This window comes from Pseudomonas carassii, assembly GCF_036324045.1.
Lineage (GTDB): Bacteria > Pseudomonadota > Gammaproteobacteria > Pseudomonadales > Pseudomonadaceae > Aquipseudomonas > Aquipseudomonas peradeniyensis.
On record NZ_JAZDCT010000001.1, the window covers coordinates 57,672 to 115,342 of the forward strand.

48 protein-coding genes (2 of these 48 cut by a window edge) are annotated in these 57,671 nt (G+C 65.0%); 31 read left to right on the forward strand and 17 right to left on the reverse strand.

The window, feature by feature from the left end; translation table 11 throughout:
• Positions 1-1,611, forward strand: partial view of a bifunctional protein-serine/threonine kinase/phosphatase gene (locus V0R62_RS00220; RefSeq protein ID WP_330102270.1) — the 3' portion only. 48 nt of this gene lie to the left of the window's left edge; the window shows 1,611 of its 1,659 coding nt (coding positions 49-1,659); its start codon lies beyond the left edge, outside the window; it ends in the stop codon at positions 1,609-1,611.
• Positions 1,612-1,721: 110 nt separating this feature from the next.
• Here the strand turns inward: V0R62_RS00220 and V0R62_RS00225 are convergent, their stop codons facing one another.
• The 8 genes from V0R62_RS00225 to ppsA form a co-directional block, all read right to left on the reverse strand.
• On the reverse strand, positions 1,722-2,762 hold the full coding sequence (locus V0R62_RS00225; RefSeq protein ID WP_330102271.1) for an OmpA family protein: 1,041 nt from the start codon (positions 2,760-2,762) through the stop codon (positions 1,722-1,724).
• A 110-nt stretch (positions 2,763-2,872) separates the two neighbouring features.
• Positions 2,873-3,439, reverse strand: a complete 567-nt coding sequence (gene sigX, locus V0R62_RS00230; protein WP_050704759.1) for an RNA polymerase sigma factor SigX — start codon at positions 3,437-3,439, stop codon at positions 2,873-2,875.
• A 113-nt stretch (positions 3,440-3,552) separates the two neighbouring features.
• Positions 3,553-4,377, reverse strand: a complete 825-nt coding sequence (locus V0R62_RS00235) for a mechanosensitive ion channel family protein (RefSeq protein WP_110739094.1) — start codon at positions 4,375-4,377, stop codon at positions 3,553-3,555.
• A 2-nt stretch (positions 4,378-4,379) separates the two neighbouring features.
• Complete coding sequence (locus tag V0R62_RS00240) at positions 4,380-4,643, reverse strand: hypothetical protein (RefSeq protein ID WP_028692938.1); 264 nt, start codon at positions 4,641-4,643, stop codon at positions 4,380-4,382.
• A gap of 213 nt (positions 4,644-4,856) precedes the next feature.
• Entirely contained in the window at positions 4,857-5,852 is a 996-nt protein-coding gene (locus tag V0R62_RS00245) for a zinc transporter ZntB (protein ID WP_330102272.1), read from the reverse strand.
• A gap of 25 nt (positions 5,853-5,877) precedes the next feature.
• Entirely contained in the window at positions 5,878-6,369 is a 492-nt protein-coding gene (gene rraA / locus V0R62_RS00250; protein WP_023630330.1) for a ribonuclease E activity regulator RraA, read from the reverse strand.
• A 127-nt stretch (positions 6,370-6,496) separates the two neighbouring features.
• Complete coding sequence (locus tag V0R62_RS00255) at positions 6,497-7,489, reverse strand: alpha/beta hydrolase (RefSeq protein WP_330102273.1); 993 nt, start codon at positions 7,487-7,489, stop codon at positions 6,497-6,499.
• 136 nt (positions 7,490-7,625) lie between these two features.
• Positions 7,626-10,001, reverse strand: a complete 2,376-nt coding sequence (ppsA, locus tag V0R62_RS00260) for a phosphoenolpyruvate synthase (RefSeq protein WP_028692935.1) — start codon at positions 9,999-10,001, stop codon at positions 7,626-7,628.
• Positions 10,002-10,179: 178 nt separating this feature from the next.
• Between ppsA and ppsR the strand changes: the two genes are divergently transcribed.
• Positions 10,180-10,998: a posphoenolpyruvate synthetase regulatory kinase/phosphorylase PpsR gene (ppsR, locus tag V0R62_RS00265; RefSeq protein WP_028692934.1), complete on the forward strand. Its 819-nt coding sequence runs from the start codon at positions 10,180-10,182 to the stop codon at positions 10,996-10,998.
• Between the two features lie 198 nt (positions 10,999-11,196).
• Here the strand turns inward: ppsR and V0R62_RS00270 are convergent, their stop codons facing one another.
• Positions 11,197-16,062 carry an NAD-glutamate dehydrogenase gene (locus V0R62_RS00270; protein ID WP_330102274.1) on the reverse strand — a complete coding sequence of 1,622 codons (4,866 nt, stop codon included), beginning with the start codon at positions 16,060-16,062 and terminating at the stop codon, positions 11,197-11,199.
• A 271-nt stretch (positions 16,063-16,333) separates the two neighbouring features.
• Between V0R62_RS00270 and V0R62_RS00275 the strand changes: the two genes are divergently transcribed.
• The 4 genes from V0R62_RS00275 to V0R62_RS00290 all read left to right on the forward strand — a co-directional run bounded on the left by V0R62_RS00275 (position 16,334) and on the right by V0R62_RS00290 (position 20,288).
• Positions 16,334-16,687 (forward strand): hypothetical protein, encoded by a 354-nt coding sequence (locus tag V0R62_RS00275; protein WP_234561252.1) that lies wholly within the window; start codon positions 16,334-16,336, stop codon positions 16,685-16,687.
• Positions 16,688-16,906: 219 nt separating this feature from the next.
• A complete protein-coding gene (locus V0R62_RS00280) occupies positions 16,907-17,617 on the forward strand; it encodes a FadR/GntR family transcriptional regulator (protein ID WP_050704752.1) in 711 nt (236 codons plus the stop codon).
• Positions 17,618-17,719: 102 nt separating this feature from the next.
• Positions 17,720-18,913, forward strand: a complete 1,194-nt coding sequence (gene lhgO / locus V0R62_RS00285; RefSeq protein WP_330102275.1) for an L-2-hydroxyglutarate oxidase — start codon at positions 17,720-17,722, stop codon at positions 18,911-18,913.
• A gap of 46 nt (positions 18,914-18,959) precedes the next feature.
• Positions 18,960-20,288, forward strand: a complete 1,329-nt coding sequence (locus V0R62_RS00290) for an MFS transporter (protein WP_330102276.1) — start codon at positions 18,960-18,962, stop codon at positions 20,286-20,288.
• Positions 20,289-20,519: 231 nt separating this feature from the next.
• Here V0R62_RS00290 and uraH read toward each other — a convergent pair whose 3' ends face one another.
• A complete protein-coding gene (uraH, locus tag V0R62_RS00295; protein ID WP_028692847.1) occupies positions 20,520-20,873 on the reverse strand; it encodes a hydroxyisourate hydrolase in 354 nt (117 codons plus the stop codon).
• A 377-nt stretch (positions 20,874-21,250) separates the two neighbouring features.
• On the opposite strand from uraH, the gene puuE reads away from it, so the two are divergent.
• From puuE to V0R62_RS00330, 7 genes are all read left to right on the forward strand, one after another.
• Positions 21,251-22,177, forward strand: coding sequence for an allantoinase PuuE (puuE, locus tag V0R62_RS00300; RefSeq protein WP_028692846.1), 927 nt, complete (start codon positions 21,251-21,253; stop codon positions 22,175-22,177).
• Positions 22,177-22,692 (forward strand): 2-oxo-4-hydroxy-4-carboxy-5-ureidoimidazoline decarboxylase, encoded by a 516-nt coding sequence (uraD, locus tag V0R62_RS00305; protein ID WP_330102277.1) that lies wholly within the window; start codon positions 22,177-22,179, stop codon positions 22,690-22,692. Before puuE ends, uraD begins: the two co-directional genes overlap by 1 nt.
• Positions 22,693-22,741: 49 nt before the next feature.
• Positions 22,742-23,245, forward strand: a complete 504-nt coding sequence (locus V0R62_RS00310; RefSeq protein WP_011532943.1) for an ureidoglycolate lyase — start codon at positions 22,742-22,744, stop codon at positions 23,243-23,245.
• Between the two features lie 189 nt (positions 23,246-23,434).
• Positions 23,435-24,754 carry a urate hydroxylase PuuD gene (locus V0R62_RS00315; protein WP_330102278.1) on the forward strand — a complete coding sequence of 440 codons (1,320 nt, stop codon included), beginning with the start codon at positions 23,435-23,437 and terminating at the stop codon, positions 24,752-24,754.
• A 208-nt stretch (positions 24,755-24,962) separates the two neighbouring features.
• The gene (locus V0R62_RS00320; protein WP_186600395.1) at positions 24,963-26,318 is read left to right on the forward strand and encodes a nucleobase:cation symporter-2 family protein; all 1,356 of its coding nucleotides are present in this window, start codon (positions 24,963-24,965) and stop codon (positions 26,316-26,318) included.
• 141 nt (positions 26,319-26,459) lie between these two features.
• Positions 26,460-27,245, forward strand: a complete 786-nt coding sequence (locus tag V0R62_RS00325) for an outer membrane protein OmpK (RefSeq protein WP_023629830.1) — start codon at positions 26,460-26,462, stop codon at positions 27,243-27,245.
• A gap of 350 nt (positions 27,246-27,595) precedes the next feature.
• The gene (locus V0R62_RS00330) at positions 27,596-28,378 is read left to right on the forward strand and encodes an outer membrane protein OmpK (protein WP_330102279.1); all 783 of its coding nucleotides are present in this window, start codon (positions 27,596-27,598) and stop codon (positions 28,376-28,378) included.
• A 166-nt stretch (positions 28,379-28,544) separates the two neighbouring features.
• Here V0R62_RS00330 and V0R62_RS00335 read toward each other — a convergent pair whose 3' ends face one another.
• Entirely contained in the window at positions 28,545-29,459 is a 915-nt protein-coding gene (locus V0R62_RS00335; protein WP_330102280.1) for a DUF808 domain-containing protein, read from the reverse strand.
• Positions 29,460-29,592: 133 nt separating this feature from the next.
• On the opposite strand from V0R62_RS00335, the gene V0R62_RS00340 reads away from it, so the two are divergent.
• Positions 29,593-30,204, forward strand: a complete 612-nt coding sequence (locus V0R62_RS00340) for a TetR/AcrR family transcriptional regulator (protein WP_102684647.1) — start codon at positions 29,593-29,595, stop codon at positions 30,202-30,204.
• A gap of 79 nt (positions 30,205-30,283) precedes the next feature.
• On the opposite strand, the gene V0R62_RS00345 is transcribed toward V0R62_RS00340, so the two are convergent.
• Entirely contained in the window at positions 30,284-30,724 is a 441-nt protein-coding gene (locus V0R62_RS00345; protein WP_028692837.1) for a GlcG/HbpS family heme-binding protein, read from the reverse strand.
• A gap of 257 nt (positions 30,725-30,981) precedes the next feature.
• On the opposite strand from V0R62_RS00345, the gene gcl reads away from it, so the two are divergent.
• From gcl to V0R62_RS00385, 8 genes are all read left to right on the forward strand, one after another.
• A complete protein-coding gene (gene gcl / locus V0R62_RS00350; protein ID WP_330102281.1) occupies positions 30,982-32,757 on the forward strand; it encodes a glyoxylate carboligase in 1,776 nt (591 codons plus the stop codon).
• Positions 32,758-32,811: 54 nt separating this feature from the next.
• Complete coding sequence (gene hyi, locus V0R62_RS00355) at positions 32,812-33,594, forward strand: hydroxypyruvate isomerase (protein ID WP_182322810.1); 783 nt, start codon at positions 32,812-32,814, stop codon at positions 33,592-33,594.
• Positions 33,595-33,773: 179 nt separating this feature from the next.
• Positions 33,774-34,667 carry a 2-hydroxy-3-oxopropionate reductase gene (locus V0R62_RS00360; RefSeq protein WP_330102282.1) on the forward strand — a complete coding sequence of 298 codons (894 nt, stop codon included), beginning with the start codon at positions 33,774-33,776 and terminating at the stop codon, positions 34,665-34,667.
• A gap of 218 nt (positions 34,668-34,885) precedes the next feature.
• Positions 34,886-36,160: a glycerate kinase type-2 family protein gene (locus tag V0R62_RS00365; RefSeq protein WP_330102283.1), complete on the forward strand. Its 1,275-nt coding sequence runs from the start codon at positions 34,886-34,888 to the stop codon at positions 36,158-36,160.
• A complete protein-coding gene (gene pyk, locus V0R62_RS00370) occupies positions 36,157-37,572 on the forward strand; it encodes a pyruvate kinase (RefSeq protein ID WP_330102284.1) in 1,416 nt (471 codons plus the stop codon). Before V0R62_RS00365 ends, pyk begins: the two co-directional genes overlap by 4 nt.
• Before the next feature lie 183 nt (positions 37,573-37,755).
• Positions 37,756-38,631 (forward strand): urea transporter, encoded by an 876-nt coding sequence (locus tag V0R62_RS00375; RefSeq protein WP_330102285.1) that lies wholly within the window; start codon positions 37,756-37,758, stop codon positions 38,629-38,631.
• 45 nt (positions 38,632-38,676) lie between these two features.
• A complete protein-coding gene (locus tag V0R62_RS00380; RefSeq protein ID WP_330102286.1) occupies positions 38,677-39,513 on the forward strand; it encodes an ion transporter in 837 nt (278 codons plus the stop codon).
• A gap of 256 nt (positions 39,514-39,769) precedes the next feature.
• A complete protein-coding gene (locus V0R62_RS00385; RefSeq protein ID WP_050706612.1) occupies positions 39,770-40,768 on the forward strand; it encodes a sulfate ABC transporter substrate-binding protein in 999 nt (332 codons plus the stop codon).
• Between the two features lie 111 nt (positions 40,769-40,879).
• On the opposite strand, the gene V0R62_RS00390 is transcribed toward V0R62_RS00385, so the two are convergent.
• A complete protein-coding gene (locus tag V0R62_RS00390) occupies positions 40,880-41,809 on the reverse strand; it encodes a class I SAM-dependent methyltransferase (RefSeq protein ID WP_330102287.1) in 930 nt (309 codons plus the stop codon).
• 161 nt (positions 41,810-41,970) lie between these two features.
• Here V0R62_RS00390 and V0R62_RS00395 point away from each other — a divergent pair, with 161 nt between their 5' ends.
• The 4 genes from V0R62_RS00395 (at position 41,971) to V0R62_RS00410 (ending at position 48,284) form a co-directional block, all read left to right on the forward strand.
• Positions 41,971-42,624: a DsbA family oxidoreductase gene (locus V0R62_RS00395; protein ID WP_050706613.1), complete on the forward strand. Its 654-nt coding sequence runs from the start codon at positions 41,971-41,973 to the stop codon at positions 42,622-42,624.
• The gene (locus V0R62_RS00400) at positions 42,621-43,724 is read left to right on the forward strand and encodes an efflux RND transporter periplasmic adaptor subunit (protein ID WP_330102288.1); all 1,104 of its coding nucleotides are present in this window, start codon (positions 42,621-42,623) and stop codon (positions 43,722-43,724) included. The genes V0R62_RS00395 and V0R62_RS00400 overlap by 4 nt, the downstream gene beginning before the upstream one ends.
• Before the next feature lie 36 nt (positions 43,725-43,760).
• Positions 43,761-46,838, forward strand: coding sequence for a MexW/MexI family multidrug efflux RND transporter permease subunit (locus V0R62_RS00405; RefSeq protein WP_330102289.1), 3,078 nt, complete (start codon positions 43,761-43,763; stop codon positions 46,836-46,838).
• A 78-nt stretch (positions 46,839-46,916) separates the two neighbouring features.
• Positions 46,917-48,284 (forward strand): TolC family outer membrane protein, encoded by a 1,368-nt coding sequence (locus tag V0R62_RS00410; RefSeq protein WP_330102290.1) that lies wholly within the window; start codon positions 46,917-46,919, stop codon positions 48,282-48,284.
• A gap of 172 nt (positions 48,285-48,456) precedes the next feature.
• On the opposite strand, the gene V0R62_RS00415 is transcribed toward V0R62_RS00410, so the two are convergent.
• The 4 genes from V0R62_RS00415 to V0R62_RS00430 all read right to left on the reverse strand — a co-directional run bounded on the left by V0R62_RS00415 (position 48,457) and on the right by V0R62_RS00430 (position 51,558).
• Positions 48,457-48,696 (reverse strand): DUF3077 domain-containing protein, encoded by a 240-nt coding sequence (locus tag V0R62_RS00415; protein WP_232966464.1) that lies wholly within the window; start codon positions 48,694-48,696, stop codon positions 48,457-48,459.
• Positions 48,693-48,932, reverse strand: coding sequence for a hypothetical protein (locus tag V0R62_RS00420; protein ID WP_330102291.1), 240 nt, complete (start codon positions 48,930-48,932; stop codon positions 48,693-48,695). The genes V0R62_RS00415 and V0R62_RS00420 overlap by 4 nt, the downstream gene beginning before the upstream one ends.
• A 1,062-nt stretch (positions 48,933-49,994) precedes the next feature.
• On the reverse strand, positions 49,995-50,897 hold the full coding sequence (locus tag V0R62_RS00425; RefSeq protein WP_330102292.1) for a LysR family transcriptional regulator: 903 nt from the start codon (positions 50,895-50,897) through the stop codon (positions 49,995-49,997).
• A gap of 454 nt (positions 50,898-51,351) precedes the next feature.
• Entirely contained in the window at positions 51,352-51,558 is a 207-nt protein-coding gene (locus V0R62_RS00430) for a hypothetical protein (RefSeq protein WP_162232977.1), read from the reverse strand.
• Between V0R62_RS00430 and V0R62_RS00435 the strand changes: the two genes are divergently transcribed.
• The 5 genes from V0R62_RS00435 to V0R62_RS00455 all read left to right on the forward strand — a co-directional run.
• The gene (locus V0R62_RS00435) at positions 51,481-52,668 is read left to right on the forward strand and encodes a hydroxymethylglutaryl-CoA synthase (RefSeq protein WP_330102293.1); all 1,188 of its coding nucleotides are present in this window, start codon (positions 51,481-51,483) and stop codon (positions 52,666-52,668) included. The two genes, V0R62_RS00430 and V0R62_RS00435, sit on opposite strands and share 78 nt — an antisense overlap.
• A gap of 5 nt (positions 52,669-52,673) precedes the next feature.
• Complete coding sequence (locus tag V0R62_RS00440; RefSeq protein WP_186732921.1) at positions 52,674-53,456, forward strand: enoyl-CoA hydratase-related protein; 783 nt, start codon at positions 52,674-52,676, stop codon at positions 53,454-53,456.
• Between the two features lie 80 nt (positions 53,457-53,536).
• A complete protein-coding gene (gene asnB, locus V0R62_RS00445; protein ID WP_110739293.1) occupies positions 53,537-55,480 on the forward strand; it encodes an asparagine synthase (glutamine-hydrolyzing) in 1,944 nt (647 codons plus the stop codon).
• The gene (locus tag V0R62_RS00450; protein WP_330102294.1) at positions 55,477-56,601 is read left to right on the forward strand and encodes an FAD-dependent oxidoreductase; all 1,125 of its coding nucleotides are present in this window, start codon (positions 55,477-55,479) and stop codon (positions 56,599-56,601) included. Before asnB ends, V0R62_RS00450 begins: the two co-directional genes overlap by 4 nt.
• A 10-nt stretch (positions 56,602-56,611) precedes the next feature.
• On the forward strand, positions 56,612-57,671 hold the 5' portion of the coding sequence (locus V0R62_RS00455) for an acyl-CoA dehydrogenase family protein (RefSeq protein WP_330102295.1). The gene runs 17 nt beyond the window's last position; 1,060 of the gene's 1,077 nt are visible here — the first part of the coding sequence; the start codon lies at positions 56,612-56,614; its stop codon lies beyond the right edge, outside the window.

The following is a 57,671-nucleotide window of genomic DNA, read 5'->3' on the forward strand; positions in this document are numbered from 1 at the left end:
GCGGAAAACCAGGACGCCCTGCGCCTGGTTACCCCTGCGCCGGAACTGGCCGCCAGCAAAGGCTACCTGTGCGCACTCGCCGACGGCGTCAGCCAGTGCGCCGACGGTGGCCTGGCGGCGCGGGCCAGCCTGCAGGCCCTGGCCCTGGACTACTACGCCACGCCCGCGACCTGGGGGGTGGCCCAGGCCCTGGACCGCCTGCTCACGGCGCAGAACCGCTGGCTCCGTGCCCAGGGCAATGGCCAGCCGCTACTGACTACTCTCAGCGCCCTGGTGCTCCGCGGAAGGCGATTCACCCTGGCCCATGTCGGTGATTGCCGAGTGTATCGCTGGCAAGCCGACCAGTTGCACTGCCTGAGCGAAGACCATGTCTGGGACCAGCCCGGCATGCAGCATGTGCTCAAGCGCGCGCTGGGGCTGGACCAGCAACTGCTGGTGGACTACCTGGAAGGCGACCTGCGCCAAGGCGAGTGCTTCGTGCTGCTCAGCGACGGCGTGTGGGCCAGCCTGGGCGATGCGCACATCCGCTCGATCCTGCGCGAACAACCCGATTTGCAGGTGGCCGCCGACACTCTGGTCACCAGTGCCCATCACTGCGGCAGTCAGGACAACGCCAGCGCCCTGCTGGTGCGGGTCGACCAGTTGGGTCCCAGCACCCTGGGCGACGCCCTGGCACAGCTCCAGCAATGGCCGTTGCCGGGCGCGCTGCGTGACGGTCAGTCGATTGATGGCTGGCAGGTCGACGGCCTGCTGGCCCAGAGTCGGCAATCGCTGCTGTACCGGGTCCGCGACCCGCACGGCCAGTCCTGGCTGCTCAAGACCCTGCCGCAGTCCCGCGATCAGGAGCCCGGCGCGGCCCAGGCCTTGTTACTGGAGGAATGGTTCCTGCGTCGGGTCGCCGGCCGTCACTTCCCTGAGGTACATCCGGCCAGCCAACGCCAGCACCTGTACTACCTGATGCGCGAATACCCGGGCACGACCCTGGCCGGACAGCCCCCGCTAGCACTGGCGCAATGGCTGGAGGTCGCCCGCCAACTGCTGCAGGCCGTCGGCGTGCTGCATCGGCGCAACCTGCTGCACCGCGATATCAAGCCGAACAACCTGCACCACGGCAGCGATGGCCAACTGCGCCTGCTGGACTTCGGGCTGGCGTACTGCCCGGGGCTTTCCGAAGACCCACCCCATGCCCTGCCGGGCACGCCCTCGTTCCTCGCCCCGGAAGCCTTCGACGGCCAGCCCCCCGCGCCACGCCAGGACCTCTATGCCGTGGGCGTGACGCTTTACCACCTGCTCACCGGCCACTACCCCTACGGCGAGATCGAGGCGTTCCAGCGGCCGCGCTTCGGCACACCAGTGAACCCGGCGCGTTATCGGCCGGATTTACCGGAGTGGTTGCAGCGCAACCTGTTGCAGGCGGTGGCGGCAGACCCGGCGCAGCGCTTCGAGACCGCCGAGCAGTGGTTGCTGTTGCTGGAACGGGGGGATCGCCAGGAGCTGGACGAACGGCCACGGCCTCTGCTGGAGCGCGAGCCGTTGAAGGTGTGGCGTACGATTGGGTTGGTGTCGCTGCTGTTGAACATGGTGTTGTTGCTGGTGCTGCTCAAACGCTAAGCGTGCAGGCGAGTGACGCTCCTACAAAGGCGGGACGAGGTCTGCCTCGGCAAATCCCAGGCAAAGAAAAACCCGGCCGAGGCCGGGTTTTTCGTGAAGCATCAAACCAATTACTTGGCCTGGGCTTCTACCTGAGCTTCTACGCGACGGTTGACGGCGCGGCCAGCATCGGTGGCGTTGTCGGCGACCGGACGGGTCTCACCGTAGCCAACCGAGTCAACACGGCTCGATTCGACGCCGTACTGCTGGGTCAGGACTTGCTTGACAGCATCGGCACGACGCTGGGACAGCTTCTGGTTGTAAGCGTCTGGACCCACGGAGTCAGTGTGACCTTCCACGGTGGTGGTGGTCTGTGGGTACTGCTTCATGAAGTCAGCCAGGTTCTTGATGTCGCCGTAGCTGTTTTGCTTGACGACCGACTTGTCGAAGTCGAACTTGACGTCCAGCTCAACGCGAACGACTTCGGCAACAGCCGGGCAGCCATCAGCGTCAACGGTGACGTTGGCTGGGGTGTCAGGGCACTTGTCGACGTTGTCGCAGACGCCATCGTTGTCGCTGTCGGAGCAGACTTCGGCGACTGGAGCCGGCGCAGGAGCGGCTTTCTGGCCACCGCTGCCACCGAAGTTCAGACCCAGACCAACGGTCGGACCCCACTCGGTGTTGCCGTTGTCGATGTTGTACATGGCTTCGACGCCAGCACGGGCGAAGAACATGTCGGTGATGTACCACTTGGCACCAGCGCCAACGTTGGCGAAGGTGGAGTGGTCACGGCCGCTGCGAGTGGCCTGGCCCAGGCTCTCGTGAGCGAAACCAGCGGAAACGTACGGACGCAGAGCATCGCCGACGGTACCGAAGTGGTAGGTGGCGTCCAGCTTGGTCTTGGAGCCTTTGATGTCTTTGTTGAAGACTTCACCACGAGCGTTGTGGGTCTCGTTGTAGCCCAGGTCCAGGGAGACGTCGTCGGTCAGGAAGTAACCGAGGCGAACACCTGGATTGGTGCCGGTGTTCTTGAAGTTACGCTCGCTGTCGTAGTACTGCTTGGTGACGTTGCCTTCGATTTCGACAGCGCCTTGGCCTTGAGCCAGAACGCCGAACGAAGTAGCGGCCACGAGCGAGCCAATGGCCAAGCCCAAGGTGTTTTTCAATTTCATCCGTTAAATCCCCATCTGGTGATAGTTAAGCAGTCCCACCAACATCCGGGGGACAACTCGACGGCAAGTCTAGCAGAACTTGCCGGTTGGTTAGAGGTATTTGCTGGCCACTAAGTTTCAGCCAGGCCTGCAAATTTCTCTCTAAGCTTGTCGAGCGCACGCTTGTAGCGCATTTTCGTGGCGCTCAGGCCCATGTGCATGATGTCCGCGATTTCCTGGAATTCCAGCTCTGCGACAAAACGCAGCACCAGGATTTCCCGGTCGATCGGGTTCACATGCACCAGCCATTTGTCCAGCCCGCCCTTCTCCTCCGGCTTCGGTGCCTTGTCCTCGGACGCCTCTTCGACAGGGTCCAGACTCAGGGCATCCATCAACCGGCGCTTGCGGCGCTCCTTGCGGTACTGGGTGATGCATTCGTTGTAGGTGATGCTGTAGAGCCAGGTCTTGAACTTGGACTTGCCCTCGAAGTTCTTCAACCCGTAGAGCACCTTGAGCATCACCTCCTGACAGACATCGTCGGCATCCCGATCGTTCCCCAGGTAGCGCGCGCAGACGTTGAACAGCGTGCGCTGGTAGCGGCGCATCAGCTCCTCGTAGGCGCGGGTGACGTGAAACAGCTCCTCATGCGAACGCGCCACCAACTCCTCGTCGGTGAGCTCGCGGGGGTCATAGCGCATGGGCGGCGAATGAACTTTATTCAAAACGGATCTGGCCGACAGTCAGGTCAATGTCGCCGCTCGGCCCCCAGGGCCGATTTTTGCGGCGGCATACATTAACAGCTTTTGTGCGGTTAGCGGCTATTCACGCGCTGCTCGAGCAGCTCGCGATTAGACAGCGACACCAGTTCGCCATCATCGGTCAGCAGGGTCGTCTTGACCGTGCCGATCTCCTCGATGTGGCCTTCGACCTCGCCAATGCGCACCTGCTGGCCGACTTGATACAGCTCGCGCACATAGATGCCGGCCAGGATCTGCCCGGCGATTTCCCGGCTGCCCAGGCCCATTGCCAGGGCAACTGCCAGACCAACGGTAATCAGCCCGATGACGATTACATGGTTGAGCAGGTCGGTCTTGACCTCGAGCTGGCTGATGGCCACCGAGATGCTGATGATGATCACCAAGCCCTGGGCGATGCGCCCGACGCCGGCGGCGTATTCCAGGCCGATGCCCTCGGCGGCGCCGCGCACCAGGCCGTTGACCAGTTGCGCCAGGAGCACGCCGGCCAGCAGCACCAGGGCTGCGCCGAACACCTTGGGCAGGTACAGGGCAAGCATGTCGAGGGTCGCCGAGACCCGCTCAAGCCCCAGGGATTCCGCGGCCGAGACCAGGAAGATCAGCAGCACGAACCAGTAGACGATCTTGCCGATCAGGGTCGAGATCGGCACCTGGATGCCGACCCGGGCGAGCATCTTGGTCAGCCCGGTACCGCTCATCAGGCGATCCAGGCCGAACTTGGCCAGCACCTTGGACAGCAGGGTGTCGAGCAGCTTGGCCACGACGAAACCGAGCAGCACCACGACCAGCGCGCCGAACAGGTTGGGGATGAAGTTCGCCACCTTGGTCCAAAGGGCAGTCATGGCGGTGACCAGGCTCTGGGTCCAGAGATCGAGTTCCATATTCAATCGGCCTTATCTGCGTTGCTGCCGGCGGCAGGTTTGCGGGTAGAGTTGCGACGGACCGGCGCGACATGCGCCGAGCCATTGTTCACGGCGATCAGCAGCGCCTGGCTCCAGCGGCCAAGCAGGCTGAACAGATCGCCCGCGCCGACCTGGCGGTTGGCGGTCTTGAGCACGCGACCCAGGCAGGCGGCGTCGTCGCGGTCCTGGCCGGACGGCGACGCCTTGAGCAGGTCGCGCAGGGATTCTTCAAACGGATCGTGCATGGGCACCTCGCGCAATGTCAGTCAAAGACGAGGGCTGGTGACGACGGGTCACACCTGCCACTGGGACGAATGTTTCAAATTGCCTCAGCTGGCCACTCTTTGTTGGGGGCCACTGCGCGCCCCATCGCGACACTAGGCCGCTCCCACAGGCAAACGCGGTCCCTGTAGGAGCGGCCTTGTGTCGCGATGGGCTGCGCAGCAGCCCCTTCGATGTCAAACCCACCGCAACCGCCGGAACATCCACCACTGCCCTGCTGCCAGTCCCAGCACGACGATGCAGGCGAACAGGAAGCCATAGGGGTTTTCCGCCCCCGGAATACCACCGACATTGATGCCCAGCAGCCCGGTGACGAAGCTCATGGGCAAGAAGATGCAGGTGATGATGCCGAACCGATACATGGTCCGGTTCATCCGCTCACTGCGCCGCCGGTCCTCGCTTTCCAGCACCAGCGCGGCGCGCTCGCGGGCCAGTTCGAGTTCTTCAAGGTAGCGGATCAGGCTGTTGTTCAGCTCGTTCCAGTAGTCGCCGTCGGCATCGGCGAACCAGCTGCATTTATTACGCGACAGCTGGGCATAAATGTCGCGCTGGGGCGCGAGGAAACGCCGCAGACCGGCAGCGCGGCGACGGATCTGCTGTAGGCTGCCTTGAGCTGGCGAATACCGTTCGTCGGATTCTACCTTTTCTTCTTCCAGATCGACCGCTTCGGCCAGGTCGCTGACCAGCGCCTGGACCTTTTCGGTCAGCAGCTCGCCCATCAGCAACAACAGCTCGGAGGCGGTTTTCGGCCCCCTGCCCTCGCCCAGCTGCTGCAGGACCTCGTCGCTCGCCCGCAGGGGGCGTAAACGCAGGGAAATGACTCGCCGCGCCTCGGCGAAGATGCGGACCGAAACCATGTCCTCGGGCTCGGCGCCCGGATTGAGGTTGACCCCGCGCAGGAACAGCAGCATCTGCTCGTCGGCCAGCGGCAGCAGACGCGGGCGGGTGTTCTCCTCTAGCAGCAGCTCGCAGGCGAACTCGCTCAAGCCACTGTCGTGGAGCAACCAGGTGCGGGTCTGCGGGTGACTGCGGTCCCAGTGCAGCCACAGGCTCTCCTGGGGCTGCAACTGCAGGTCGTCCAGCTCGGTGCGGGCGATCGAACGCGCGCCACCCTTGCCATCGAGCACCAGGGCATGCACCAGGCCCCACTGCGCGTTGTCTTCCTCGAACATCAAAGCTCCATCGGTGTACGGCGCGTCACTCGGGCATCTTCAGCGGGCTCGGCGAGACCAGCACGCCGTTGTTGTCGGCATACACGTACTCGCCCGGGCGGAAGGTCACGCCAGCGAAGGTCACCGCGACATTGAGGTCGCCGATGCCGCGCTTGTCGGTCTTCATCGGGTGGCTGGCCAGGGCCTGGATGCCGACATCGGTCTGCGCCAGCACGTCCACGTCACGCACGCAGCCGTAGATCAGCAGGCCTTCCCAGCCATTCTTCGCGGCCTTCTCGGCGAGCATGTCGCCCAAAAGCGCACGGCGCAGCGAGCCACCGCCGTCGACCACCAGGACCTTGCCCTTGCCGTCGAGCTCGACCTGTTCCTTGACCAGTGAGTTGTCCTCGAAGCACTTGATGGTGACGATCTGACCACCGAACGAGTCGTGGCCGCCGAAGTTGCTGAACATCGGTTCGAGCACCTGGACCAGGTCCGGGTAGGCGTCGCACAGGTCGGGCGTTACGTAATGCTGCATGGGAAACTCCTGTCAGTCACAACGAAAGCGGATGTGGAGCAAGGCTACACCGCAGGAGGCCGGCAGTCACCCGGGACCGGCGGGTCACAGCATTTAATCGTCTGAGCCCGCAATAGGACGTACATATTCAATTGGCGGGCACAGGCTCCATCACCACCGTCGAGGCATGCACCGGCACCCGCGGATCCCTCAGCCAGCGCTCAACCAGCGGCCACACCTGGGTTTGCGCCGCCTTGCTGACCAGCATGTCGACATGCCCGAAGGCCTCGAAGCCCTCCTCGCGCCCCAGGCGCAGGAACTGCCTGGCGTCACCGCCGAACTGCTCGAACAGCTTGCGGCAGGCCCACACCGGGTCCTGGAAGTCGCCGGCCCCGGCCACCGCCAGCAGCGGCACCTCGACCTCGGCCAGGCCCGCCCACCAGTCCTTGTCCTTGTCGCCGAAACGGCCGAACAGGCCATTCCAGCGCAGGCTCTCCAGGGCCAGGCCGATGGGTTCGTCCTCCGGACCACGCTTGAGGCGCGAACCCGAGATCTGCGCGAAGCGCTTGAGCAGCACGCGCGCGCCCCACTCCACCGGTGGTACTTTCAGCGGCCAGTAGACCCGGCTGACCTGGGTGCCGAACAGTGCCGCGCTGGCCACCAGCGCGGTGTCCAGGTAACCGCTGCCCAGCGACGCCGCCAGGGTGGTGCCGCCCAGCGAGTGGCCGACCCAGTGCGGCGCCTGCCCGGCCTGCTCGCGGACGAAGGCGCCGATTACCGGCAGATCGTAGCGCGCATAGTCGGCCACGCGATTCTGCCGCCAGTCGCGGTTGCGCGGCGACAGGCCATGGCCGCGCATCTCCGGGATCCACACATCGAAACCGGCGCGGGCCAGGAAGGCGCCCAGGCCGATGCCCTTGGGCGAGTACCAGAAGCGCCGGTTGGAGAAACTGCCGTGCAGGAGAATGACCGGCTCGCCCTGGGCCCGGTCCTGATCGGCCAGACCCAGGCGGGTGACGGCCAGCTCGACGCTCGGATCGGGGCTGTTGCCGGCCTTGATCCGATAGACGTCCTCGCTGAGGTCGCCGCGGCGCTCGGCACTGAGCAACGCGACGGGGAATTGGGTGGAGCTGCTTTGCATGAGTTCACGAAAAAACAGGTGACTTGAACGTGGGAGCGGGCTTGCCCCGCGATTGAACCAGACCTACAGACACTGCTGTCCCATCTGGCGCGATCGCAGGGCAAGCCCGCTCCCACAGTGTGTTGCCTTCAGCGCATCACGCCGCGCCCTGGCCCTCGGCCAGGAAGAACCAGGTCTCGAGCACCGAGTCCGGGTTCAGCGACACGCTCTCGATGCCCTGCTCCATCAGCCACTTGGCCAGGTCCGGGTGGTCCGACGGGCCCTGGCCGCAGATGCCGATGTACTTGCCAGCCTTGTTGCACGCGGCGATGGCGTTGGCCAACAGCTTCTTCACGGCCGGGTTACGTTCATCGAACAGGTGGGCGATGATGCCCGAGTCGCGGTCCAGGCCCAGGGTCAGCTGGGTCAGGTCGTTGGAGCCGATGGAGAAGCCGTCGAAGTACTCGAGAAACTCTTCGGCGAGGATGGCGTTGGACGGCAGCTCGCACATCATGATCACACGCAGGCCGTTATCACCGCGGGCCAGGCCGTTCTCGGCGAGCAGGTCGACGACCTGGCTGGCTTCGCCCAGGGTGCGCACGAACGGCACCATGATCTCGACGTTGGTCAGGCCCATCTCGTTGCGCACACGCTTCAGCGCACGGCACTCGAGCTCGAAGCAGTCACGGAACGACTCGCTGATGTAACGCGAGGCGCCGCGGAAGCCCAGCATCGGGTTCTCTTCTTCCGGCTCGTAGAGCTTGCCGCCGATCAGGTTGGCGTACTCGTTGGACTTGAAGTCCGACAGGCGCACGATGACCTTTTTCGGGTAGAAGGCCGCGGCCAGGGTGCTGATGCCCTCGACCAGCTTCTCGACATAGAAGCCGACCGGATCGTCGTAGCCGGCAATGCGTTTGTCGACGCTTTCCTTCAACTCCGGCGGCAGGCCGGCGTAGTTGAGCAGCGCCTTGGGGTGCACGCCGATCATGCGGTTGATGATGAATTCCAGGCGCGCCAGGCCGACACCGGCGTTGGGCAGCTGGGCGAAGTCGAAGGCGCGGTCCGGGTTGCCGACGTTCATCATGATCTTGAACGGAAGTTCCGGCATGGCATCGACCGAGTTCTGCTTGACGTCGAAGCCCAGCTCGCCTTCGAAGATGAAGCCGGTGTCGCCTTCGGCGCAGGACACGGTGACGCCCTGGCCGTCTTTCAGAACCTGGGTGGCGTTGCCGCAGCCGACAACGGCCGGAATGCCCAGTTCACGGGCGATGATCGCCGCGTGGCAGGTACGCCCGCCGCGGTTGGTAACGATGGCGCTGGCGCGCTTCATCACCGGTTCCCAGTCCGGGTCGGTCATGTCCGAGACCAGCACGTCGCCCGGCTGGACCTTGTCCATTTCCGAGACATCGTTGATTACGCGGACCTTGCCGGCGCCGATGCGCTGGCCAATGGCGCGGCCCTCGACCAGCACGGTGCCCTTCTCTTTGAGCAGGTAGCGTTCCATGACATTGGCGCTGGAACGGCTCTTCACGGTCTCGGGACGGGCCTGGACGATGTACAGTTTGCCGTCGTCACCGTCCTTGGCCCACTCGATGTCCATCGGGCGCTGGTAGTGCTGCTCGATGATCATCGCCTGCTTGGCCAGCTCGTTGACCTCGGCGTCGCTCAGGCAGAAGCGCGCGCGCTCGGCACGCTCGACCTCGACGGTCTTGACCGAGCGACCGGCCTTGGCTTCGTCGCCGTAGACCATCTTGATCGCCTTGCTGCCCAGGTTGCGGCGCAGAATCGCCGGACGGCCGGCCTGCAGGGTCTGCTTGTGCACGTAGAATTCGTCAGGGTTGACCGCACCCTGCACCACGGTTTCGCCCAGGCCGTAGGCGCCGGTGATGAACACCACGTCGCGGAAGCCCGACTCGGTGTCGAGGGTGAACATCACGCCGGCGGTGCCGGTCTCGGAGCGGACCATGCGCTGCACGCCGGCGGACAGGGCCACCAGCTTGTGGTCGAAGCCCTGGTGCACGCGGTAGGAAATGGCGCGGTCGTTGAACAGCGAGGCGAACACTTCCTTGGCCGCGCGGATCACGTTATCGACGCCACGGATGTTGAGGAAGGTCTCCTGCTGGCCGGCGAAGGAGGCATCCGGCAGGTCTTCGGCGGTGGCCGAGGAACGCACGGCCACCGCCATGTTTTCGTTGCCGCCGGCCATCTCGGCGAAGGCCGTACGGATTTCCGAATCAAGACGCGCCGGGAAATCGGCTTCCATCACCCACTGGCGGATCTGCGCGCCGGTCTTGGCCAGGGCGTTGACGTCATCGACGTCCAGCGCATCGAGCGCGGCGTGGATGCGGTCGTTGAGGCCACTTTGCTCGAGAAAATCGCGGTACGCCTGAGCCGTAGTGGCAAAGCCGCCCGGCACCGAGACACCGGCACCTGCGAGGTTACTGATCATCTCGCCCAGGGATGCGTTCTTGCCCCCCACATGCTCCACATCATGGACGCCGAGCTTATCGAGGGAAACTACGTACTCTACCAAGGTGATCTCTCCACTAACTGTATTGGAAAAGCTCAAGGGCGCCCGCCTGCCTGACTGACTGGGCCGGACGCTTGTGGCCTGGACCTGGAAAATAAGTGAGAATGCCGAGCAACCGCGTTCGGCAAACCGAACCTATCATATCCAGAAATCTTCGGCAGCTTAAGGCCCCCAGGTGCAAATGAAACGAACCGCGTTCTTCATCTCCGACGGTACCGGCATCACTGCAGAAACGCTGGGCCAGAGCCTGCTCGCACAATTCGAGAGCATTCCGTTCAATAAATTCACGCGCCCCTACATCGACACGCTGGACAAGGCCCGGGCCATGGTCCAGCAGATCAACGCCGCAGCCGAGCGCGACGGGGTGCGCCCGATCATTTTCGACACCATCGTCAACCAGGACATCCGTGAGGTCATGGCCACGTCCAATGGCTTCATGATCGACATCTTCTCGACGTTTTTATCCCCGCTCGAGCAGGAATTGACCGCCCATTCGTCGTATTCCGTGGGCAAATCCCACTCGATCGGCGGTAATTCCAACTACATGGAGCGCATCGAGGCGGTCAACTTCGCCCTCGACAACGACGATGGCGCGCGCACCCATTACTACGACAAGGCCGACCTGATCCTGGTTGGCGTGTCGCGCTGCGGCAAGACCCCGACCTGCCTGTACATGGCCATGCAGTTCGGCATCCGCGCCGCCAACTACCCGCTGACCGAGGACGACATGGAGCGCCTGCAGTTGCCGGCGGTGCTGAAGAAGCACCACAGCAAGCTGTTCGGCCTGACCATCGACCCCGACCGCCTGACCGCCATCCGCCACGAGCGCAAGCCCAACAGCCGCTACTCGAGCTTTGCCCAGTGCGAGTTCGAGGTGCGCGAGGTGGAGAACCTGTTCCGTCGGGAGAACATTCCCAACATCAACTCCACGCATTTCTCGGTGGAAGAGATTTCGGCGAAAATCCTGGTGGAGAAAGGCGTGGAGCGCAGGTTCAAGTAACACCGCCCCCCTGTAGGAGCGGCCTTGTGCCGCGAAAGGGGTGCGAAGCGCCCCCATGATTTGTGCATCAAGCTGATATTGCCGGGGCTGCTCTGCAGCCCTTTCGCGGCACAAGGCCGCTCCTACACAAAATTGTGCAACTCCAAATAGAAAGCCCCGGCATCACTGCCGGGGCTTTCTTTTACCTCAACGCAAGGCTCAGGACGGAATCACCGCCGCCTGCCCGCTCATCGCCAGGTCGACCAGCTCGCGGTTGGCCACCGCGTACATCGCATAGTCGGTGCCGGTGGCGTTGCGCAGGTCGTCGAGCATGGCGCGCCAGCGCTCGACCATGACGCGGTGCTGCTCGCACCACAGCGCTACCCGTGCATCCATGTCTTGCGGCGCGTCGGCCATCTGCAGCACGGAGATGGTGATCGCCCGCTGCTGCAGGTCGATGTCGTCGCGGAACGCCTCGCGGGCCAGGGCCTGCCAGTTGTTCTCCACCGGCAGGTTGCTGATCTCCTGCAGGTACCAGGTCAGGTCCAGCGAGCTGCCCACGGCGAAGAACGCCTTGGCCACCTGCGCCGGATCGTGACCGGTGACGTCCGAGGCCTCGATGATCGGCAACAGGGTGTACAGGTGGGTGGTACCGGCGACCATGCGTGCCAGCAACTCCGGCACACCGGCCTCGACGAAGCCCTGGTAGCGGACCATCCAGCGCTCGCGGGTCGGACCTTCCAGCAATTCGTCCAGCTTCAGACCCAGTTGCGCGAGCACCGGCCCGAAGTGGGCGACATCGCGCCCCGCGTCCTGCTCGTTACGGCGGCTGCGCAGGAACCAGCGGGTGGCGCGGCGGCCCAGGCGCATCAACTCGTCCATCAGGGTCAGCTGGATCTCGGCCGGGACCTGGTAGTCCAGGGCCTCGATCTGGCGGAACCAGTGCGGCAGGTGGAAGATGTCACGCACGATCACGTAGGCGCCGGCGACGTTGGCCGGGCTCATGCCGGTGGACTCCTTCAGGCGCTGGACGAAGGTGATGCCCATGTTGTTGACCAGGTCGTTGGCGATCTGGGTGCTGACGATCTCGCGCTTGAGGCGGTGACGGCGCATCGAGTCGGCGAACTTGCTCACCAGCGACGGCGGGAAGGCCGTCTCCATGTCGCGGGTCAGGTAGTCGTCGTCCGGCACCAGCGACTTGAGCAGTTGCTCCTTGAGGTCGATCTTGCTGTACGAGATCAACACCGACAGCTCGGCGCGGGTCAGGCCCTGGCCTGCCGCCAGGCGTTCGGCCAGCTGTTCCTCGGTGGGCAGGAACTCGATGGCGCGGTCCAGCTTGCCACGGGCCTCGAGGTCGGCCATCAGGCGCTTGTACTCGGCGATCCGCTCGCGGGCGCGGCGGGCGGCCAGCGACAGCGCCTGGGTCTGCTTGTAGTTGTTGCCCAGCACCAGCCCTGCGACTTCGTCGGTCATGCTGCCCAGCAGCTGGTTGCGCTGCTTCTCGGTCATGTCGCCACCCTGCACAACCTCGTTGAGCAGGATCTTGATGTTGACCTCGTGGTCGGAGCAGTCCACACCGCCGGCGTTGTCGATGAAGTCGGTGTTGGTGGCACCGCCGTTGAGGCCGAACTCGACACGGCCGAGCTGGGTCATGCCCAGGTTGCCGCCCTCGCCCACCACCTTGCAGCGCAGCTCGTTGCCGTTGACGCGCAGGGCGTCGTTGGCCTTGTCGCCGACATCGGCGTGGCTTTCAGTGCTGGCCTTGACGTAGGTGCCGATACCGCCGTTCCACAGCAGGTCGACCGGCGCCTGCAGCAGCGCGTGCAGCAGTTCGGTCGGGGTCAGGCGGTCGGCTTCGATGGCGAAGCGTTCCTTCATCTGCGGGCTGATGGCGATGCTCTTGGCGCTGCGCGGGAAGATCCCGCCGCCTTCGGACATGATGCCGGTGTCGTAGTCGCTCCAGGCCGAGCGCGGCAGGTCGAACAGGCGCTTGCGCTCGACGAAGCTGGTGGCCGGATCCGGATTCGGGTCGATGAAGATGTGCAGGTGGTTGAACGCGGCCACCAGTTGCAGCTTGTCGGACATCAGCAGGCCGTTGCCGAACACGTCGCCGGCCATGTCGCCGACACCGACCACGGTGATCGGGTCTTCCTGCACGTTGATGCCGCGTTCGCGGAAGTGGCGCTGCACGCCGACCCAGGCGCCACGGGCGGTGATGCCCATCTTCTTGTGGTCGTAGCCAGCCGAGCCGCCAGAGGCGAAGGCGTCGCCCAGCCAGAAGCCGTAGTCGATGGCAATGCCGTTGGCGATGTCGGAGAAGGTCGCGGTGCCTTTGTCGGCCGCCACCACCAGGTACGGGTCATCGTCATCGTGGCGCACCACGTTGGCCGGCGGCACCACGCCACCGTCCTTGAGATTGTCGGTGATGTCGAGCAGGCCGGAGATGAAGATGCGGTAGCACGCCACGCCTTCGGCGGCGATCTCGTCACGGCTGCCTCCCAGCGGCAGGCGGCGCGGCAGGAAACCGCCCTTGGCGCCCACCGGCACGATCACCGAGTTCTTCACCTGCTGGGCCTTGACCAGGCCGAGCACTTCGGTGCGGAAGTCCTCTTCGCGATCCGACCAGCGCAGGCCGCCGCGGGCGACGTTGCCGAAGCGCAGGTGCACGCCCTCGACCCGTGGCGAATAGACGAAGATCTCGAATTTCGGCACGGGTTTCGGCAGTTCCGGGATCAGCTTGGGATTGAACTTGAAGCTGAAGTACGACTTGTTCTGGCCGTTGGCGTCCGGCTGGTAGAAGTTGGTGCGCAGGGTGGCCTTGATCAGGTCCAGGTAGCGACGCAGGATGCGGTCCTCGTTGAGCACCTGGACCTCGTCCAGGGCGCTGAGAATCGCCTGCTCCAGGCGCTGCTGCTTGTCGTCCAGGTCCTCCTGGGTCAGCTTGCGCGCCAGGTAGAAGCGGGTCTTGAACAACCGGGTCAGCTCGCGAGCGATGTCGGTGTGGTTGTTCAGGGTGCTGGCGATGTAGCCCAGGTCGAAGCCCAGGCGGATCTGCTTGAGGTAGCGGGCGTAGGCACGCAGCAGCGCCACGTCGCGCCACGGCAGGCCGGCGGTCAGCACCAGGCGGTTGAAGGCGTCGTTCTCGGCGTCGCCCTTGACGATATGGACGAAGGCGTCCTGGAAGGTGTCGTTGAGCTGCTGGATATCAAGATTGAGGCCTTCGCTGTAGGTGAAGGCGAAGTCATGGATCCAGAACTCACGACCGCTGGCATGGCGCAGGCGGTACGGGAACTCGCCGAGCACGCGCAGGCCGAGGTTTTCCAGGATCGGCAGCACGTCCGACAGCGCCAGCGGCGTATCGGCGTGGTACAGCTTGCAGTGCAACTGGCGCTCGCCCAGCTGGGTCAGCGGCTGGTAGAAGCTCATGGCCAGCGGCTTGGCTTCCGACAGGTTCAGCACATGCTGCATGTCGACCACCGCCGAGTGCGCGGCGAAGCGCTCGCGGTAGCCGGCCGGGAAGCCTTTCGGGAAGTCGGCCAGGATGTTGGTGCCGTGGGCCTCGCCGAAGTTCTCCACCACCAGCGCCGAGAAGTCGTCCTGCCACGAACGGCAGGCCTGGATCACTTCGTTTTCCAGCTGCTGCGGATCGATGTCGATACGGTTCTTCGGGTCGACGCGCAGGATCAGCTGCACGCGGGCCAGCACCGATTCGGAGAAGAAGGTCCAGAACTCGCAGTCGGTGGCCTTCAGGCGCTCCATCAGCACCTGCTGGATCTTCTGCCGCACTTCGGTGGAGTAGATCTCCCGCGGCACATAGGCCAGGCAGTAGCAGAAGCGACCGTACGGGTCCTTGCGCAGGAACACGCGAATCTTGTTGCGCTCCTGGATCTGCACGATCGACATGACGGTGCTCAGCAGTTCGTCGACCGGCGTCTGGAACAGGTCGTCACGGGGCAGCACCTCGAGGACCTGGGCCAACTCCTTGCCCAGGTGGGCTTTGGGGTCGAAATTGGAACGGCGCTCGACTTCGGCAACCTTGCCGCGGATGTACGGGATGGTGTGCACGCTCTCGCCGTACACCGACGAGGTGTACAGGCCCATGAAACGGCATTCCTTGATGACCTTGCCGTCTTGGTCGATCTGACGGATCGACACGTAGTCCGGGTACGCCGGACGGTGCACGCGGCTCGGCTGCGAGGCCTTGGCGAACGACAGCAGGCGCGGCTCGCGCAGGTAGGCGACGGCATAGTCCTCGATGCGCAGGTCGTCGGCGCCAAGGCCTGCGCGCAGCAGGCGGGCCAGGCCCAGGAACGAGGCCTCGTCGTAGACCAGGTGGCCGCCGTCGGCATCGGACTCGACGGTGAACTCCTCGTAGCCGAGGAAGGTGAAGTGGTTGTCCAGCAGCCACGACAGGAAGCTCTTCACCTCGGCCTTGTCGCTCTGCGCCGGGCCGAAGGCGTTCTGCTCCACCAGCTCCAGCAGCTCGCGGATCTTGGCTTTCATCGGCTCGAAGTCGGCGACCACGCCGCGCACTTCGGCCAGTACCTGCTCCAGCTCCATGCTCAAGGTGTTGAGCTCGGCGGTGTTGGCGCAGCGATCAATCTCCAGGTACATCAGCGACTCATGGCTGACGCCCTCGCCCTGGGTGCCCTTGGGCAGCAGCTCGACCAGCTCGCCCTTGGCGCCGCGGCGCACGCTGAGCACGGTGGTCTGCAGGGTGTGGATGCTGTAGCCGCGGCGGTTGAGCTCGGTGCGCACCGAGTCGACCAGGAACGGCAGGTCGTGGTGCAGCACCTCGACCACAGTGTGGGTCGATTGCCAGCCGTGGCGTTCGTAATCGGGGTTGTAGACCCGCACCTGCGGGTGTTCGGGGTCGAAGCGCTCGATGATGCGCCAGGCGGACAGCGTGCAGCCGGCCAAGTCCGACAGCCTGCGCTGAGTGAGTTCGTCCAGAGAGATGATGCCGAAGAACTGGTCGGCGAACAGCGCCACTTGTGGCAGGGACTGTTCGCTGATGTGCTGCGCCAGGGCCGCCTGCAGTTGATGCTGGAAGTCGGCTTTGCTGGCTGCGGTGAAGAACGCCATCTGTGGTACTCCGCTTGGGCTTTGTTATAGGTGAAGCGTCGCGTACGTCCGCCGTGTACGGATCAACGATAGCCAACCCGCGGCAAGCCGGACGGTAAAACCAGGCGTTGGACATGAGCGTCATGTCCACCGACTGGGGAGCTTAACGACTGAACGGTCACCGCGGCTTGCAGCGCTGCGACAATTTCGGTCAATGCGCGGTAACTTTACGTTTATCGCGGCCACCAAGGCTGTCAGAATTCCTTTCCCTTGCCATTGACCCGAGCCGCCCATGCAACTGAAAACCGCCCTGCTCTTCGCCACCCCCTGCGACGACGAGGAAGACAACATGGCGACCCTGTGCTGCCACAGCGACAAGGGCCAGATGTTCCTGCTGACCCGTTATCCGGACGAGGACACCGTCGACCTGACCCTGGATGACGAGCCGTCGACCCTGGACGGGCTGAAGGTAACCCTGAGCGCGCAGCGGCTGCTGATCGAGGTGGCGGCTGGGGATCGTGATGCGCTGAAGGGGGATGAAACGCTGGAGATCATTCTGACCAGCGCCGGAACCGACCTGGAGGAAGTGGCGCTGACCTTGCGCAATATCCTCGACGGGACCGGGACGTTCGTGTCCGAGCTCTGAACCGATACATCGCCCCCTGTAGGAGCGGCCTTGTGTCGCGAAAGGGGTGCGAAGCGCCCCCCTTATTGGTGCATCACGCTGATATAGCCGGGGCCGCTATGCGGCCCTTTCGCGGCACAAGGCCGCTCCTACAGGGAACGCGCAAGCCTTCAGGACATTGACAGCCCACTATCGACACAGGCATTGTCTGACAACCTGACTAACAAGAAACCTCTGTCCATGCTCCAGCTCCAGCGCCCCGACACCCTCGTCGAACGGGTTGTCAGCGCCATCCGCGCCGAGATCGATTCCGGCCGCCTGGCCGCCGAATCGCGCCTGCCCACCGAACAGCAACTGGCTGAACAGCTCAATGTCAGCCGCTCGGTGGTGCGCGAGGCCGTGGCGCAGCTCAAGGCCGACGGGGTGCTGATCGCCCGCCGCGGGCTCGGTTCTTACATCTCGCAGACGCCCAGCGGCACGGTGTTCCGCTTCCCCGGCAGCCAGGGTCGCAAGCCGGACCTGGTGCAGATGTTCGAGATGCGCTTGTGGATCGAGACCCAGGCCGCCGCCATCGCCGCCCGCCGCCGCGACGCCGACGACCTCGCGCGCATGGCCAGCGCCCTGGGCACCATGGAAGACCCGCGCAGCGACTTTGCCACGGCCTCGGCCGCCGACGTGGCCTTCCACCGCGCCATCGCCGAAGCCAGCAAGAACGACTACTTCGTCGCCTTCCACGATTTCCTCGGCGGCCAGCTGGCCGCCGCGCGCCGCACCGCCTGGGAAAACTCCGCCACCCCGGCGGTGGGCGGTTCGGCCGATGCCCTGCGCGAGCACCGGGCGCTGTACCAGGCCATCGCCGACGGCGACCGCCAGGCGGCGGCCGGCTGCGCCGAAGCCCACCTGCGCGCCTCGGCCAAGCGCCTGAAACTCGACCTTCCCGACCTCGACTGACCCCGGAGAACCCCATCGTGGCCTGGCGAGGCTTTCACGCGCACCACTTAGTCTGACAACCTGATAAGCAGATTCACCGACAAGAATACCAAGGTACCCTGCATGACCTACGACTACTGCATCATCGGCGGCGGCATCGTCGGCCTCGCCACCGCGATGGCCCTGCTCGAACGACGCCCCGGCGCTTCGCTGCTGATCCTGGAAAAGGAGGCCAGCCTCGGCCGCCACCAGACCGGCCACAACAGCGGCGTGATCCATGCCGGCATCTACTACGCCCCCGGCAGCCTCAAGGCCGACCTGTGCAAGCGCGGCGCCCAAGCCACCAAGGATTTCTGCAGTGAGCACGGCATCGCCTTCGAGGTCTGCGGCAAGCTGCTGGTGGCCTCCAACGACCTGGAAGTGCAGCGCATGCAGGCGCTGTACGAGCGCTCGCAGCAGAACGGCCTGAAAGTCGAACGCCTGGATGCCGGTGCCCTGCGCGAGCGGGAACCGAACATCGTCGGCAAGGGCGCGTTGTTCCTCGATGCCACCGGCATCGTCGACTACCAGCAGGTGTGCGACGCCATGGCCAAGGTGATCCGCCGGGCCGGTGGCGAGCTGCGCCTGTCCACCACCGTGCGCGCCATCCAGGAGCATGCCGATCATGTCGCGATCAGCGCCGACGGCAATGCCTGGCGCGCCCGCCAGCTGGTGGCCTGCGCCGGTCTGCAGTCCGACCGCCTGGCGCGCCTGGCCGGGGTCAGGATCGACCATCAGATCATCCCCTTCCGCGGCGAGTACTACCGCCTGCCGGCGAGCAAGAACCAGATCGTCAATCACCTGATCTACCCGATCCCCGACCCGGAGCTGCCATTCCTCGGCGTGCACCTGACGCGGATGATCGACGGCAGCGTCACCGTCGGCCCCAACGCGGTGCTCGGTTTCGGCCGGGAGAACTACCGCAAGTTCTCGGTGAACTGGCGCGATGTCGCCGAGTACGCGCGCTTCCCCGGTTTCTGGAAAACCATCTGGAACAACCTCGGTTCCGGCACCACCGAGATGAAGAACTCGCTGTTCAAGCGCGGCTACCTGGAACAGTGCCGCAAGTATTGCCCGTCCCTCGACGTCGAGGACCTGCTGCCCTATGAAGCCGGCATCCGCGCCCAGGCGGTGATGCGCGACGGCACCCTGGTGCACGACTTCCTGTTCGCCGAGACGCCCCGCATGGTGCATGTGTGCAATGCGCCATCGCCCGCCGCCACCTCGGCCATCCCCATCGGCCAGATGATCGCCGAGAAAATTCTAGAGGCCCGCTGATCCACCCGCTGCATCCACAATTACAAAGACAACAAGGAAAACCCCAATGTCGGTACACGAGACGGCCCCGGCCGCGAGCGAAACCCCCGAACAGCAACGCAAGCGCCTGCGCAAGGTGGCGGCGGCGACCATCTTCGGCTCGATGCTGGAGTGGTACGACTTCTACCTCTACGCCACCATGGCGGCGATCGTCTTCTCGAAGATCTTCTTCGATCCGAGCAATCCGGCGGTGGCCTCGCTGCTGGCATTCTCCACCTTCGCCATCGGCTTCATCGCCCGTCCTTTCGGCGGCGTGCTGTTCGGCTATCTGGGCGACCGCTTCGGGCGCAAGCACGTGCTGGTGATCACCTTCTGCATGATGGGCCTGTGCACCATGCTGATCGGCCTGATCCCCGGCTATGCCACCATCGGCATCTGGGCGCCGATCCTGCTGGTGATCATCCGCATCATCCAGGGCCTGGGCGCCGGCGCCGAGCTGTCCGGCGCGGCGGTGACCTCGTACGAGCACGCCAGCGAAGGCAAACGCGGCAGCCAGGGCGCCTGGCCGGCGCTGGGGCTGAACCTGGGCCTGCTGCTGTCGTCGCTGACCGTGTACCTGCTGACCATGAACGGCAACGAGTTCCTCCTCGCCGGCGGCTGGCGCATCCCGTTCATCGCCAGCATTGCCCTGGTGGCGGTGGGCCTATGGGTGCGCAAGAGCATCCCCGAGACCCCGGATTTCAAGGAGCTGGACAAGGCCGACGACAAGCCGCAGGTGTCGCCACTCAAGCTGCTGTTCAGGAATGACCTCAAGGGTCTGGCCGTGGTGTTCTTCGTGGCCGTGGGCTACAACGCCCTGAGCTACATCTTCAAGACCTTCTCGCTGGCCTACCTGACTCAGTTCAAGGGCGTCGAGGCCCATGTCACCTCACTGTCGGTGACCCTGGCCAGCCTGGTGGCGATCTTTGCCGTGCCGTTCTTCGGCTGGCTGTGCGACAAGTGGAGCAGCAAGACCGTGCTGATGCTCGGCGGGCTGCTGTCGGCGCTGTTCGCCTACCCGTTCCTGCAACTGCTGTCGACCGGCGAGCCGATGCTGATCTACCTGGCCATCGCCGTGGGCACCGGGATCCTGGCGCCGATGATGTTCGCCCCGCAGGGCTCGTTCCTCAGCCGACAGTTCCCAACCCAGACCCGCTCGTCGGGGTTCGGCACCGGGCGCGAGGTCGGCACCGCCGTGGCCGGTGGCCTGGCGCCACTGGGCGGGCTGGCGCTGGTGGCCGGCTCGGCGACTCACTCCACCGATGGCGTGGCGCTGATCCTGGCGGTGGCCGGGGTGCTGGTGGTGGTGTTCGCGTTCTTTGACCAGGGCTGGCGGCATTCGAAGGCGAAGAATTGACCTGGCGATAGCCTTGTAACGCCTGTGATCATGGTTGGCCTCCCTGAAATGGTCGGTGCCCATGCAGGCCTCTTCCCGGGCAAACTGCTCCCACAGTCAGGCTTCGATGAACCTGTGGGAGTGGGTTTACCCGCGAAAGACCCCGGATGAACGACACAAAAACCCAGACGAAAAAAAGCCCGCCAGTGTGAGAGCGGGCCAAGGACCTACGAAGATTCTTCTAGCGACCAACTAGCTTCCACGATAGGTCGAATAGCTGTACGGCGAAATCAGCAGCGGCACGTGGTAGTGCTCCTGCTGCTCGTCGATACCGAAGCGCAGCACGACCACGTCGAGAAACGCGGTGTCCGGCAGCTTCACACCCTTGGCGCGGTAGTAGTCACCGGCGCTGAACTGCAACTGATAGACGCCGGTGCGGTAGTCGTCACCCTGCAGCAGCGGCGCGTCGACGCGGCCATCGCTGTTGGTCAGGGCGGTGTTCACCAGTTCCAGTTGCTGGCCTTCGACACGGTACAGCTCGACCTTGATCGAGCTGCCCGGGCAGCCATGCGCGGCGTCCAGTACGTGTGTGGTCAAACGTCCCATTTGCTTGTCGCCTCTTGTCGTATGCGTGGGCAAAAAATACACGGCAATCACCGGGCACGGGGCCTGCGGCGTGCGGGAATGACGCCATTAAGACAGTTTAACGATAGATTGTACACAATTTTTTATCCCCTCCCGCGCAACCTCAACAGAACAGTCCGCCAGTCGCAAAGACACGCGCCATGCCGCCGTCCACGGCATTAATTGACCAATCGGGCAGGTTTCTTGCAAGTCATTCCCACGCGACAAATGGGAAGAAATGCGGAAAAACAGGCTTACAAAAGATTTCAGAAGTTGTATACAATCAGCCCATCCGGTGGTGCGACATCCCGACGCGGTCCGCCCACCCACCGCATTAACGAACAAGAAGGAAGACTGCAGTGAGCGCTGACTACCCACGCGACCTGATCGGTTACGGCAACAACCCACCTCATCCGCAATGGCCGGGGAATGCCCGCATTGCGCTGTCCTTCGTGCTCAACTACGAAGAAGGTGGCGAGCGCAACATCCTGCACGGTGACAAGGAGTCCGAAGCGTTCCTTTCCGAAATGGTCGCCGCCCAGCCGTTGCAGGGCGTGCGCAACATGAGCATGGAGTCGCTCTACGAATACGGCAGCCGCGCCGGCGTCTGGCGCCTGCTAAAGCTGTTCAAGGACAGCGGCGTACCGCTGACCATCTTCGCCGTGGCCATGGCCGCCCAACGCCATCCCGACGTGATCCGCGCCATGGCCGAGGCCGGCCACGAAATCTGCAGCCACGGCTACCGCTGGATTGACTACCAGTACATGGATGAAGCGCAAGAGCGCGAGCACATGCTCGAGGCCATCCGCATCCTTACCGAGATCACCGGCGAGCGCCCCGTGGGCTGGTACACCGGCCGCACCGGCCCGAACACCCGGCGCCTGGTGATGGAGGAAGGCGGCTTCCTCTACGACAGCGACACCTACGACGACGACCTGCCCTACTGGGAACCGAACAACCCCACCGACAAGCCGCATCTGGTGATCCCCTACACCCTGGACACCAACGACATGCGCTTCACCCAGGTCCAGGGCTTCAACTGCGGCGAGCAGTTCTTCCAGTACCTGAAGGACGCCTTCGACGTGCTCTACGCCGAGGGCGCCGAGGCACCGAAGATGCTCTCGATCGGCCTGCACTGCCGCCTGGTCGGCCGTCCGGCGCGCCTGGCCGCGCTCAAGCGCTTCGTCGACTACGCCAAGAGCCACGAGCAGGTCTGGTTCGCCCGTCGCGCGGACATCGCCCGCCACTGGCACGCCACCCACCCGTACAAGAAAGAGAACGCCTGATGACCGCCTTCAAGACACTCAAGCCTTCCGCACTCGAGCGCGCCGCCTTCGTCGCCGCCTTCGCCGACATCTACGAGCACTCGCCGTGGGTCGCCGAGAAAGCCCACGACCTGGGCCAGTTGGCCGAGCTGGATGAGATCGAGGCGCTGCATCAGCGCATGAGCGACATCCTGCTCAGCGCCAGCCATGCCGAGCAGTTGGCACTGATCAACGCTCACCCGGACCTGGCCGGCAAGGCCGCCATCCAGGGCGAGCTGACCGAGTCGAGCACCAACGAACAGGCCGGCGCCGGCATCCACCAGTGCACCGCCGAGGAGTTCGCCCGCTTCACCGAGCTGAACGACGCCTACAAGGCCAAGTTCCAGTTCCCGTTCATCATGGCGGTCAAGGGCAGCAACCGGCACCAGATCCTCGCCTCTTTCGAAAAGCGCATCCACAACGACCAGGATGCCGAGTTCAAGGAAGCCCTGGCGCAGATCAACCTGATCGCCCTGTTCCGCCTGCTGCAGTTGTAAGCGACAGCTGAACCTTTTTCAGTACAACGAACATATAAGAGAGACCCGCATGCGCACCCTGATGATCGAGCCCCTGACCAAAGAAGCCTTCGCCCCCTTCGGTGACGTGATCGAAACCGACGGCAGCGACCACTTCATGATCAACAACGGCTCGACCATGCGCTTCCACAAGCTCGCCACGGTCGAGACCGCCGAGCCCGAGGACAAGGCGATCATCAGCATCTTCCGCGCCGACGCGCTGGAGATGCCGCTGACCGTACGCATGCTGGAACGCCATCCGCTGGGCAGCCAGGCTTTCATCCCGCTGCTCGGCAACCCCTTTCTGATCGTGGTCGCGCCGGTTGGCGATGCACCTGTATCAGGCTTGGTCCGAGCCTTCCGCAGCAATGGCAGGCAGGGCGTTAATTACCATCGCGGCGTCTGGCACCACCCGGTGCTGACGATCGAAAAGCGGGATGACTTCCTGGTGGTTGATCGCAGTGGTTCTGGCAACAACTGCGATGAGCATTACTTCCCCGAGGAACAGATGTTGATCCTCAATCCCCACCAATAAGAAAGGGTCGGTCATCCAAGGGGCTGTACGAAATGCTTCGAGCGGCGATCAGGCAAGGCGAAAACAGGCGAGGAAGCGGAGTTTGCTGGTTGCAAATGAGCATTCCGAGCCTGTTTTCAACGCAGCATGATCGTCGCGCAGAAGTATTTCGTGCAGTCCCTGAGCGGTGACTGGCGAGAGGTAAATACTGTGGAAGCACACCTTCACGAATGGCTGAACCTGAGCATTCGCTGGGTTCACATGATCACCGGTGTCGCCTGGATCGGTGCATCGTTCTACTTTGTCTGGCTGGAGAACCACCTGAACCGAAGCAACCCGCGCGATGGGTTGTCGGGTGACCTCTGGGCCATCCACGGCGGTGGTATCTACCACCTGGAGAAATACAAGCTCGCGCCGCCGAAAATGCCCGAGAACCTGCACTGGTTCAAATGGGAAGCCTACTTCACCTGGATGTCCGGGATCGCCCTGCTGTGCGTGGTGTTCTACTGGAACCCGAGCCTCTACCTGCTGGCGCCCGGCAGCACCCTGAGCGGTGCCGAAGGCGTGGCCATCGGTATCGGTTCGCTGGTTGCCGGCTGGTTCATCTACGACTTCCTGTGCGACTCGCCTCTGGGCAAGCAACCGGCCCTGCTGGGCGGCGTGCTGTTCGTGCTGATCATCGCCGCCTGCTGGGGCTTCAGCCTGGTGTTCAGCGGCCGTGGCGCCTACCTGCACACCGGCGCGATCATCGGCACCATCATGGTCGGCAACGTGTTCCGCATCATCATGCCGGCCCAGCGCCAGCTGGTGGCGGCGATCGAGAACAACCAGACCCCCGACCCGGTGCTGCCGGCCAAGGGCCTGCTGCGCTCGCGCCACAACAACTACTTCACCCTGCCGGTGCTGTTCATCATGATCAGCAACCACTTCCCGAGCACCTACGGCAGCCAGTACAACTGGCTGATCCTGGCCGGGATCGCAGTGGCCGCGGTACTGATCCGTCACTACTTCAACACCCGCCACGACAGCAACAAGTACGCCTGGACCCTGCCCGTCGGTGCCCTGGCGATGATCTGCCTGGCCTACGTGACCGGCCCCAAGCCGCTGCCGACTGCCCCGGAACAAGCCGCCGCCAAGGTCGAGTACCAGCCGCTGCCGGCCACCGCCGTCGGTGGCAAGACCGCCGCCGAGCTGCGCGCCGAGGAAGCCGCCAAGCCTGCCCAGGCACCGGCCGCGGAACCTGCCCAGGCCACGGCCCAGGCGGCCACCGGCAGCTTCGACAAGATCCACACCGTCATCCAGGAACGCTGCACCGTGTGCCACTCGGCCAAGCCGACCAGCCCGCTGTTCAGCGCCGCACCTGGCGGCGTGATGTTCGACACCCCGCAGCAGATCCAGGCCCAGGCCGCGCGCATCCAGGCGCAGGCCGTCGCCAGCCAGATCATGCCGCTGGGCAACATCACCCAGATGACCGTTGAAGAACGCAAGCTGGTCGGCGATTGGATCGCCAACGGCGCGCGGGTCAACTGATACACCCCACGGGGGCGAAATCGCCCTGCGTGGGAGCGGGCTTGCCCCGCGACGAGGCCGGCACTCCCGGCCTCGATTACCAGCTCCAAGCAACAAGCAAGCATCGAGCGTACGTCTTCACGCGGGGTCCCCAGCCTCCTTCACCGGAGCCTGCCACGTGAAGCCGCCCGCTTGGATCCGAGAATAAAAACAAAACTCGAGGTGCTGCATGTCCGAGTCACCCAAGGCGTACATCCCTGTTGCGCCGCCACGACAGCCCCTGCCCTTGTTCCAGCTGATCCTGGTGGGTCTGCAACACGTTCTGCTGATGTACGGGGGCGCCATCGCGGTGCCGCTGATCATCGGCCAGGCGGCGGGCCTGTCCCGCGAAGAAGTCGCCTTCCTGATCAACGCCGACCTGCTGGTCGCCGGCGTTGCCACCATCATCCAATCCTTCGGTATCGGCCCCGTGGGCATCCGCATGCCCGTCATGATGGGCGCCAGCTTCGCCGCGGTCGGCAGCATGGTGGCCATGGCCGGCATGCCCGGCGTCGGCCTGCAGGGGATCTTCGGCGCGACCATCGCCGCCGGGTTCTTCGGCATGCTGATCGCGCCGTTCATGTCCAAGGTCGTGCGCTTTTTCCCGCCGCTGGTGACTGGCACGGTCATCACCTCCATCGGCCTGTCGCTGTTCCCGGTGGCGGTCAACTGGGCCGGCGGCGGCCATGAGGCTGAAGCCTTCGGCGCGCCGATCTACCTGATGGTCGCCGGCCTGGTACTGGCGGTGATCCTGCTGATCAACCGCTTCATGCGCGGTTTCTGGGTCAATGTGTCGGTACTGGTGGGCATGGGCCTGGGCTATGTGCTCGCCGGCTCCATCGGCATGGTCGACCTGTCGGGCCTGAGCGAGGCGCCGTGGCTGCAGGTGGTCACCCCCCTGCACTTCGGCATGCCGACCTTCAGCCTGGCGCCGATCCTGTCGATGTGCCTGGTGGTGGTGATCATCTTCGTCGAGTCCACGGGCATGTTCCTCGCCCTGGGCAAGGTGACCGACCGAGAAGTCACGCCGGGCATGCTGCGCCGCGGCCTGCTATGCGACGCCGGGGCGTCGTTCATCGCCGGCTTCTTCAACACCTTCACCCACTCCTCGTTCGCCCAGAACATCGGCCTGGTGCAGATGACCGGGGTTCGCTGCCGCTACGTCACGGTGATGGCCGGCGCGCTGCTGATCCTGCTCAGCCTGCTGCCCAAGGCGGCCTTCCTGATCGCCTCGATCCCACCCGCAGTACTGGGCGGCGCGTCCATCGCCATGTTCGGCATGGTCACCGCCACCGGGATCAAGATCCTCCAGGAAGCGGACATCTCCGACCGGCGCAACCAGCTGCTGGTCGCGGTCAGCGTCGGTTTCGGCCTGATCCCGGTGGTGCGGCCTGAGTTCTTCGCACAGATGCCACAGTGGATGGAGCCCATCACCCATAGCGGCATCGCCATGGCCACCCTCAGCGCCCTGGTGCTGAACCTGCTGTTCAACATCCTCGGCGGCGCCGACCGCGCCGCGCACAACGATGCCTGTCACCAGCATTGAGTGACCAGGGGCGGCGCCGTACCGGCCGCCCCGTTCCAACCACGCGGTAACGCTGGACCGTCGGCCCGCCGGAATGGGCCGCCCGGGGCGCTTGCGCGCCGAAAAAGCCCTTACAAAAACAATAAGTCCGGGAATCACAACATGAAGCGCATCACCACGTCCGTCCTGCTGGGCAGCAGCCTGCTGGCCACCCTCCCCGCCCACGCCGGCGAATGGCTGCAATGGCACGGCGAAAGCCTGTCCTACCTGTACGGCAAGGACTTCAAGGTCAACCCCGACATCCAGCAGACCATCACCTTCGAACATGCCAACAAGTGGAAGTACGGCGACACCTTCCTGTTCGTCGACAAGATCTTCTACAACGGCAAGGCCGACCCCGGCAAAGGCGTAACCACCTACTACGGCGAGTTCAGCCCACGCCTGTCGTTCGGCAAGATCTTCGAGCGCAACCTGGCCTTCGGCCCGATCAAGGACGTGCTGCTGGCCATGACCTACGAACGTGGCGAGGGCGACAACGAGGCCTACCTGATCGGCCCCGGCTTCGACCTCAACGTGCCCGGCTTCAACTACTTCACCTTGAACTTCTACCTGCGCAACACCGAAGGCAGCCGCCCCGGCGACAACGTCTGGCAGATCACCCCGGCCTGGTCGTACACCATCCCGGTGGGCAAGTCCGACATCCTGATCGACGGCTACATCGACTGGGTGGTCGACAACGACCAGACCCGTCGCGGCACCTACCACGCCAACCTGCAGTTCAACCCGCAGGTCAAGTACGACCTGGGCAAGGCCCTGAACCTGGGCGCCAAGCAGCTCTACGTCGGCTTCGAATACAGCTACTGGAAGGACAAGTACGGCATCGACAGCCACGGCAACGTGGACAGCAACCAGAGCGTCGCCAGCGCCCTGGTGAAGGTGCACTTCTGAAAAACTGACCGAACGCCCAAATTTGCACCACCGTGCTCCAGGACGGAGCACTTGAGGCCCGGCGCGCAAGTGAGTAATCTGCGCGCCCCCTCGATCGGGGCAGGAAGGATCCCGCCCGCGTTTGCTGACCGCTCAGTCAATGTTTCCGGGCGGTTGGCCAACGTGTTGCCAGCGTGAAATACCCATTTCATCCGTTCAGAAAGACGTCGAGCAGGATGGTTGTGCCCAACGTGGAAAAGTTGGCGCAGCTCTTGCCAAACAGCTGTGGCCAATTGAAAAAAGCTGACCCAAAAGACAAGAACAGCGCCCGAGCGCTGACAACAGATCCAATCAAGGGAGCGACACTCGCAATGCGTACCGTTAATAGCCTGATCCTCGCCGGTGGCCTGCTGGCCTGCGGCGCCAGCCAAGCCGGCGACCTGCTGCAATGGCAGAACAACAGCCTGACCTACCTGTGGGGCAAGAACTTCAAGGTCAACCCCGAGATCCAGCAGACCGTGACCTTCGAGCACGCCGATGCGTGGAAGTACGGCGACAACTTCTTCTTCCTCGACAAGATCTTCTACCAGGGCAAGAAGGACGCCAACAACGGCCCCAACACCTACTACGGCGAGTTCAGTCCACGCCTGTCGTTCGGCAAGATCTTCGACCAGAAGATTGAGTTCGGCCCGGTGAAGGACGTGCTGCTGGCGATGACCTACGAGTTCGGCGAGGGTGACACCGAGTCCTACCTGATCGGCCCCGGCTTCGACCTGGCCATCCCCGGCTTCGACTACTTCCAGCTGAACTTCTACCAGCGCACCACCGACGGCAGCCGTGCGGGCGACAATGTCTGGCAGATCACCCCGGTCTGGTCCTACACCATCCCCGTGGGCTCGTCCGACATCCTGATCGACGGTTTCATGGATTGGGTGGTGGACAACGACGAGAACCGTCGCGGCACCTACCAGGCGAACCTGCACTTCAACCCGCAGGTCAAGTACGACCTGGGCAAGGCGCTGCACCTGGGCGAGAAGCAGTTGTACGTGGGTATCGAGTACGACTACTGGAAGAACAAGTACGGCATCAAGGACAGCGATGCCTTCACCACCGATCAGAACACCATGAGCTTCCTGGTCAAGGTTCACTTCTGATCTGATGCCAGTGCATAACCTGTAGGAGCGGCCTTGGGCCGCGAAAGGGCCGCGAAGCGGCCCCAGGTTCTCGGCATCATGCAAAATCGCCAGGGCTGCGCAGCAGCCCTTTCGCGGCACAAGGCCGCTCCTACAGGTAAACCAGGACAAGTCCCGGCCAGGCGCCTCAGTTTGCCGGTTTTACCGCCCGCCACAATTTGCCCGCGACAGCAACCACCGCCAGCACCAATGCCCCGGCAATCACCCCCGCCACACCATTGAGCAGCGCCCCGGTCAACGCCCCGCCCCGCCCTTCACTGAACGCCTCGATGGCATGATGCAGCGGCGCGATGCCGTGCACCAGGATGCCGCCGCCGACCAGGAACATCGCCGCGGTGCCGATCACCGACAGGCTCTTCATCATGTACGGCGCGGCGCGCAGGATGCCGTTACCCACCGCCTGGGCCAGGCTGGATGCCTTTTGCGTCATCCACAGCCCCAGGTCGTCGAGTTTGACGATGCCCGCCACCAGGCCATAGACGCCAATCGTCATGACCAGCGCGATACCCGACAGCACGATGATCTGCTGGCTCAGCGGCGCGTCGGCCACGGTGCCCAGGGTGATGGCGATGATCTCGGCGGAGAGGATGAAATCGGTGCGCACCGCGCCCTTGATCTTGCTCTTCTCAAAGGCCACCAGGTCGACCTGCTCGTCGGCCACCGCCGCCTTGCGCGCCTCGTGCTGCGCCTCATCCTCGGCCTTGCTGTGCAGGAACTTGTGCGCCAGCTTCTCGAAACCCTCGAAGCACAGGTAGGCGCCGCCGACCATCAGCAACGGAATCACCGCCCAGGGAATGAACGCACTGATCAAGAGCGCCGCCGGCACCAGGATCGCCTTGTTTACCAGCGAGCCCTTGGCCACCGCCCACACCACCGGGATCTCGCGCTCGGCGCGCACGCCGGTGACCTGCTGGGCGTTGAGCGCCAGGTCGTCGCCCAGCACGCCCGCAGTCTTTTTTGCCGCGACCTTGGTCATCACCGAGACATCGTCGAGCACCGTGGCGATGTCGTCGATCAGTACCAGTAAGCTGCTTCCTGCCATGTCAAAATGTTTCCACTAGGTTCGAATGGCCGGGATTCTAGCCCAAAGACGCTGCCTTGAGCGCCCGTCCGGGCGGGTGCTACCATGCCGGACCCCGTTTGCAGGGGGCCAGACAACAGGAAGACCCCTGACAATGAGCACCATTCGCGAGCGCAACAAGGAACTGATCCTGCGCGCGGCCAGTGAAGAATTCGCCGACAAGGGCTTCGCCGCCACCAAGACCAGCGATATCGCGGCCAAGGCCGGCCTGCCCAAGCCGAACGTGTACTACTACTTCAAGTCGAAGGAAAACCTCTACCGCGAGGTGCTCGAAAGCATCATCGCGCCGATCATGCAGGCCTCGACGCCGTTCAACGCCGACGGTGATCCGAAAGAGGTGCTCAGCTCCTACATCCGCTCGAAGATCCGCATCTCCCGCGACCTGCCCCACGCCTCCAAGGTGTTCGCCAGCGAGATCATGCATGGCGCGCCGCACCTGTCACCACGCCAGGTCGAGCAGCTCAACGAGCAGGCCCGGCACAACATCGAATGCATCCAGCGCTGGATCGAGCGCGGCCAGATCGCCCACGTCGATCCGCACCACCTGATGTTCAGCATCTGGGCGGCGACGCAGACCTACGCGGATTTCGACTGGCAGATCGCCGTGGTGACCGGCAAGGCCAAGCTGGCCGACAGCGACTATGACGCGGCGGCGGAGACCATCATCCGCCTGGTGTTGAAGGGCTGCGAGCCCGAGGCGGCCTGAATCAACGCAATCGCGGGGCAAGCCCGCTCCCACGCGTTTCGTGGGAGCGGGCTTGCCCCGCGATCATTTCAAACGTTGCCTACGCCGCCACCCCCGCATCCGCCGTCAGCCCCACCTCTTCGATCGCACTGATCGCGCACTGCTCGTCGATATCCGAGGTATCCCCGCTGATCCCGACAGCCCCCAGTACCTTGCCGTCCCGATCACGGATCAGCACCCCGCCCGGCACCGGCACCACCGGCCGCTCGCCCAACCCGTTCAGCGCGGCATAGAACGCCGGTCGCTGCTGCGAATCCAGCGCCAGCAGGCGCGACCCCTTGCCCAGGGCCACCGCGCCCCAGGCCTTGCCGATGGCCACCTGCGGACGCAGCAGGGTGGCGCCATCCTCGCGCTGCAGCGCCAGCAGGTGCCCGCCGGCATCCAGCACCGCCACGGTCAGCGGCGCGGCGTTGATCTTGCGGCCCGCGGCCAGCGCGGCGTTCACCACGCCGACAGCGTCTTTGAGGGTCAATGCGTTCATGAAAAGGTCCTCTTCTTGTTGTGAGAAGCCCTGAGGGCAGTTGAAAACCAATAGACAGAATAGAACACAACGAAGACACGCTTTGTATACAATTATTTGAATCAATCCTGCCGAGTGCGACGAAATGCCGCCTCATCGCCCAATGACCGCTCAGTCAACGCCGCCGACGAAAATGGATTGACCTTTTGCGCCGAGCATGAATACACTCTGCCGCAACACAAGTTGTATACAATTACAAAATCGATGAGGCACAAACCATGAGCAAAATGAGAGCAATCGATGCAGCCGTTCTGGTCATGCGCCGTGAAGGTGTAGATACCGCGTTCGGCATTCCGGGGGCTGCCATCAACCCGCTGTACTCGGCCCTGAAGAAAGTCGGTGGCATCGATCACGTCCTCGCTCGCCACGTCGAAGGTGCCTCGCACATGGCCGAGGGTTACACCCGCGCCAACCCGGGCAACATCGGTGTGTGCATCGGCACCTCCGGCCCTGCCGGCACCGACATGGTCACCGGTCTGTACAGCGCCTCGGCCGACTCCATCCCGATCCTCTGCATCACCGGCCAGGCCCCGCGCGCCCGCCTGCACAAGGAAGACTTCCAGGCCGTCGACATCACCAGCATCGTCAAGCCGGTGACCAAGTGGGCGACCACCGTCCTGGAACCGGGCCAGGTGCCGTACGCCTTCCAGAAGGCCTTCTATGAAATGCGTACCGGCCGCCCAGGCCCGGTGCTGATCGACCTGCCGTTCGACGTGCAGATGGCCGAGATCGAATTCGATATCGACGCCTACGAGCCGCTGCCAGTCCACAAGCCACAAGCCAGCCGCGTGCAGGCCGAGAAGGCCCTGGCCCTGCTCAATGACGCCGAGCGCCCGCTGCTGGTGGCCGGTGGCGGCATCATCAACGCCGATGCCAGCGACAAACTGGTCGAGTTCGCCGAGCTGACCGGCGTGCCAGTTGTGCCGACCCTGATGGGCTGGGGCACCATCCCGGACGATCACCAATTGATGGTCGGCATGGTCGGTCTGCAGACCTCGCACCGCTACGGCAACGCCACGATGCTGAAATCGGACCTGGTGTTCGGTATCGGCAACCGCTGGGCCAACCGCCACACCGGTTCCGTCGACGTCTACACCGAAGGCCGCAAGTTCGTGCACGTGGACATCGAGCCGACCCAGATCGGCCGCGTATTCACCCCGGACCTGGGTATCGTTTCTGATGCCGGCAAGGCGCTGGACGTATTCCTCGAAGTGGCCCGCGAGTGGAAAGCCGCCGGCAAGCTCAAGTGCCGCAAGGCCTGGCTGGAAGACTGCCAGCAGCGCAAGGCGACCCTGCAGCGCAAGACCAACTTCGACAACGTCCCGGTCAAGCCACAGCGCGTGTACCAGGAAATGAACGAAGTGTTCGGCAAGGACACCACCTACGTCAGCACCATCGGCCTGTCGCAGATCGCCGGCGCGCAGTTCCTGCACGTGTACAAGCCACGTCACTGGATCAACTGCGGCCAGGCCGGCCCGCTGGGCTGGACCATCCCGGCCGCCCTCGGTGTGGTCAAGGCCGATCCGAAGCGCAAGGTCGTCGCGCTGTCCGGTGACTACGACTTCCAGTTCATGATCGAAGAACTGGCGGTGGGCGCGCAGTTCAACCTGCCGTACGTCCACGTGCTGGTGAACAACGCCTACCTCGGCCTGATCCGCCAGGCCCAGCGTGGTTTCGACATGGATTACTGTGTACAACTGGCGTTCGAGAACATCAATTCCACCGACGCCGCCACCTACGGTGTCGACCACGTCGCCGTGGTCGAGGGCCTGGGCTGCAAGGCCATCCGCGTGTTCGAACCGGCCGACATCGCCCCTGCCCTGCTCAAGGCGCAGAAGATGGCCGAAGAGTTCCGCGTGCCGGTGGTGGTCGAAGTGATTCTCGAGCGTGTGACCAACATTTCCATGGGCACCGAGATCAACGCGGTCAACGAGTTCGAAGACCTCGCCCTGGTCGGCAACGACGCGCCGACCGCCATCTCGCTGCTGGACTGATCGCCTGACGCCCCCGCGCCTTGCGCGGGGGTCTTCAACGCAAGGAGACGACCTATGCCTCGCTTCGCCGCCAACCTGTCCATGCTGTTCACCGAGCAGGATTTCCTGGCCCGCTTCAAGGCCGCCGCCGACGCTGGTTTCAGCGGCGTCGAATACCTCTTCCCGTACGATTTCAGCGCCGCCGAGATCAAGCAGCAGCTCGACGCCCATGGCCTGACCCAGGTGCTGTTCAACCTGCCTGCCGGCGATTGGGCCAAGGGTGAGCGCGGCATCACCTGCCACCCTGACCGCGTCGAAGAATTCCGCGCTGGTGTCGACAAGGCCATCGAGTACGCCAAGGTGCTGGGCAACACCCAGGTCAACGCCCTGGCCGGCATTCGCCCCGAGGGCCTGGACTGCGCCACCGTGCGCAAGACCTTCGTCGACAACCTGCGCTACGCCGCCGACAAGCTCAAGGCCGCCGGGATCCGCCTGGTCATGGAAATGATCAACACCCGCGACATCCCCGGCTTCTACCTGAACACCACCAAGCAGGCCCTGGAAATCCAGGCCGAGGTGGGCAGCGACAACCTGTTCCTGCAGTACGACATCTACCACATGCAGATCATGGAAGGTGACCTGGCGCGCACCCTGGAAACCAACCTGAAGCTGATCAACCACGTGCAGCTGGCCGACAACCCGGGCCGCCACGAGCCGGGCACCGGCGAGATCAACTACCGCTTCCTGTTCGAACACCTGGACCGCATCGGCTACCAGGGCTGGGTGGGCGCGGAGTACAAGCCCAAGACCACCACTGAAGCCGGTCTGGGCTGGCTGAAGACCCATAACGCAATTTGAAACACACGCCGGCCCCTTGTAGGAGCGGCCTTGTGCCGCGAAAGGGCTGCGCAGCAGCCCCGGCAATCTTCCAGCGTGATTGAGATCGTGGGGCCGCTTCGCGCCCCAATCGCGACACAAGGCCGCTCCTACAGGGGCCTGGTCGCCTGTTAATACAAATACAAAGAGGCAGAACTCTCATGGCTAAAATCGGTTTCCTCGGCACCGGCATCATGGGCAAGCCCATGGCCCAGAACCTGCAAAAGGCAGGTCACAGCATCTTCGTTTCCACCCACCACGACGCCGCACCGGCCGACCTGATCGCCGCCGGCGCCGTGGCCCTGGCCAACCCGAAGGAAGTGGCCCAGGAAGCCGAGTTCATCATCGTCATGGTCCCGGACACCCCACAGGTCGAGAGCGTCCTGTTCGGTGAAAACGGCGTCGTCGAAGGCGTCGGCCCGAACAAGGTGGTGATCGACATGAGTTCGATCTCCCCCACCGCCACCAAGGCCTTCGCCGAGAAGATCAAGGCCACCGGCGCCGCCTACCTGGACGCCCCGGTGTCCGGCGGCGAAGTCGGCGCCAAGGCCGCGACCCTGAGCATCATGGTCGGCGGCTGCCCGAAAGCCTTCGAGCGCGCCCTGCCGCTGTTCGAGGCCATGGGCAAGAACATCACCCGCGTCGGCGGCAACGGCGACGGCCAGACCGCCAAGGTGGCCAACCAGATCATCGTTGCCCTGAACATCCAGGCCGTAGGCGAAGCGCTGCTGTTCGCCGCCAAGAACGGCGCTGACCCGGCCAAGGTGCGTGAAGCGCTGATGGGCGGCTTCGCCTCCTCGAAGATCCTCGAAGTGCACGCCGAGCGCATGATCAAGGGCACCTTCGACCCGGGCTTCCGCATCAACCTGCACCAGAAGGACCTGAACCTGGCCCTACAAGGCGCCAAGGAGCTGGGCATCAACCTGCCCAACACCTCCAACGCCCAGCAAGTGTTCAACACCTGCGTGGCGCTGGGCGGCGGCAACTGGGACCACTCGGCGCTGATCAAGGGCCTGGAGCACATGGCCAACTTCTCGATCCGCGACGACAAGTAAGCCTGTACCGGCCTCTTCGCGGGGCAAGCCCGCTCCTACAGAAATGCGTGGTCCGTGTAGGAGCGGGCTTGCCCCGCGAAGAAGCCAACACCGATGAACCTGCAACCACAGGCCCATCAGGTGAAACCGAGCAACACCCGCCCCTGGTTCGGCCTGCACGGAGGCAGTTCCAGGGGCGTTTTCGATTTTGCAGAACAACAAGAATCTGGGAGCCTGCCATGTCGGTCGATCCACAAAAACTCCTGCGCGAGCTGTTCGACACAGCCATCGCCGCCGCCCATCCCCGCCAGGTCCTCGAACCCTACCTGCCCGCCGACCGCAGCGGTCGGGTCATCGTCATCGGCGCCGGCAAGGCCGCCGCGGCCATGGCCGAAGTGGTCGAGAAAAGCTGGCAGGGCGAAGTCTGCGGCCTGGTGGTCACCCGTTACGGCCATGGCGCCAGTTGCCAGAAGATCGAGGTGGTCGAAGCCGCCCACCCGGTCCCCGATGCCGCCGGCCTGGCCGTGGCCAAGCGCGTGCTCGACCTGGTCAGCAACCTGAGCGAAGACGACCGCGTCATCTTCCTGCTGTCCGGCGGCGGCTCGGCCCTGCTGGCCCTGCCCGCCGAAGGCCTGACCTTGGCCGACAAGCAGCAGATCAACAAGGCCCTGCTGAAATCCGGCGCCACCATCGGCGAGATGAACTGCGTGCGCAAGCACCTCTCGGCGATCAAGGGCGGCCGCCTGGCCAAGGCCTGCTGGCCAGCCACCGTCTACACCTACGCGATTTCCGACGTACCCGGTGACCTCGCCACGGTCATCGCCTCCGGCCCCACCGTGGCCGACCCGAGCACCTCGGCCGACGCCCTGGCGATCATCAAGCGCTACAACATCGACGCGCCCAAGGCCGTCATCGACTGGCTCAACAACCCGGCCTCCGAGACCGTCAAGGCCGATGACCCGGCCCTGGCCCGCAGCCACTTCCAGCTGATCGCCAGGCCCCAGCAGTCGCTGGAGGCCGCCGCGGTGAAAGCCCGCCAGGCCGGCTTCAGCCCGCTGATCCTCGGCGACCTGGAGGGCGAGTCGCGCGAAGTGGCCAAGGTGCATGCCGGCATCGCCCGGCAGATCGTCCTGCACGGCCAGCCGCTCAAGGCCCCCTGTGTGATCCTCTCCGGCGGCGAGACCACCGTCACCGTACGCGGCAACGGCCGTGGCGGGCGCAACGCCGAGTTTCTGCTCAGCCTCACCGAAAGCCTCAAGGGCCTGCCCGGCGTGTACGCCCTGGCTGGCGACACCGACGGCATCGACGGCTCGGAGGACAACGCTGGCGCCTTCATGACCCCGGACAGCTACGCCCGCGCCGAGGCCCTGGGCCTGTCGGCCAGCGATGAGCTGGACAACAACAACGGCTATGGCTACTTCGCCGCCCTCGACGCGCTGATCGTCACCGAGCCGACCCGCACCAACGTCAACGACTTCCGTGCCATCCTGATCCTTGAGACTCCGCAATCATGACGCCTGATAAAAAAGTCAAAATCCTCGCCACCCTCGGGCCTGCGATCAAAGGCATCGATGACATCCGCCAACTGGTCGAGGCCGGAGTGAACATCTTCCGCCTCAACTTCAGCCACGGCGAGCACGCCGACCATGCCCTGCGCTACCAGTGGATCCGCGAAGTCGAGCAGCAGCTCAACTACCCGCTGGGCATCCTCATGGACCTGCAGGGGCCGAAGCTGCGGGTCGGCCGCTTCGCCGACGGCAAGGTCCAGCTGCAACGCGGCCAGGCCCTGCGCCTGGACCTGGACAAGACCCCGGGCGACAGCCGTCGGGTCAACCTCCCACACCCGGAGATCATCGCCGCGCTGGAGCCGGGCATGGACCTGCTGCTGGACGACGGCAAGCTACGCCTGCGCGTCACCGCCAAGCACGGCGACGCCATCGACACCGAAGTGCTGGCCGGTGGCGAGCTGTCCGACCGCAAGGGCGTCAACGTACCCCAGGCGGTGCTCGACCTCTCCCCGCTGACCGAAAAGGACCGCCGCGACCTGGCCTTCGGCCTGGAGCTTGGCGTGGACTGGGTGGCGCTGTCGTTCGTCCAGCGTCCTGAAGACATCGTCGAGGCGCGCCAGCTGATTGGCGACCGTGCCTACCTGATGGCCAAGATCGAGAAGCCCTCGGCGGTCGAGCAGCTGCAGGCCATCGCCGAGCTGTCCGACGCAATCATGGTCGCCCGGGGCGACCTGGGCGTGGAAGTGCCGGCCGAGAGCGTGCCGCAGATCCAGAAAGGCATCATCGGCACCTGCCGCCAGCTGGGCAAGCCGGTGGTGGTGGCCACCCAGATGCTCGAATCGATGCGCTTCTCCCCGGCCCCGACCCGCGCCGAAGTCACCGACGTGGCCAATGCCGTGGCCGAAGGCGCGGATGCTGTGATGCTGTCGGCCGAGACCGCCTCGGGCGACTACCCGCTGGAAGCGGTGCAGATGATGAGCAAGATCATCCGCCAGGTGGAGAACGGCCCGGACTACCAGGCTCAGCTCGACGTTGGCCGGCCCAAGGCCGAAGCCACGGTGTCCGATGCCATCAGCTGCGCGATCCGTCGCATCAGCGGCATCCTGCCGGTGGCGGTGCTGGTCAACTACAGCGAGTCGGGCGCCTCGACCCTGCGCGCCGCCCGCGAGCGGCCACGGGCGCCGATCCTCAACCTGACGCCGAACCTCAACACCGCGCGGCGCCTGAGCGTGACCTGGGGCGTGCACTCAGTGGTCAACGACCGCCTGCGCCAGGTCGACGAGGTGGTCTCCACCGCGCTGGAGATCGCCCAGGCACAAGGCATGGCCAGCCGTGGCGACACGCTGCTGATCACCGCCGGTGTGCCTTTCGGCAAGCCGGGTTCGACTAACACCTTGCGGATCGAGACCTTGGTCTGAGATCGCCGGGGGCGCCCTGCGCCCCTTTCGCGGCACAAGGCCGCTCCTACAGGAGACCGCGATCCCTTGTAGGAGCGGCCTTGTGCCGCGAAAGGAGGGCAAAGCCCTCCCGATGCACCGAACCTGCGGAAAACCGAGGCCCAAAGAGGCCCACCGCTCCCCCACTCACCTTGCCGACTGCCCATGTACACCAAGAATTTCGTCAACCCGTGCCCCGACTGGGCCACGGCCTTGCTCAACGGCTTCAGCCAGGTGCTGCTGCTGCGCAATCCCCTGTGCGGCCTGTGCTGCCTGCTGGCCATCCTGCTGACCGCGCCGAACCTGGTCGGCGGTGCCCTGCTTGGCGCCCTCGCCGGCCTGCTCACCGCCCAGCGCCGCGGCTACGAACGCGCCGATCGCCAGGCCGGGCTGTATTGCTACAACGGCGTGCTGATCGGCATCCTGATCAGCGCCGTGCTGCCCTGGTCGGCGATCCTGCCGCCACTGATAATCGCTGCCGGCGGCCTGTCGAGCATGCTCACCCACCAGTGGCGCAAGCGCGGCGGCAAGCTGCTGGTCGCCTACACCGCGCCCTTCGTGCTGCTGGGCTGGGCCACCCTGCTGCTGGCCGAGCCCTCGATCAGCAGTTTCGTCGAAGCCGATCCGGTGTATGCCCTGTTGCGCGGCGTGGGGCAGGTCTTCCTGCTCGACAAGCCCATGGCCGGCCTGCTGATCGTCATCGGCATGTACTTCGCCAACCCCTATGCCGCCACCTGGGCAATCATCGGCTCGGCCATCGGTGGCGGTGTCGCGTTGCTGGCGGGCGAGGCACAGGGGGCCTGGCTGGGGCTGTACGGCTTCAATGCGGCACTGGCCGCGCTGGCCTTCAGCCGCCAGGGCGAGAAACCCTGGGTGACCTTGCTCGCCATCACCTGCGCCTTGCTGCTGCAGCCACTGTTCAACCTGCTGCCGATCGCCGGGCTGACCGCGCCGTTCGTCACCGCCTGCTGGCTGATGCACCTGGGCAACCACCTGGCCCAGCTCAACCAGCGCCGCAACGCGCCTCGCTTGCACAGCTGAAACACAGCCCCTAGGCTCTGCCCATTCGCACAATGGAACGCGCCCATGGACAACCCTTCGAGCCTGCGCGAGCGGCTCTACGTCATCGTCTTCCAGACCGACACCGTCGCCGGGCGTCGCTTCGACAAGATCCTCCTGCTGATCATCCTCGCCAGCCTGGTCACGGTGGTCCTCGACAGCATCGACGATGTTCACCAGAACTACGCCGGGCTGCTGGCCGGCATCGAGTGGGGCTTCACGGCAATCTTCCTCGCCGAGTACATCACCCGCCTGTACTGCTCGCCCAAGCCGCTGCGCTATGCCTTCAGTTTCTACGGGCTGGTCGACCTGCTGGCGATCGTGCCCGGGATCATCGCCCTGTACTACAGCGACGCCCAGTACCTGCTGATGATCCGGGTGATCCGCATGCTGCGGATCTTCCGCGTGCTCAAGCTCAGCCCCTACCTCAAGCAGGCCCACTACCTGCTGGCGGCGCTGCAGGGCAGCAAGCAGAAGATCATCGTGTTCCTGGTCAGCGTGTCGACCCTGGTCACGGTGTTCGGCACGCTGATGTACGTGATCGAAGGACCGGAGCACGGCTTTACCAGCATTCCCAAGGGCATCTACTGGGCCATCGTCACCCTGACCACGGTAGGCTTTGGCGATATCGTGCCGAAGACGCCGCTGGGGCAGGTGCTGTCGTCGCTGGTGATGATCACCGGTTACTCGATCATTGCCGTACCCACCGGCATCTTCACCGCCGAGCTGGCCAATGCCCTGCGCGGCGAGCAGTTGCAGCATGACTGCCCGACCTGCGCCAAGCATCACCACGAGCATGGCGCGGCGTTCTGTTCGCGCTGTGGCAATGCGTTGTTTCCCAAACAACCGGCACAGGACCTGTAGGAGCGGCCTTGCCGAGGCGTCGGACCGGTCGGAAAGGGGCGCGTAGCGGCCCCAGGATTTGTGGTCGACGCAAGATTGCTGGGGCTGCTTTGCAGCCCTTTCGCGACACAAGGCCGCTCCTACAGGGGACGTAAGCGTCTGGCAGTCTTGCGCCTGGCATAACCAAAGACTGTTTTGTTCTTTAACCCACGCAAAGCCACCCGCTATAGTCGCTGGCATATCGCCAACCCTTTGAACCAGAACAAGGAATGCCCCAGTGAAAAAACTCTTCAGCGCCTCGCTGCTCGCCGCGGGCCTGGCCCTGGGCAACCTCGCCCAGGCCGCCCCGACCCTGCTCAACGTCTCCTACGACGTGATGCGTGACTTCTACAAGGACTACAACCCGGCGTTCCAGAAGCACTGGGAGAAAGAGCACAACGAGAAGGTCAACCTGCAGATGTCTTTCGGCGGCTCGAGCAAGCAAGCGCGCGCGGTGATCGATGGCCTGCCGGCCGACGTGATCACCATGAACATGGCCACCGACATCAACGCCCTGGCCGACAACGGCAAGCTGGTGCCGGACAACTGGGTGAGCCGCCTGCCGAACAACAGCGCGCCGTTCACCTCGGCCACCGTGTTCATCGTGCGCAAGGGCAACCCCAAGGCGCTGAAGGACTGGCCGGACCTGCTCAAGGATGGCGTGCAGGTGATCGTGCCCAACCCCAAGACCTCGGGTAACGGCCGCTACACCTACCTCTCGGCCTGGGGCTACGTGCTCAAGCAGGGCGGTGATGAAACCAAGGCCCGCGACTTCGTCGGCAAGCTGTTCAAGCAGGCACCGGTCCTGGACACCGGTGGCCGCGCCGCCACCACCACCTTCATGACCAACCAGATCGGCGACGTGCTGGTGACCTTCGAGAACGAGGCCGAGATGATCGCCCGCGAGTTCGGTCGCGACCAGTTCGAGGTGATCTACCCGAGCGTGTCGGCCGAGGCCGAGCCGCCGGTGAGCGTGGTGGACAAGGTAGTGGCCAAGAAAGGCACCCAGGCCGTGGCCGAGGAATACCTGAAGTACCTGTGGTCGCCGGAGGCCCAGGAGATCGCCGCAAACAACTACCTGCGCCCGCGTGACGCCACCGTGCTGGCCAAGTACACCGACCGTTTCCCGAAAGTCGACTTCCTGTCGGTGGAGAAGACCTTCGGCGACTGGCGCACCGTGCAGAAGACCCACTTCAATGACGGTGGCGTGTTCGACCAGATCTATACCAACAAATAACCAACGTCCGCTGTAGGAGCGGGCTTGTCCCGCGATGGCGTCAGACCAAGCAATGATGTTGCCTGTTCTGACGCCATCGCGGGACAAGCCCGCTCCTACAAGAGTCCTGTCTCAGGCCTGCTGGCGAAACACCAGCGCCTTCAGGCCACCCTCCGGATCCGCATCCGGAAACTCCGGCGGATTCTCCAGCCGCTCGACGAACGCCAACCCCGGCGCCTGCTCGGCCATCCCCTCGATGAGAAACTGCGGCCCGATCCCCGGGTCGTTGACGCAGGCCAGTACCGTGCCGCCTTGGTTCAGCAACTCCGGCAGACGCCGAAGAATCTTGGCGTAGTCCTGGGTCAGCACGAAGCTGCCGCGCTGGAAGGTCGGCGGGTCGATGATGATCAGGTCGTACGGCCCGTACTTGCGCACCTTGCCCCACGACTTGAACAGCTCATGCCCCAGGTACGCGACCCGCGAGGCGTCATGGCCGTTGAGCCGGTGGTTGTCGCGGCCCCGGGACAGCGCCGACTTGGCCATGTCCAGGTTGACCACCTGCTCGGCGCCGCCGGCGATGGCCGCCACTGAAAAGCCGCAGGTGTAGGCGAACAGGTTGAGCACGCGCTTGCCGGCCGCTTGCTCGCGTACCCAGCGTCGGCCATAGCGCATGTCGAGGAACAGGCCGTTGTTCTGGCGCACGCCCAGGTCGAGCAGGTACTTCAGGCCATCCTCGACCACTTCGCGCTGCTGGCACGGCTCGCCCCACAACCACTGGCCGGGGCTGTCCGGCAGGTAGCGGTGCTGCATCAGGATGGCCTGGCCGGTCCACTGCGGACGTTCGGCCAGCGCCATCAGCATCGCTTCCAGCTCCGCCAGCTGGCCCTCGGGCGGCTCGCGGAACAGCGCCACCAGCAGCACGCCATCGAGCCAATCGACGGTGATCTGCTCAAGCCCCGGCCAGCAACGGCCACGGCCATGGAACAGGCGGCGGGTCTCCTGTGGGGCGGGATCGAGGGCGGCGAGCAGGTGCTGCTCGAGGGTGGCGATGGCTGGGCTCATGTCGGCTACGGTCAGGCAAAAGCGCCATTCTACCCGCTCGCGGCCGGGCCGGGCGGCCATCGATGAAGGGGATGAGAGGGTTTGCGGCACTTTTGTCGCTTTTTTCTTGCCGGGGCGCTGTGGATAGTGCGGCCATCCCTCCCTGAAACCGGATCACTGCCATGTCACCCCTGAAAGTCGAATTCTTCCACGATGTCGTCTGTGGCTGGTGCTTCGTCCTCGCCCCGCGCCTCAAGCAACTGCAGGACGAACTCAACCTGGACATCCAGCACCGCAGCTTCATCCTGCAGACCAGCCGCGAGGCGATGGTCGAGCGCTTCGGCTCGATGCCCAAGGCCAAGGAAACCATCCTCAGCCATTGGCTGTCGTGCTCGCGCGCCGAGGACGTCAAGCGCATCAACATCGAAGCCATGCGCCAACAGGACTTCGAATACCCCACCGGCCTGCTCGCAGGCCTCGCCTGCCAGACCGCCAAGGCGCTGGGCGGCAACGAAGGCCACGAGCGCCTGTTCGACCGCCTGCAGGAAGCCCACCTGGTGCAGGCCCGCAACATCGGCGACCGCGCCACCGTGCTGGCGGTGGCCGCCGAGGCCGGCTTCGACCCGCAGGCCTTCGCCACGGCATTCGACCAGCAGGCGCCGCAGATGCTCGACGAAGAACTGGCCCTGGGCCGGCGCCTGGGCATCAGTTCGGTGCCCAGCCTGGTGATCGATGGCCGCTACCTGGTCCCCGGCGCCCTGAGCCTCGAGCAACTGCGCCAGACCTTCATCCAGGTCCGTGCCAACCAGAACCAGGCACAAGGAGCCGCACAATGAACAATCGCTACTGGATCGCCGCCGGCGCCTCGCTGTCGCTGCTGACCATGGCCCTGCTGCCCGCCCCGGCGGTGATGGCCAACGACGCCCCCGCCGCCCAGGCCAACGCCACCCCGGTGGCGGTCGCCCGGGTGCAGTCCGGCCCCATGCCGCAGGTGCTCAGCGCCGTCGGCACCCTGGAGGCGGTGCACCAGGTCAATGTCTCGCCGGAAGTCGGCGGGCGTATCACCGCGCTGGAGTTCACCGCCGGCAAGGCCGTGGCCGCCGGCCAAGTGCTGGTCAAGCTCAACGACGCGCCCGAGCGCGGCGAGCTGGCCAAGCTGCAGGCCCAGGCCAAGAACGCCAAGCTGGCCCTGGAGCGCACACGCAAGGTGCTGCCGCTGGCCTCCACCCAGGCCCAGCTGGACCAGGCCCAGGCCAACTACGACCAGTTGCTTGGCGAGATCGCCCAGGTCCAGGCGCAGATCGCGCAGAAGACCATCCGCGCCCCGTTCGCCGGCGTGCTGGGCATCCGCAAGGTCAACCTCGGCCAGTACGTCAGCCCCGGCGACAGCCTGGTGACCCTCACCGAGCTGTCGCGCCTGCACGTCAACTTCCCGCTGCCCGAGCAGTCCGCCGCTGCCCTGCAGGCGGGCCAGACCATCACCCTCAAGGTCGATGCCTGGCCGCAGCAGCGCTTTGTCGCCGCGGTGACCACCCTGGAGCCGCAGATCGACCCGGGCGCCCGCTCCATGCAGGTGCAGGCGACCCTCGACAACCCCGGCCAGCAACTCAAGCCGGGCATGTTCGCCAACGTCAGCATCGAGCTGCCGAGCCACGCCGACGTGCTCAGCGTGCCGGAAACGGCGATCAGCTACAGCGCCTACGGCAACTCGCTGTACGTGCTGCGCGAGAAGGACGGCGCGCTGCGCGTGGAGCAGGTGTTCGTCAAGCTCGGCGCGCGCCGCGACGACCGCGTGGTGGTGCTCGATGCGCTGACCCCGGGCGACCGCGTGGTGGTGTCCGGGCAGATCCGCCTGAGCAATGGCATGCCGGTGCGGGTCACCGACGACACCCTGGCCGCCAGCACCACGCGCAAGCCGGACCTGGCCCAGCAGTAATGGGTTTGCGTGCCACTGAAAAGGACCTGTAGCACCATGAAATTCACCGACCTGTTCATCCGCCGCCCGGTACTGACCCTGGTGGTCTGCGCGATGATCGTCATGCTTGGCCTGCTGGCGCTGCTGAACCTGCCGATCCGCCAGTACCCGCAGCTGGAAAGCGCGACCATCACCATCACCACCGAATACCCCGGCGCCCGCTCGCAGTTGATGCAGGGCTTCGTCACCCAGCCCATCTCGCAAGCCGTGGCCTCGGTCGACGGCGTCGACTACCTGAGCTCGACCTCGACCCAGGGCAAGAGCGTCATCAGCGTGCGCCTGAAGCTCAACGCCGACTCCAACAAGGCCCTCACCGAGATCATGGCCGCCGTCAACCAGGTCAAGTACCGCCTGCCCGAAGGCGCCTACGACTCGGTGGTGGCCAAGTCCTCCGGTGAAGGCACGGCGGTGATCTACATCGGCTTCTCGAGCAAGGACATCGGCCTGCCGGCGATCACCGACTACATCTCGCGGGTGGTGCAGCCACGCGTGGCGGCCATCGACGGCGTGGCCGAGGCGCAGATCCTCGGCGGCCAGAAGCTGGCCATGCGCCTGTGGCTGGACCCGGCGCGGATGGCCGCGCGCAACCTGTCGGCCAGCGACGTGGCCGAGGCCATCCGCCAGAACAACTTCCAGGCCGCCCCCGGGCAGACCAAGGGCCAGTACGTCTCGGCCAACATCAACATCAACACCGACCTGACCAGCGTCGACCAGTTCCGCCAGATGGTGGTGCGCCGCGACGGCGACACGCTGATCCGCCTGAGCGACATCGGCACCGCCGAGCTCGGCGCCACCTCCTATGACACCAGCGGCATCATGGACGGCGAGCCCGCGGTGTTCATCGGCCTGCACGCCACCCCCGCCGGCAACCCGCTGACCATCGTCGGCGCGGTGCAGGACATGATGCCGCAGATCCGCGAGACCATGCCGCCGGGCATGACCGCCAACATCGTGTTCGAGGTGGCGCGCTTCATCCAGGCGTCCATCGATGAAGTGGTCAAGACCCTGATCGAAGCCGTGGTGATCGTCGCCGTGGTGATCTTCCTGTTCCTCGGCTCGCTGCGCAGCGTGCTGATCCCGCTGGTGACCATCCCGCTGTCGCTGATCGGCGCGGCGGCGATCATGAGTCTGTTCGGTTTCAGCATCAACCTGCTGACCCTGCTGTCGATGGTCCTGGCCATCGGCCTGGTGGTGGACGACGCCATCGTCGTGGTGGAGAACGTCCACCGCCATATCGAGGAAGGCAAGTCGCCCTTGCAGGCGGCACTGGTCGGTGCCCGCGAGATCGCCGGCCCGGTGATCGCCATGACCCTGACCCTGGCCGCGGTGTACGCCCCGATCGGCCTGATGGGCGGGCTGACCGGCGCGCTGTTCAAGGAGTTCGCCTTCACCCTCGCCGGCGCCGTGGTGGTGTCCGGCGTGGTGGCGCTGACCCTGTCACCGGTGATGAGCGCCTTCCTGCTCAACCGCCAGGCCAGCGAAGGGCCGATGACCCGTGGCGCCGAGCGCTTCTTCCAGTGGCTGGGCAAGGGCTACGGGCGCGTGCTGGACGTGTCACTGCACCACCGCTGGCTGACCCTGGCGATTGCCGCGGCGGTGTTCGTCAGCCTGCCGATCCTCTACCTCGGCGCCCAGCGCGAACTGGCGCCGGTCGAGGACCAGGCCCAGGTTCTGGCGGTGGCCAAGGCGCCGCAGTACGCCAACATCGACTACACCGAGATGTACGCGCACCGCATGGACCGCCTGTTCGCCACCTTCCCGGAAACCGACATCACCTGGGTGGTCAACGGCAACGACGGCCCGCGCACCGCGTTCGGCGGCGCCAACCTGAGCACCTGGGAAAAGCGCCAGCGCAGCGCCGACCAGCTGCAGGCCGAGATCCAGAAAGCCGTCGGCGAGATCGAGGGCGTGGCCATCTTCGCCTTCCAGCTGCCGCCACTGCCCGGCTCCACCGGCGGCCTGCCGGTGCAGATGGTGATCCAGAGTTCCCAGGACCACCGCGTGGTGTTCGACGCCATGGACAAGATCAAGCAGGCGGCCATGGCCAGCGGCCTGTTCGCCGTGGTCGACAGCGACCTGGACTTCAACAGCCCGCTGGTCAACATCAACATCGACCGCAGCAAGGCCAACGACCTGGGCATCAGCATGCAGGCCATCGGCGACGCCCTGGCGGTGCTGGTGGGCGAGAACTACGTCAACCGCTTCGCCCTCGACGGCCGCTCCTACGACGTGATCCCGCAGGTGGCACGGGCCCAGCGCCTGTCGGCGGAGATGCTGGTCGGCCAGTACGTCAAGGCCGCCAACGGCGCCCAGGTGCCGCTGTCGACCCTGGTCAGCTTCGACATGTCGATCGAGCCCAACAAGCTGACCCAGTTCAACCAGCTCAACTCGGCCACCCTGCAGGCGGTGCCGGCGCCGGGCGTGAGCATTGGCGACGCGGTGCAGTTCCTCGCCGCCCAGGCCAATGCCCTGCCCACCGGCTTCAGCCATGACTGGCTGTCCGATGCCCGCCAGTTCGTCCAGGAAGGCAGCGCCCTGGTGGTGACGTTCATCTTCGCCATCCTGGTCATCTACCTGGTGCTGGCGGCGCAGTTCGAAAGCCTGCGCGACCCGCTGGTGATCCTGGTCAGCGTGCCGATGTCGGTGTGCGGCGCGCTGATCCCGCTGTACCTGGGCTACGCCACGGTGAACATCTACACGCAGATCGGCCTGGTGACCCTGGTCGGCCTGATCAGCAAGCACGGCATCCTCATGGTCGAGTTCGCCAACGAGCTGCAGCAGGCCGACCAGCTCGACCGCCGCACGGCCATCGAGCGCGCCGCGCAGATCCGCCTGCGGCCGATCCTGATGACCACCGCGGCCATGGTGGTGGGCCTGGTCCCACTGCTACTGGCCAGCGGCGCCGGTGCCCACAGCCGCTTCAGCCTGGGCCTGGTGATCGTCATCGGCATGCTGGTCGGCACGCTGTTCACCCTGTTCATCCTGCCCACCGTGTACTCGCTGCTGGCCAAGGACCACCGTGCCAGCGAAGACCCACGCCTGCAGGAACTGGCCGCCTACACCCAGCCGGCCTGACCCTTTAGCCCGCCCTCCCCTGTGGCAGCCGTGATCGGCTGCCCCTGGGAGCGGCCGGCCCGAATAAAGAGAAACGACATGCTACGTAAGACCCTTCTGCCCCTTCTGCTCCTGGCGCCCCTGGCCCAGGCCGTTGCCGCCGAGCGTGCGACACTGATGTCGGTGTATGCCCAGGTGGTCGAGCACAACAGCGACATGGCCGCCGCCCGCGAGAACTACCTGGCCCGCCGCGAGGCCGTGCCCCTGGCCCGCGCCCGCCTGCTGCCGCAGGTAGCCCTGGATGCCGAGGCCGGTGACGTGCGCAGCGACCGCCGCCAGGTCGAACAGCGCAGCGGCAGCCTGTACCGCCTGAGCCTCGACCAGCCGTTGTTCGACCTCAGCCGCTGGTTCGACCTCAAGGCCGCGCAGTCCGAGAACGAACAGGCCGAACTGGACTTCTCGGCGTTCCAGCAGCAGCTGATCCTCGACACCGCCAGCAGCTACTTCGACACCCTGCTGGCCGAGGACAACCTGGCCACCGCCAAGGCCGAGCTGCGTGCCTTCGACCGCCAGTTGCAGCAGACCCGACTGAGCTACGACGCCGGCCTGTCCGACCAGAACGACATGCTCTCGGCCCAGGCCAGCTTCGACCGCGCCAGCGCCAACCTGATCGACAGCCAGCGCCGCAGCGAAGACGCCTACCAGGCGCTGATGCGCCTGACCGGCCAGGCGCAGCCGGCATTGGCCGGAATCCGCCACAGCCTGCCGGTGCAGGCGCCGGTGCCAGCACGCGCCGAGGCCTGGGTCGAACAGGCCATGGCGCAGAACCTGCGCCTGCGCGCCAGCCAGGCCGCCGTCAGCCAGGCCGGCCAGACCCTGCGCAGCAGCAAGGCCGATCACCTGCCGACCTTCAACCTGGCCATGGGCTACACCGAGGGCGACAGCGACCTGATGGACTCCAGCGCGCACTTCGGCCAGCGCCCCGGCAACCAGCGCGACAGCTCGGTGATGGTGCAGATGAAGCTGCCGCTGTTCAGCGGCGGCGGCACCAGCGCGCGGGTACGCCAGGCCACCCATGAGCTGGCACGCACCGAGTACGGCCGCACCAGCCTCGAGCGCGAGGTGCTGGAAGGTTCGCGCAACGCCTTCCGCGCGGTGGTCAGCGATGTCGAGCAGGTGCGCGCGCGACGCCAGAGCATTGTCTCCAGCCAAGGCTCGTTGCGGGCGACCGAGGCGGGGTATGAGGTGGGCAGCCGCAACATCGTCGATATCCTCGATGCGCAGCGCGACCTGTACAACGCGGTACGTGACTACAACGTCTCGCGCTATGCGTACATCGTCGACAGCCTGCGGCTCAAGCAGCAGGCCGGCAGCCTGAGCCCGGATGACCTGCGCGAGCTGGCGGGGTATCTGAAGCTGGATTACGAGCCGGAGCGGGATTTCCTGCCGAGTGATCTGCGCGGGTAAGGTATTGGCAATCGCGGGGCCCGCGCCCACGACAGCGTGTTCATGTTGAGAATTGGCATCCGGCTTGGGCCTGCCGGGGCTGCTTTGCAGCCCTTTCGCGGCACAAGGCCGCTCCTACAGGGGCGGGCGGTCACCTGTAGGAGCGGCCTTGTGCCGCGAAAGGGCCATCGGATCAACCGCAGCGGTTCAACCCCAGCTCCATATCATCGATCAACGCCTTGGCCATGGCGCTCAACATGCGCGCTGCGCTGCCCGCCATCAGGTCGCCTTCCATCTCGGCCTCGCAGGTGAGGTGGCGAATGCAGCCAAGCAGCACCGACAACTCGCTGAAGGCATCCGCGAAGGGAATGCCCGGCTCGACCTTGAACAGGTCCATGCAACGGGTCCGGCCTGCGGTACGTGCGTTGGTCATGGTTGTACCCCTGGCTTGTGTTCGAGCAAGGCACAGGCCAGCTGGCCGAGGTAGTCACTGGCGGTGAACAGACGGTCCTGGGCTTCGCCGGGGTCGGTCTTGAAGTAGATATCGAGGACATCGGAAATGGCGGTGGTCACCTCGACGGCGGCGGTCATGGCTTCTTCGCGGGTGAGGGTCGGGTGGATAGCGATGACGGGGGCTAGACGGGGTGGGTCTGGGACGATCTTTTTCATGATGAAACTCCAGTGCGTGACAGGAGCGGCCATCTCGATCTTTCTCACGGACAAAGGTGGCAGCCGTACGCGGGGTGAGAAACCGGTGCACTGAAGCCGGCCAGACCGAAGTCTGCCCGCGCAGGGCTGCCATGAAGCAATAGCCTTGGCAGTGCAGGTCGGGTTCTCACACCCGGTCACCTGATATGGCGACCCAGTGAAGTTATCCGTGGGGTATTTCCCCGACAACGCGGCGGCTTCCGGCAAGCGCGTAGGATAGTTCCCAAGCTTTGCTGGCTGAAGCATTTGGTTTCAGGTTCGGAAGTTTCTTACGTTGATAGTGGAAGAACATGGCCGGGCAGCGCCCGGATCGCGGGGCAAGCCCGCTCCCACGACAGCGCGTTTGGAGCGGGATGCAAAGGGTGGCAACTGTGCACGGGGTGAGAAACCGAGGCGCAAGAGAAACTCGGCCAGACCAAAGTCTGCCTGGGCACAGCCGCCATAACTGGATTGCCGATCATCCAAGCTTCAGGCTCTCACACCCTCCCCCCAATGAGGCTACCCAGTGAAGTTATCCTTGGGGTACTTCCCCGACAACGCGGTGGCCTCCGGCAAGCGCGTAGGATTGTTCCCAAGCCTATTCGACTCAAGCATTTGGCTTCAGGTTTAGAAGCGTTTACTCAGAAAATCGCAGAGGATGGCCGGGCAAGCCCGCAATAGCAATCAAGAGTTCACCAAACAACAACTAGCGATAGCTGCACCAGCACAGGCGCCGCCCGTAACTTCGCGACTTCAGGAGGCCGAACGCAGGCCTTGCGGAGGGAGGTGACGGGCATGGATGTCCGTCAAGCGCTGCGCCCCAGGATGGGGCGTTCAGCGCGGTCCTCCCGGGAGCAAGGCCGGAGTGAGGGGACCCGGAGCGAAGCGCAGGGCCGGATGAATGGAGCGCCACGGCTTTGCTTACTTTGGCCGCGGACGGCGAGTTACGACCAAAGTAAGCCGCCGTAAGGGCGGAAAGGTGACTAAGCGTCGACATCACAAATGAATGCGCCTACATCCCTCGAAACCACCACCCACGATCCTTCAAGCAACTACAGGCCGATACTCCCGACACCGCTCCCGCAGTATCTGCGCCAGCAACCGCACCTCGGGACTGTGCCGGTACTCCTCGGGATACCCCATGTACATCGGCACCTCCCGCTCCCGCTGATGCTGCAGGTTGACCCGCACCAACCGCCCTTGCGCCAGCCCCTGCTGCACCCGATGTTCCGGCAACCAGGCGAACCCCATCCCCCGCTCGACGAAGCTCTCGGCCGCCGCCAGGCTGCTCACCGTCCAGCGCTGCGAGGTCCCCAGCCAGCCACTGTTCTGCGAATTGCGCGTGCCGGAATCGCGGATCACCACCTGCCGGTGGTTCTTCATGTCGTCCAGGCTCAACTCCCCCTGCGCCTCGCTCAGCGGGTGGCTGGCCCCCACCACGCAGACCAGCGAGACATTGAGCAGGAACTCCTGCAGGTAGCCGGAAGGCAGGCTGCTGGCGATACCCAGCTCGACCTTGCCGTCCTCCAGCAACTCGCGGGCCCCGGACAACGCCGTTTCGTACAAGCGGATACGGTGATCCTTGTACTCCTGGGCAAACTCCAGCAGCGCCTGCTGCAAAAGCTCGAGGGGGAACAGCACATCCACCGCCAGCGCCTGCTCGGTGAACAGCCCAGGCTGGTATTGGTTGGCCAGGTGTTCGAGCTTCTGCGCCGCGCCCAGCAGGTGCTTGGCCTGGGGCAGCAGGGCCTTGCCCAGGGAGGTGAGCACGGCCTTGCGGCCTTCGATGATGAACAGCTCCTGGCCCAGGAGCATTTCCATGCGGTTGACCGAGTGGCTGATGGCCGACTGCGACTTGTACATGTGCTCGCCGGCCTGCTGGAACCCGCCGCACTCGACCGTGCAGACGAACGCGCGCCACTGATCGAGACTGATCTTGGAAAACACCACTACCTCCTTGTATGCCCGCGCCTGCGGGTGACGAATCCTGTGTCCTGCGGGGTTGTACCACAGCTTCGCCCGACACATGAAGACCATGCCGCGATGCGCGCACTTTTTGTCACTATTCGCCCGGCGCGGTTCATGCGACAACAACCTCCCTCACGGTGCCCGGCACTAATGGATGAATAACGGACAAGGAAGTCCCGACCATGCAGAGATGCACAAGCGACACGGCATAAATATACAGCCGAAACAACAGGTCAATCCGGCGATAACACCGCCATAAAATTTTCATATTAAAACAATTGAAAATTTTAATTGCCCTATTGTTAGACAATCCGCTCACTACCCCTTTTCGCAAGCCGCGTGAAATCACGGGGCACGCGGCTGCACGCGATAAATAAACCTTTAACTTTCCCGCCTGAAAAACCATGAGCAGGCGTCATCAATCCCATCGGAATTATTCGCTTTTTTTGGCAAAAGCTTCAGCCGCAATAATTAAATGGCCAGCAGGGTCTGGCACCGGAACAACAAGACCGGTTGTGTATTTTGGGATTTTTTCAACAGTGAAAAATAATTGGGCATACACATGAAAATCGGCATTGATGATATTGGGCTGTCTGTACCGCAACACTTTTTCGCACTGGAAGAACTTGCCGAACGGCATGGTATCGATCCGCAGAAATACCTGGTCGGCATCGGCCAGGAGTTCATGGCCGTGCCGGCCCCGGACGAAGACATCGTGACCCTGGCGGCCAACGCCGCCCTGCCGCTGCTCGATGACGCCACCCGCGCCTCGATCGCCACGGTGATCCTCGCCACCGAGAGCGGCATCGACCAGTCCAAGGCCGCCGGCCTGTTCGTCCACAGCCTGCTCGGCCTGCGTGCCGACTGCCGCGTGGTGGAGTTCAAGCAGGCCTGCTACGGCGCCACCGCTGGCTTGCAGATGGCCCGTGCGCTGGTCGCCCAGCGTCCTCACGAGAAGGTACTGGTGATCGCCACCGACATCGCCCGCTACGAGCAGAACTCCGAGGGCGAATGCACCCAGGGCGCCGGCGCCGTGGCCATGATCGTGGCCGAGAACCCGCGCCTGCTGGAGCTGCACCCGCACCAGGGCCGCTACAGCCTGGACGTCTCGGACTTCTGGCGGCCGAACCTGCGCAGCACCGCGCTGGTCGACGGCAAGCTGTCGATCGAGGTCTACCTGGAGTCGCTGCGCAACGCCTGGCAGAGTTACCGCGCCGACGGCGGCCTAGGCCTGGAAGACATGAGCTTCCTGTGCTTCCACCAGCCGTTCACCAAGATGGCGAAGAAAGCCTTCTCGGTGTTCGAGGCAATCGAGCCTGAAGCGGCCAAGGCCCTGGGCGAGAAGGCCTACTCCACCAGCCAGCTGTACGGCAAGGCCATCGGCAACTGCTACACCGCCTCGCTGTACATCGCCCTGCTGTCGCTGCTGGACAACAGCGACGAGGACCTGACCGGCCGCAACATCGGCCTGTTCAGCTACGGTTCGGGCAGCGTCGGCGAGTTCTTCAGCGCCACCGTGGTGCCGGGCTACCAGGCCCATTCGCGGCGCAAGGCGCATGCGCGCATGCTGGCCAGCCGCACCCGCCTGGGCCATGAGCAGTACAGCAGCTGGTTCTACGGCGACAACCACCCGGCCATGGCCGACTACAGCACCCCGTACGTCACCGGCGGCGCGTTCCGCTACGGCGGTTGCGAGGGCTATCGCCGTCAGTACGAGAGCACCGCCCTGTCCCTGAAGATGGCGAGCTGACGACCATGAGCGACGTGCTGCTGAGCTGGCCGCAACCCGCGGTCGCCTGCCTGACCCTGAACCGTCCGCATGCCGGCAACGCCCTCGACGAGGCCCTGCTCGGGGCCTTGCACGAGCAGCTGCAGGCCCTCGCCGAGCACCCGGGGCTGCGCGCCCTGGTGCTCGACGGCGCCGGCGAGCACCTGTGCACCGGGGCGGACCTGGAGTGGATGCGCCGCAGCCGTGACTTCGACCATGCGCGCAACCTGGAGGACGCCAGCCTGCTGGCCAACGTCCTGCAACGCCTGGACGACTTCCCGGTGCCGGTGCTGATGCTGGCCCGCGGCGCGGTGTTCGGCGGGGCCCTGGGCCTGCTGTGCTGCGCCGACCACGTGCTGGCCGCCGAGGATGCGCGGTTCTGCTTCAGCGAGGCGCGCCTGGGCCTGGCCCCGGCCTTGATCAGCCCCTACGTGGTGCGCGCCATGGGCGTGCGCCAGGCACGGCGCTACATGCTCTCGGCCGAGGTGTTCGGCGGCGAGGACGCGCTGCGCCTGCAGCTGGTCCACCGCCTGGTGCCCGCCGCCGAGCTGGAGCAGGCCCGCGACCGCTGGCTGGCCACCCTGCTGCAGACCGGCCCCCAGGCCAGTCGCGAGATCAAGCAGATGCTGGCGCGCCTGGCAGGCCGCGACCACCTGCTCGACGAGCAGGGTTGCAACCTGCAGCTGATCGCCCGCCTGCGCACCTCCAGCGAGGGCCAGCACGGTCTTGCCGCCTTCTTCGAACGCAGTCGCCCCGACTGGGCGCAATGAACCCTGGGTGCGCGGACCACGAAGCCCGCGCCGTTCCGGCGTCGCCGACGACGCCCGACCTATGAGAAAAGGATTTTGCCATGTGTGGTTTCATCGGTGTCTACCAGTCCAAACGCAACAGCATCAGCGACCAGTCGATCCTCGACGCCCTGGCCGCCATCAACCACCGCGGCCCGGACGAGCACAGCCTGTGGCGTGACCCGGGCGAGCGCGCCGTGCTCGGCCACACCCGCCTGAGCATCATCGGTCTGGACAACGGCATGCAGCCGATCGTCGCAGACGAAGGCGACCTGGCGGTGATCGTCAACGGCGAGTTCTACGACCACGAGCGCATCCGTACCGAACTGCAGGCCGAAGGCGCGATCTTTAAGACCGCCTCGGACAGCGAGATCGCCCTGCACCTGTACCGCCGCTCCGGCATGGCCGGGCTCAAGGAGCTGCGCGGCGAGTTCGCCATGGTCCTGTTCGATCGCCGTCGCCGCCTGATGCTGGCGGTGCGCGACCGCCTGGGCATCAAGCCGCTGTTCTACACCCAGCATGAAGGCAACTGGTACTTCGCCTCCGAGATCAAGGCCCTGCTGGCCGCCGGCGTCAACCCGACCTGGGACGAGAACGCCTACGCCAGCCGCGCCTTCTATCTGCGCGACCACACCCTGTTCGAAGGCGTGCGCAGCGTGCAGCCGGGTTGCTGGGTGATGGTCGACCACGGCGGCCTGCACAGCGGTCGTTACTGGGACATGGAATTCGCCCGCCGCGACACCCCGGCGCCGAGCGACGAGGCCGGCATGATCGAATCCGTGCGCGCCGCCATCGAGGAAGCGGTGCGCCTGCGCCTGCGCGCCGACGTGCCGATGGGCGTGTACCTGAGCGGCGGCATCGACTCCTCGGCGATGCTGGGCATGGCCACCGCCCTCAAGGGCGAGCCGCTGGACGCCTTCAACCTGTCGTTCACCGACATGGACGACTATGACGAGAACCGTTTCGCGCGCATGGCCGCCGAGCACAACGGCGCGCGCTTCCACACTATCGAGATCACCCAGGACGACCTGGCCGACAACTTCGAGCAGGCGGTGTGGCACAACGAGACGCCGTTCTTCAACGCCCACGGCGTGGCCAAGTACATCCTCAGCAAGGAAGTGCGCAAGGCCGGCCTGAAGGTGGTGCTGACCGGCGAAGGCGCCGACGAAGTGTTCGCCGGCTACCCGCACTTCCGCCGTGACATGCTGCTGTACAACAACGAGCAACAAGACCCGAAAGTCATCGACCTGCTGCGCCAGCGCATCCAGGCCAACGAGCAGGGCTACACCAACGCGCACATGCCCCACGACATCCACTGGATGGTCGACCAGCTCAAGCACGGCGTGTCGTGGCTGGACAACCAGGCCGGCTGGTTCAAGGCCCTGGAGAGCCTGTACCGCGGCGACTTCCGCGACCACTTCACCGGTGTCGACCCGTACCGCCAGTTCTTCGACCGCCTCGACCACGGCAAGCTCGCCGACCGCGACCCGGTGCACAACTCCATGTACCTGTGGGCCAAGTCGTACCTGCCGAACTTCGTCCTCACCACCCTGGGCGACCGCATGGAGATGGCCAACAGCATCGAAGGCCGCGTGCCGCTGCTCGACCACCACGTGGTCGAACTGGCCTGCCAGCTGCCGGTGTGGATGAAGGTGCGCGGCGCCACCGAGAAGTACGTGTTCCGCGAAGCCATGCGCCCTTACCTGCCCAAGGCCCTGTACGAGCGCAAGAAGCATTACTTCCGTGCGCCGCCGGCCACCCTGCAGCAGCAAGGCCGCCTGTGGCAGCTGGTGCAGGACACCCTGCACAGCCGTGACCTGGACGCGCTGCCGTTCTTCGACGCGGCCAAGGTACGCACCCTGCTCAAGCAGCTGCCGACCCTCAGCGCCCAGGAACAGGGCCTGCTCGACCCGATGCTGATGGAGCTGACCAGCCTGTGCCTGCTGCAGCGCCGCTACCGCATGAGCGGCCAGAGCTGGAACACCTTGAGCGAGGTGGCCGCATGAAGATCGCAATCATCGGCGCCGGCCTCAATGGCCTGGCCTGCGCCCTGATTCTCAAGCGCTTCGGCCTCGAGGCCACGGTGTACGAGCGGGCCCATGGCCCGCGCGACTCGGGCACCGGCATCTACGTCTGGCCCCAGGGCGTACAGGTGCTGCGCTTCCTGTTCAACGACACCGGGTTCATCGGCCGCGGCAAGGCCATCGAGTTCCTCGACACCCATGGCCGCGACGGTCGCCTGATCCACAGCCAGCCGGTGCGCCCGGACGGCCTGGGGATCCCGGCGCCGGCGGTGATGTTCCCGCGTCCCGAGCTGTTCGGCCTGCTGCGCGAACGCCTGGCCCCCGGGCAGATCCGCTACCAGATGGGCTGCGAGAAAGTGGAGAAGGTCGGCGAACAGGCGCGGGTCACCTTCAGCAACGGCGAACAGGAAGACTTCGACCTGGTGATCGGCAGCGACGGCGTCGGCTCCACCGTGCGCCAGTGCCTGGAACCGGGCCTGACGCCCTACGACACGGGGCTGGTGGCCAGCCGCGGCATGGTCGAGTTCGACTCGCCGCTGCTGCTGCCGGACCGTTGCCAGATCTTCGCCTCGGAGTTCTCGCGGGTGGTCACCTACCCGCTGGCGGCCGACCGTCCGTACCGCTACTGGTTCGCCGCCTACCAGCACCGCAACCAGCCGCTGCTTGACCGTGACGGCCTGGTACAGCTGTTCGCCGACCTACCGCCGGACGTGGTGCGAATGATCGAAGCCACCGAGCACGAGCAGATCCTCACCCACAAGATGATGGCGCTGACCGGTGCCGGCTGCTGGCAGAACGGCCGCGTGGTGATGCTCGGCGACAGCATCCACGCCATGCTGCCGACCCTCGGCTATGGCCTGACCCTCGGCCTGGAGAACGCCTTCATGCTCGCCCAGGCCCTGGTCGGCTGCTGCGACGAGCGCCTCGACAGCGCCCTGCAACGCTACGAGATCCGCGCCGCCGAACGTTCGCGGGTGATGCTGGAAGTGATGCGCGACATGACCGACCTGTACTACTTCGAGGAGGACAGCGCCATGACCTCCTCGCGGATCCGGCCGATCGTCGAGCGCTTCCACGACCTGGCCCTGACCACGGTGTTCTGAGGAGATCGCCATGAGTGACGCATACCGCCAGCGCCTGCAGGCCTTCGTCAGCGAGCGCATCACGCCGAACGTGGCGGCCTGGGAGCAGCTCGGCGCCTACCCGGCCACGCTCAACCGCGAGGCCGGCGCCGCCGGCCTGCTCGGCCTGGGCCACGACCACCGCCAGTTGCCGGACGACCCTCGGGCCGTGGCGGTGCTGATCGAGGAGCTGACCCGCAGCGGCGCCCAGGGCATCACCATGGGCCTGGGCTCGCACTTCGTCAGCCTCAAGGCGGTGCAGGCCACCGGCCACCCGATCGTCCACGACCTGGTGCCGGCAGTGCTCGACGGCCGCCAGAGCATCGCCCTGGCGATCACCGAGCGCCAGGCCGGCTCCGACCTGCGCGCCCTGGAGTGCCGGGCCACGCGCCAGGCCGACGGCTACCGGCTGAACGGGCACAAGGCGTTCATCTGCAACGCCACCCGTGCCGACTGGCTGCTGATGGTCGGCCACTGCGAGGACGGCCTGGCGCTGTTCCTGGTCGAGGGCTCCGCCGCCGGCATCCGCCACACCCCGCGCCAGGCCCTGGGCTGGCGCTGCCTGCCACTGGCCGATCTGGAGCTTGTGGACGTGCCAGCGCTGCGCCTGACCGGCAAGGGCGGCGTCGGCCGCCTGCTGCAGGCCAGCCTGCAGCAGGAGCGGCTGAACCTGGCGGTGATGGCCATCACCAGCGCAGACATGGCCCTGCAGGCCGCCATCGACTGGTGCAAGAGCCGCCAGGTCGGCGGCAAGCCGCTGTTCGACAAGTCGGTGATCCGCCAGCGCCTGGCCGAGCACTACGCGCAGCTGACGGTCAGCCGCCAGTTCGTCGACACCTGCGTGACCCGCCAGGCCGAAGGCACCCTGGACGCGCACCAGGTGGCCATCGCCAAGAACAGCGCCGTACAGACCCTGGAAACCCTGGCCCGTGACGCCGTGCAGTTGCATGGCGCCCACGGCTGCGTCGAGCCCTCGCTGGTCGAACGCATCCACCGCGACGCCCGCCTGCTGGCCATCGGCGGCGGCACCCACGAAATCATGCTGGAAATCA

Coding starts and splice junctions, on each gene's coding strand:
- V0R62_RS00360 (WP_330102282.1), top strand. CDS start 33,774: ATGGCTAAAATCGGTTTCCTCGGCACCGGCATCATGGGCAAGCCCATG.
- uraD (WP_330102277.1), top strand. CDS start 22,177: ATGACCGCCTTCAAGACACTCAAGCCTTCCGCACTCGAGCGCGCCGCC.
- V0R62_RS00310 (WP_011532943.1), top strand. CDS start 22,742: ATGCGCACCCTGATGATCGAGCCCCTGACCAAAGAAGCCTTCGCCCCC.
- ppsR (WP_028692934.1), top strand. CDS start 10,180: ATGAAACGAACCGCGTTCTTCATCTCCGACGGTACCGGCATCACTGCA.
- V0R62_RS00410 (WP_330102290.1), top strand. CDS start 46,917: ATGCTACGTAAGACCCTTCTGCCCCTTCTGCTCCTGGCGCCCCTGGCC.
- lhgO (WP_330102275.1), top strand. CDS start 17,720: ATGACCTACGACTACTGCATCATCGGCGGCGGCATCGTCGGCCTCGCC.
- V0R62_RS00275 (WP_234561252.1), top strand. CDS start 16,334: ATGCAACTGAAAACCGCCCTGCTCTTCGCCACCCCCTGCGACGACGAG.
- pyk (WP_330102284.1), top strand. CDS start 36,157: ATGACGCCTGATAAAAAAGTCAAAATCCTCGCCACCCTCGGGCCTGCG.
- V0R62_RS00345 (WP_028692837.1), bottom strand. CDS start 30,724: ATGAACGCATTGACCCTCAAAGACGCTGTCGGCGTGGTGAACGCCGCG.
- V0R62_RS00405 (WP_330102289.1), top strand. CDS start 43,761: ATGAAATTCACCGACCTGTTCATCCGCCGCCCGGTACTGACCCTGGTG.
- V0R62_RS00365 (WP_330102283.1), top strand. CDS start 34,886: ATGTCGGTCGATCCACAAAAACTCCTGCGCGAGCTGTTCGACACAGCC.
- V0R62_RS00380 (WP_330102286.1), top strand. CDS start 38,677: ATGGACAACCCTTCGAGCCTGCGCGAGCGGCTCTACGTCATCGTCTTC.
- V0R62_RS00270 (WP_330102274.1), bottom strand. CDS start 16,062: ATGGCGTTCTTCACCGCAGCCAGCAAAGCCGACTTCCAGCATCAACTG.
- V0R62_RS00325 (WP_023629830.1), top strand. CDS start 26,460: ATGAAGCGCATCACCACGTCCGTCCTGCTGGGCAGCAGCCTGCTGGCC.
- V0R62_RS00415 (WP_232966464.1), bottom strand. CDS start 48,696: ATGACCAACGCACGTACCGCAGGCCGGACCCGTTGCATGGACCTGTTC.
- V0R62_RS00320 (WP_186600395.1), top strand. CDS start 24,963: ATGTCCGAGTCACCCAAGGCGTACATCCCTGTTGCGCCGCCACGACAG.
- V0R62_RS00280 (WP_050704752.1), top strand. CDS start 16,907: ATGCTCCAGCTCCAGCGCCCCGACACCCTCGTCGAACGGGTTGTCAGC.
- V0R62_RS00225 (WP_330102271.1), bottom strand. CDS start 2,762: ATGAAATTGAAAAACACCTTGGGCTTGGCCATTGGCTCGCTCGTGGCC.
- V0R62_RS00400 (WP_330102288.1), top strand. CDS start 42,621: ATGAACAATCGCTACTGGATCGCCGCCGGCGCCTCGCTGTCGCTGCTG.
- V0R62_RS00375 (WP_330102285.1), top strand. CDS start 37,756: ATGTACACCAAGAATTTCGTCAACCCGTGCCCCGACTGGGCCACGGCC.
- rraA (WP_023630330.1), bottom strand. CDS start 6,369: ATGCAGCATTACGTAACGCCCGACCTGTGCGACGCCTACCCGGACCTG.
- uraH (WP_028692847.1), bottom strand. CDS start 20,873: ATGGGACGTTTGACCACACACGTACTGGACGCCGCGCATGGCTGCCCG.
- V0R62_RS00290 (WP_330102276.1), top strand. CDS start 18,960: ATGTCGGTACACGAGACGGCCCCGGCCGCGAGCGAAACCCCCGAACAG.
- V0R62_RS00255 (WP_330102273.1), bottom strand. CDS start 7,489: ATGCAAAGCAGCTCCACCCAATTCCCCGTCGCGTTGCTCAGTGCCGAG.
- hyi (WP_182322810.1), top strand. CDS start 32,812: ATGCCTCGCTTCGCCGCCAACCTGTCCATGCTGTTCACCGAGCAGGAT.
- gcl (WP_330102281.1), top strand. CDS start 30,982: ATGAGCAAAATGAGAGCAATCGATGCAGCCGTTCTGGTCATGCGCCGT.
- V0R62_RS00395 (WP_050706613.1), top strand. CDS start 41,971: ATGTCACCCCTGAAAGTCGAATTCTTCCACGATGTCGTCTGTGGCTGG.
- V0R62_RS00450 (WP_330102294.1), top strand. CDS start 55,477: ATGAAGATCGCAATCATCGGCGCCGGCCTCAATGGCCTGGCCTGCGCC.
- V0R62_RS00420 (WP_330102291.1), bottom strand. CDS start 48,932: ATGAAAAAGATCGTCCCAGACCCACCCCGTCTAGCCCCCGTCATCGCT.
- V0R62_RS00330 (WP_330102279.1), top strand. CDS start 27,596: ATGCGTACCGTTAATAGCCTGATCCTCGCCGGTGGCCTGCTGGCCTGC.
- V0R62_RS00340 (WP_102684647.1), top strand. CDS start 29,593: ATGAGCACCATTCGCGAGCGCAACAAGGAACTGATCCTGCGCGCGGCC.
- V0R62_RS00240 (WP_028692938.1), bottom strand. CDS start 4,643: ATGCACGATCCGTTTGAAGAATCCCTGCGCGACCTGCTCAAGGCGTCG.
- sigX (WP_050704759.1), bottom strand. CDS start 3,439: ATGCGCTATGACCCCCGCGAGCTCACCGACGAGGAGTTGGTGGCGCGT.
- asnB (WP_110739293.1), top strand. CDS start 53,537: ATGTGTGGTTTCATCGGTGTCTACCAGTCCAAACGCAACAGCATCAGC.
- V0R62_RS00245 (WP_330102272.1), bottom strand. CDS start 5,852: ATGTTCGAGGAAGACAACGCGCAGTGGGGCCTGGTGCATGCCCTGGTG.
- V0R62_RS00440 (WP_186732921.1), top strand. CDS start 52,674: ATGAGCGACGTGCTGCTGAGCTGGCCGCAACCCGCGGTCGCCTGCCTG.
- V0R62_RS00335 (WP_330102280.1), bottom strand. CDS start 29,459: ATGGCAGGAAGCAGCTTACTGGTACTGATCGACGACATCGCCACGGTG.
- V0R62_RS00435 (WP_330102293.1), top strand. CDS start 51,481: ATGAAAATCGGCATTGATGATATTGGGCTGTCTGTACCGCAACACTTT.
- V0R62_RS00390 (WP_330102287.1), bottom strand. CDS start 41,809: ATGAGCCCAGCCATCGCCACCCTCGAGCAGCACCTGCTCGCCGCCCTC.
- V0R62_RS00235 (WP_110739094.1), bottom strand. CDS start 4,377: ATGGAACTCGATCTCTGGACCCAGAGCCTGGTCACCGCCATGACTGCC.
- V0R62_RS00430 (WP_162232977.1), bottom strand. CDS start 51,558: ATGCCGTTCGGCAAGTTCTTCCAGTGCGAAAAAGTGTTGCGGTACAGA.